At 76.1% G+C, this 57,671-nt stretch carries 41 protein-coding genes (1 of these 41 only partly in view); 26 read left to right on the plus strand and 15 right to left on the minus strand.

The genetic code is table 11. The features are described 5' to 3' along the window. Window positions 1-97: 97 nt before the first annotated feature. The 6 genes from IE170_RS12265 to IE170_RS12290 all read left to right on the plus strand — a co-directional run bounded on the left by IE170_RS12265 (window position 98) and on the right by IE170_RS12290 (window position 19,799). Entirely contained in the window at window positions 98-367 is a 270-nt protein-coding gene (locus IE170_RS12265; protein WP_229884696.1) for an acyl carrier protein, read from the plus strand. A gap of 9 nt (window positions 368-376) precedes the next feature. Next, window positions 377-2,716, plus strand: a complete 2,340-nt coding sequence (locus IE170_RS12270) for a lantibiotic dehydratase (protein WP_189809364.1) — start codon at window positions 377-379, stop codon at window positions 2,714-2,716. 178 nt (window positions 2,717-2,894) lie between these two features. Further along, a complete protein-coding gene (locus IE170_RS12275) occupies window positions 2,895-9,269 on the plus strand; it encodes a non-ribosomal peptide synthetase (protein ID WP_229884697.1) in 6,375 nt (2,124 codons plus the stop codon). A gap of 601 nt (window positions 9,270-9,870) precedes the next feature. Beyond that, entirely contained in the window at window positions 9,871-17,199 is a 7,329-nt protein-coding gene (locus IE170_RS12280; RefSeq protein ID WP_189809365.1) for a non-ribosomal peptide synthetase, read from the plus strand. Next, entirely contained in the window at window positions 17,196-18,482 is a 1,287-nt protein-coding gene (locus IE170_RS12285) for a cytochrome P450 (RefSeq protein ID WP_223856378.1), read from the plus strand. Before IE170_RS12280 ends, IE170_RS12285 begins: the two co-directional genes overlap by 4 nt. A gap of 30 nt (window positions 18,483-18,512) precedes the next feature. Next, window positions 18,513-19,799 (plus strand): MFS transporter, encoded by a 1,287-nt coding sequence (locus IE170_RS12290; RefSeq protein ID WP_189809366.1) that lies wholly within the window; start codon window positions 18,513-18,515, stop codon window positions 19,797-19,799. A gap of 49 nt (window positions 19,800-19,848) precedes the next feature. Here the strand turns inward: IE170_RS12290 and IE170_RS33170 are convergent, their stop codons facing one another. The 3 genes from IE170_RS33170 to IE170_RS12305 all read right to left on the minus strand — a co-directional run bounded on the left by IE170_RS33170 (window position 19,849) and on the right by IE170_RS12305 (window position 26,462). After that, a complete protein-coding gene (locus tag IE170_RS33170) occupies window positions 19,849-22,785 on the minus strand; it encodes a helix-turn-helix transcriptional regulator (RefSeq protein WP_189809367.1) in 2,937 nt (978 codons plus the stop codon). Between the two features lie 91 nt (window positions 22,786-22,876). Next, window positions 22,877-23,104, minus strand: coding sequence for a hypothetical protein (locus tag IE170_RS12300; protein WP_189809368.1), 228 nt, complete (start codon window positions 23,102-23,104; stop codon window positions 22,877-22,879). Between the two features lie 118 nt (window positions 23,105-23,222). Beyond that, on the minus strand, window positions 23,223-26,462 hold the full coding sequence (locus IE170_RS12305; protein ID WP_229884698.1) for a type 2 lanthipeptide synthetase LanM family protein: 3,240 nt from the start codon (window positions 26,460-26,462) through the stop codon (window positions 23,223-23,225). A 361-nt stretch (window positions 26,463-26,823) separates the two neighbouring features. Between IE170_RS12305 and IE170_RS12310 the strand changes: the two genes are divergently transcribed. Then, window positions 26,824-27,459, plus strand: coding sequence for a helix-turn-helix transcriptional regulator (locus tag IE170_RS12310; RefSeq protein ID WP_189809370.1), 636 nt, complete (start codon window positions 26,824-26,826; stop codon window positions 27,457-27,459). Next, a complete protein-coding gene (locus IE170_RS12315; RefSeq protein ID WP_223856377.1) occupies window positions 27,456-27,851 on the plus strand; it encodes a helix-turn-helix transcriptional regulator in 396 nt (131 codons plus the stop codon). The genes IE170_RS12310 and IE170_RS12315 overlap by 4 nt, the downstream gene beginning before the upstream one ends. Window positions 27,852-27,985: 134 nt before the next feature. Here the strand turns inward: IE170_RS12315 and IE170_RS12320 are convergent, their stop codons facing one another. The 6 genes from IE170_RS12320 to IE170_RS12345 all read right to left on the minus strand — a co-directional run bounded on the left by IE170_RS12320 (window position 27,986) and on the right by IE170_RS12345 (window position 32,078). Next, window positions 27,986-28,324 (minus strand): XRE family transcriptional regulator, encoded by a 339-nt coding sequence (locus tag IE170_RS12320; RefSeq protein WP_189809371.1) that lies wholly within the window; start codon window positions 28,322-28,324, stop codon window positions 27,986-27,988. Beyond that, window positions 28,321-28,644: a type II toxin-antitoxin system RelE/ParE family toxin gene (locus IE170_RS12325; RefSeq protein WP_308428385.1), complete on the minus strand. Its 324-nt coding sequence runs from the start codon at window positions 28,642-28,644 to the stop codon at window positions 28,321-28,323. Before IE170_RS12325 ends, IE170_RS12320 begins: the two co-directional genes overlap by 4 nt. 78 nt (window positions 28,645-28,722) lie before the next feature. Continuing rightward, window positions 28,723-29,130 (minus strand): peptide-methionine (R)-S-oxide reductase MsrB, encoded by a 408-nt coding sequence (msrB, locus tag IE170_RS12330; RefSeq protein WP_125545027.1) that lies wholly within the window; start codon window positions 29,128-29,130, stop codon window positions 28,723-28,725. 46 nt (window positions 29,131-29,176) lie between these two features. Beyond that, window positions 29,177-30,577, minus strand: coding sequence for a UDP-N-acetylmuramate--L-alanine ligase (gene murC / locus IE170_RS12335; RefSeq protein ID WP_189809372.1), 1,401 nt, complete (start codon window positions 30,575-30,577; stop codon window positions 29,177-29,179). 99 nt (window positions 30,578-30,676) lie between these two features. Then, window positions 30,677-31,144: an indole-3-glycerol phosphate synthase gene (locus tag IE170_RS12340; protein WP_189809373.1), complete on the minus strand. Its 468-nt coding sequence runs from the start codon at window positions 31,142-31,144 to the stop codon at window positions 30,677-30,679. Between the two features lie 133 nt (window positions 31,145-31,277). Beyond that, window positions 31,278-32,078, minus strand: a complete 801-nt coding sequence (locus IE170_RS12345; protein ID WP_189809374.1) for a pyrimidine reductase family protein — start codon at window positions 32,076-32,078, stop codon at window positions 31,278-31,280. 138 nt (window positions 32,079-32,216) lie between these two features. Between IE170_RS12345 and zapE the strand changes: the two genes are divergently transcribed. Continuing rightward, window positions 32,217-33,233 carry a cell division protein ZapE gene (zapE, locus tag IE170_RS12350; protein ID WP_373298981.1) on the plus strand — a complete coding sequence of 339 codons (1,017 nt, stop codon included), beginning with the start codon at window positions 32,217-32,219 and terminating at the stop codon, window positions 33,231-33,233. Window positions 33,234-33,300: 67 nt separating this feature from the next. Next, entirely contained in the window at window positions 33,301-33,726 is a 426-nt protein-coding gene (locus tag IE170_RS12355) for an OsmC family protein (protein ID WP_125545040.1), read from the plus strand. 727 nt (window positions 33,727-34,453) lie between these two features. Here IE170_RS12355 and IE170_RS12360 read toward each other — a convergent pair. Beyond that, window positions 34,454-34,840, minus strand: a complete 387-nt coding sequence (locus IE170_RS12360) for a VOC family protein (RefSeq protein ID WP_189809376.1) — start codon at window positions 34,838-34,840, stop codon at window positions 34,454-34,456. A 63-nt stretch (window positions 34,841-34,903) separates the two neighbouring features. Between IE170_RS12360 and IE170_RS12365 the strand changes: the two genes are divergently transcribed. The 4 genes from IE170_RS12365 (at window position 34,904) to IE170_RS12380 (ending at window position 39,907) form a co-directional block, all read left to right on the plus strand. Continuing rightward, window positions 34,904-35,869, plus strand: coding sequence for a helix-turn-helix transcriptional regulator (locus tag IE170_RS12365; protein ID WP_189809377.1), 966 nt, complete (start codon window positions 34,904-34,906; stop codon window positions 35,867-35,869). 690 nt (window positions 35,870-36,559) lie between these two features. After that, a complete protein-coding gene (locus IE170_RS12370; RefSeq protein ID WP_189809378.1) occupies window positions 36,560-37,909 on the plus strand; it encodes an alkaline phosphatase PhoX in 1,350 nt (449 codons plus the stop codon). Window positions 37,910-38,003: 94 nt separating this feature from the next. Then, window positions 38,004-38,894: a PPK2 family polyphosphate kinase gene (locus IE170_RS12375; protein ID WP_189809379.1), complete on the plus strand. Its 891-nt coding sequence runs from the start codon at window positions 38,004-38,006 to the stop codon at window positions 38,892-38,894. 98 nt (window positions 38,895-38,992) lie between these two features. Next, window positions 38,993-39,907 (plus strand): polysaccharide deacetylase family protein, encoded by a 915-nt coding sequence (locus IE170_RS12380; RefSeq protein WP_229884699.1) that lies wholly within the window; start codon window positions 38,993-38,995, stop codon window positions 39,905-39,907. Between the two features lie 61 nt (window positions 39,908-39,968). On the opposite strand, the gene IE170_RS12385 is transcribed toward IE170_RS12380, so the two are convergent. Further along, window positions 39,969-40,646 carry an AIM24 family protein gene (locus IE170_RS12385; protein ID WP_189809380.1) on the minus strand — a complete coding sequence of 226 codons (678 nt, stop codon included), beginning with the start codon at window positions 40,644-40,646 and terminating at the stop codon, window positions 39,969-39,971. 71 nt (window positions 40,647-40,717) lie between these two features. Between IE170_RS12385 and IE170_RS12390 the strand changes: the two genes are divergently transcribed. Beyond that, complete coding sequence (locus IE170_RS12390) at window positions 40,718-41,467, plus strand: aminoacyl-tRNA hydrolase (RefSeq protein ID WP_189809381.1); 750 nt, start codon at window positions 40,718-40,720, stop codon at window positions 41,465-41,467. A 71-nt stretch (window positions 41,468-41,538) separates the two neighbouring features. Here the strand turns inward: IE170_RS12390 and IE170_RS12395 are convergent, their stop codons facing one another. Then, entirely contained in the window at window positions 41,539-42,882 is a 1,344-nt protein-coding gene (locus IE170_RS12395; RefSeq protein WP_189809382.1) for an NsdA family TPR-like regulatory protein, read from the minus strand. 134 nt (window positions 42,883-43,016) lie between these two features. Here IE170_RS12395 and IE170_RS12400 point away from each other — a divergent pair, with 134 nt between their 5' ends. The 4 genes from IE170_RS12400 (at window position 43,017) to IE170_RS12415 (ending at window position 46,444) form a co-directional block, all read left to right on the plus strand. After that, window positions 43,017-43,247, plus strand: a complete 231-nt coding sequence (locus tag IE170_RS12400) for a hypothetical protein (RefSeq protein WP_189809383.1) — start codon at window positions 43,017-43,019, stop codon at window positions 43,245-43,247. 65 nt (window positions 43,248-43,312) lie between these two features. Further along, window positions 43,313-43,522: a hypothetical protein gene (locus IE170_RS12405; RefSeq protein WP_189809384.1), complete on the plus strand. Its 210-nt coding sequence runs from the start codon at window positions 43,313-43,315 to the stop codon at window positions 43,520-43,522. Window positions 43,523-43,856: 334 nt separating this feature from the next. Then, entirely contained in the window at window positions 43,857-45,434 is a 1,578-nt protein-coding gene (locus IE170_RS12410) for an MbnB/TglH/ChrH family RiPP precursor modification enzyme (protein WP_189809482.1), read from the plus strand. Further along, on the plus strand, window positions 45,431-46,444 hold the full coding sequence (locus tag IE170_RS12415; RefSeq protein ID WP_189809385.1) for a TIGR04222 domain-containing membrane protein: 1,014 nt from the start codon (window positions 45,431-45,433) through the stop codon (window positions 46,442-46,444). The genes IE170_RS12410 and IE170_RS12415 overlap by 4 nt, the downstream gene beginning before the upstream one ends. 200 nt (window positions 46,445-46,644) lie before the next feature. On the opposite strand, the gene hemQ is transcribed toward IE170_RS12415, so the two are convergent. Continuing rightward, window positions 46,645-47,358 carry a hydrogen peroxide-dependent heme synthase gene (gene hemQ, locus IE170_RS12420; RefSeq protein ID WP_189809386.1) on the minus strand — a complete coding sequence of 238 codons (714 nt, stop codon included), beginning with the start codon at window positions 47,356-47,358 and terminating at the stop codon, window positions 46,645-46,647. 23 nt (window positions 47,359-47,381) lie between these two features. After that, a complete protein-coding gene (gene hemG, locus IE170_RS12425) occupies window positions 47,382-48,857 on the minus strand; it encodes a protoporphyrinogen oxidase (protein WP_189809387.1) in 1,476 nt (491 codons plus the stop codon). A 180-nt stretch (window positions 48,858-49,037) separates the two neighbouring features. On the opposite strand from hemG, the gene IE170_RS12430 reads away from it, so the two are divergent. Both IE170_RS12430 and IE170_RS12435 read left to right on the plus strand, forming a co-directional pair. Next, a complete protein-coding gene (locus tag IE170_RS12430; RefSeq protein WP_189809388.1) occupies window positions 49,038-50,057 on the plus strand; it encodes a DUF4349 domain-containing protein in 1,020 nt (339 codons plus the stop codon). A gap of 57 nt (window positions 50,058-50,114) precedes the next feature. Continuing rightward, entirely contained in the window at window positions 50,115-51,497 is a 1,383-nt protein-coding gene (locus tag IE170_RS12435) for an FAD-dependent oxidoreductase (protein WP_189809389.1), read from the plus strand. A 51-nt stretch (window positions 51,498-51,548) separates the two neighbouring features. On the opposite strand, the gene hemE is transcribed toward IE170_RS12435, so the two are convergent. After that, complete coding sequence (gene hemE, locus IE170_RS12440; protein WP_189809390.1) at window positions 51,549-52,613, minus strand: uroporphyrinogen decarboxylase; 1,065 nt, start codon at window positions 52,611-52,613, stop codon at window positions 51,549-51,551. A 91-nt stretch (window positions 52,614-52,704) separates the two neighbouring features. Between hemE and IE170_RS12445 the strand changes: the two genes are divergently transcribed. The 5 genes from IE170_RS12445 to IE170_RS12465 form a co-directional block, all read left to right on the plus strand. Further along, window positions 52,705-53,361 carry a DUF3000 domain-containing protein gene (locus tag IE170_RS12445; protein ID WP_189809391.1) on the plus strand — a complete coding sequence of 219 codons (657 nt, stop codon included), beginning with the start codon at window positions 52,705-52,707 and terminating at the stop codon, window positions 53,359-53,361. 311 nt (window positions 53,362-53,672) lie between these two features. Further along, complete coding sequence (locus tag IE170_RS12450; RefSeq protein ID WP_007267191.1) at window positions 53,673-54,335, plus strand: helix-turn-helix transcriptional regulator; 663 nt, start codon at window positions 53,673-53,675, stop codon at window positions 54,333-54,335. Window positions 54,336-54,507: 172 nt separating this feature from the next. After that, entirely contained in the window at window positions 54,508-55,779 is a 1,272-nt protein-coding gene (locus IE170_RS12455; RefSeq protein ID WP_189809392.1) for a ribonuclease D, read from the plus strand. A gap of 160 nt (window positions 55,780-55,939) precedes the next feature. Next, window positions 55,940-56,731, plus strand: a complete 792-nt coding sequence (locus IE170_RS12460) for a ferritin-like domain-containing protein (protein WP_229884700.1) — start codon at window positions 55,940-55,942, stop codon at window positions 56,729-56,731. A 132-nt stretch (window positions 56,732-56,863) separates the two neighbouring features. Then, on the plus strand, window positions 56,864-57,671 hold the 5' portion of the coding sequence (locus tag IE170_RS12465) for a thiolase family protein (protein WP_125545943.1). Its footprint extends 416 nt past the window's final position; 808 of the gene's 1,224 nt are visible here — the first part of the coding sequence; it begins with the start codon at window positions 56,864-56,866; its stop codon lies beyond the right edge, outside the window.

Here is a 57,671-nt window from a genome sequence, read left to right on the forward strand (position 1 = left end):
CCGCCCCGCCCCGCCCCGCCCCGGCACGTCCCTACGTGCCCCGTTCCTCCGTTTCCCTACTTCGTCGTCACACCAACGTCTGCCTCAGGAGCCCCTCGTGACCGTCACCGAGAACCCGACCGCCGCCCTCGCCGCCACCGCCCTGACCGAGCTCGTCACCGCCGTCTACCGGGAGACGCTCGGCGTGCCCGAGCTTGACGAGCACGGGGACTTCTACGAGTGGGGCGGCGACTCCCTCGCCGCCTTCCGCATCACCGCCCGGCTGGAGGAGGCGCTGGGGGTCGAGGTGCCCGTGGCGCTGGTGTTCGCCTATCCGACGCCCGCGGACCTCTCCGACGTCGTCCGCACCGACTTCGCACAGGCGTAGGGGCGGGCCGTGACCGACTCCTTCGTGCCCGGCGGCCGCTGGCGGCTCTGGGAGCAGTTCGCCCTGCGCGGGGCCGGCTTCCCGGCCCGCGGGGTGCTGCGGCTGGCGCCGGCGGGGCTCGCCGAGGCCGCCGACAAGTTCGCTCCGGACGAGCCGCTGAGCGGGCCGGAGTGGGACGGGTTCGCCCACCTGTTCGGGCAGGCGCAGGTCGACACCGCCTCCGTCCTCCAGGACATCGCCCGGATGCCCGCTTTCCGTGAGGCGCTCGCCTGGCAGAACCGGCCCGTGCTGGATTCGGGGATCGCGCCGTTCCTGGCGTGGACGCCGACCGTACGGGGCCGTACGAGCATGCCGCGCCAGCGGGAGGAGCTCGTCGCGCACTACTGGCAGCGGTTCTGCGTCAAAAACGACACCATCGGGTTCTTCGGGCCCGTGGGCTGGGGCCGGTGGGACGAAGATCCCGCGGCCGCGGCGGTCCGCACGGATCCCGGTCCGGGCGGGCTGACCGCCGAATCCCTGGTGTACTTCGCCAGTTGGGCCGTCGACGCGCTCGCCGCGGTGCTGGACGGCGATCCGGCGCTGCGGGAGTGGGTGGCCCCGCGGCGCGTGCCCTTCGTCCGCCCGACGGGCGACGGCGGCGTGGCGGTGCCGGGGCGGCCCGTGCAGGCGCCCGGCAGCGCGGCCTGCACCGTCCTCGCCCTGTGCGACGGCGTGCGGACCGCCCGGGACATCCGGAAGGCGCTGCCGGGCGTCGACGTGACGGCCGCCTTGGAGGAGCTGGTGGCCCGCCGCTGGGTGGTGTGGCGGCTGGAGGTGCCGGCCGGCGCCCGCCCCGAACGGGACCTGCGGGCCTGGCTGGAGCGGGTCGGCGACCGCGCGCTGCGGGACGCCGGGCTCGGCGCGCTGGACGAGCTGGAGCGCGGCCGGGACCGGGTGGCGGCGGCGCACGGGCCGGAGGAGCTGGTGGCGGCGCTGGCCGCGCTGGAGGAGCGGTTCACCGCCCTGACGGAGGCCGCCGCCGTACGGGAGAAGTCGGCCGGTACGGCGCCCTGCCGGGCCCTGGTGTACTCCGACAGCCGCCGCGCGGCGACGGCCGTCCTCGGGCCCGCCGTGCACGGGGCGCTCGCCCCGCTCGACCCGCTGCTGGCGAGCGCGGGCTGGCTCACGGCGCGGCTCGCCGGGGCGGTGATGGGCCGGGCCCGCGAGGTGTACCGGCGGCTGGCCGCGCAGGGGCCGGTCGACCTGGCCGCGTTCTGGTTCGCCTGCATGCCGGTCCTGCACGGTGCGGCGCGCGAGGAGGCCGAGGCGCTGGGGCGGGAGTTCCGGCGGCGCTGGCAGGACGTCCTGGCCGCCGCCGCCCCCGACGGCGCCCCCGACGGAAGCGGCACCGGGCACGCCGCGAGCCGCGTGAGGCTGCCGCTGCAGGAGGTGGCGCGGCAGGTCGCCGAGCGGTTCGGCGGCCCCGGCGGGACGGGCGGCGGCTGGTCCGCGGCCCGCTGCCTCAGCCCCGACGTCATGATCGCGGCGTCCGGCCCGGAGGCCGCCGCGCGCGGCGACTTCGAGCTGGTCCTCGGCGAGCTGCACGTCGCCGCCAACACGCTGGGCGCGTCCCTCTTCGTGCACCAGCACCCCGACCCGGCCCGGCTGCTCGCCGAGACGGGCCGCGACCACCCGGGCCCGCGGCTGCTGCCGCTGCTGCCGAAGGAGCACCGCTCGCGGCTCTCGGCGCGGATCCGCCACGCGCTCGTCCGGCCCGAGGACTACTACGTCGCCCTCGTCGACTTCACCGCCGACCCGGCGCGCCCCCGGACGGTCCTGAGCGCGGACGTGGCGGTGGTCGAGCGGGCCGGCGGCGAGCTGGCGGTCGTCCTGCCCGACGGGGCCGAGTTCCCCGCCGTCGAGGTGTTCTCCCACGTCCTGACGACGCTCGCGATGGACCTCTTCCGGCTCGTCCCGGACGACGCCCGGCACTCCCCGCGCGTCACCGTCGACCGGCTCGTCGTGGCCCGCGAGACGTGGCGGTTGACGGCGGCGGAGCTGGACTTCGCCGAGGAGAAGGACGAGGCCCGCCGGTTCGTGCGGGCGCGGCGCCGTCGCGCGCAGGCCCGCCTGCCGCGGTTCGCGTTCGCGGTCCTGCCGACCGAGACCCGCCCGTTCTACGTGGACTTCGACAGCCCCGTGTACGTCAACATCCTCGCCAAGGCCGTCCGCAGGATGGCCCGCAAGGACCCGGACGGGCGGGTGGTGTTCACCGAGATGCTGCCGGGCCCGGACCAGGCCTGGCTGACCGACGACCGCGGCGAGGCGTACACGAGCGAGCTGCGGTTCGTGGCCGTGGACGGCCGCTGACGGGCCCCCTCACGCGGCGGCAGCGGCGACGGCGGCGCGTCCGGCCGGGCAGGGCCCGGTCGCGGCCGCCGCCCTGCGTTTCCTTCCCCCGCGGCTGCGCGCACGGCTGCGTCTTCTTCCCTACTGGCGGACCCGCCCGGCCAGCAGGGTGGGGGAAAACACCGCTTGGAGGCCCACAGTGAAGGTTGTCGCAGCGCACGGCGGGGCGAGGCAGCACGGCACCGGTGCCGGCAGCCCCGCCGGCGGGAGTGGCGGGGTGTCGTACGCGCAGCGCAGGCTGTGGTTCCTCGACCAGCTCACCGGCGGTTCCACCGAATCCCTCCTGCCGCTGGCCCTGCGGATCCGGGGCCCCCTCGACACGGCCGCACTGGAGCGGGCGCTGGCCGGGATCGTCCACCGCCACGAGGTGCTGCGCACCCGGTTCACCGCGGTCGGCGGCGAGCCCGTCGCCCGCGTGGACGCGCCCGGCGGGGCCGTACTGCGGCACATCGAGGCGGCCGGCCCGCAGGAGGTGTTCGCGCAGGAGCTCACCCGCCCCCTCGACCTGGCCCGCGAGCACCCGCTCCGGGCGGTCCTGGCACGGCTCGGGGACGGGGACCACCTGCTCCTGCTCGTCGTCCACCACATCGCCGTCGACGGCTGGTCGTGGGACGTGCTGCTGGCCGAACTCGACGCCGGATACCGCGGGGAGCCCGTCCCGGCGCCGCCGCTGCAGTACGCGGACGTGGCCCGCGCCGAGGCGGGGCGGCTGGCCGGGCCGCGGATGGAGCGGCTCCTCGCGTACTGGCGGGACCGGCTCGCCGGGGTGGCGCCGCTCGCGCTGCCCGCGGACCGGCCGCGGCCCGCCTTCTGGGACGGCTCCGGCGACGTGGTCCGCTTCGAGCTGCCCGCCGAGCTGGTGGCCGCGGTCGACGGGGTGGCGCGCGCCCACCGGGCGACCCGCTACATGGTGCTCCTCGCCGCGTACCAGGCGCTGCTCGCCCGCCACTCGGGCCGGACGGACATCGCCGTGTGCACCACACTCGCCGACCGCGGCCGGGCCGACGTGGCGCGCCTGGTCGGCCCGTTCGTGAACACCATCGTGCTGCGCACCGACCTGGGCGGCAGTCCGACGTTCGGGGAGCTGCTGGAGCAGGTCCGGGCGGGCGCGCTGCGGGACTTCTCCCACGCCGAGGCACCCTTCGACCGGGTCGTCGGCGCGGTCGCCGGCGAGCGGGACCTGTCGCGGCACCCGCTCGCCCAGGCCTCCTTCACCCTGCTGAACACGGCTCCGGCGCCGGCCCGGCTGGCCGGCCTGGACGTGGAGACGGTGCGGACGCCGCTGGCCGGCACCCCGCTCGACGTGTTCCTCGACCTGAGCCTGCGCGCGGACCGCGCCGTCGCCGCCCGCCTCCAGTTCTCCACCGCGCTCTTCGACCGCGACTCGATGGTGCGGTTCGCCGACGGCTACACCGCCCTGCTGCGCGCCGTCACCGACGCGCCCGGCAGCCCGCTCGCCGAGCTCACCGCGGGCCTGGAGCCGCTGCCCGGGCGGGAGCACCGCCGGCTGCTGGAGGCGGCCGGACGGCCGGGCCGCCCGGCCGCAGCCGCCGCGCCCGAGCCGTTCGCGGTGTCCGGGCCGGCCGGGGCGCCCGCGCTCGTCTGCGGGGACGAGACCCTCACGTACGGCGGCCTGGACGCGCTGTCCGGCCGCATCGCCGCCGCCCTCGCCCGGTCCGGTGTACGGCCCGGCAGCCCGGTCGGGGTGTTCCTGCGGCGCGGCGTCCGCTCGGTGGCCGCGATGGCCGCCGTGTGGCGGGCCGGCGGGGTGTACGTGCCGATGGACCCGGCGCTGCCCGCCGAGCGGCTGCGGTTCATGGCCGCGGAGGCCGGCGTGGTGTGCCTGCTCGCGGACGCGGAGACCGCGGAGCGGGCGGCCGGGCTCGGGCCGCGGGTCCTCGCCGTGGAGGACGCCGAGCGCGGCGCGGACCCGGCGGCCGACGCCCCGCGGCACGTGCCGGGCCCGCGGGAGTTGGCGTACGTCGTGTTCACATCGGGCTCGACGGGCCGCCCGAAGGCCGTCGGCGTCGAGCACGGGGCGATGGCCGCGCATGCGGCGGCCGCGCGCGCCGAGTTCGGGATCACGGCCGGCGACCGGGTCCTCGCGTTCTCCTCCTTCTCCTTCGACGCCTCCCTGGACCAGCTGCTGACGGCGCTGGGCTGCGGGGCCTGCCTGGTCGTGCGGCCCGACGAGCAGTGGCTGCCCGCGCAGGTCCCGGCGCTGGTCGAGCGGTACGGCATCACCGTGCTGAACCTGCCGCCCACGTACTGGGCCGAGGTGGCGTTCTCCCTCACCGACCGCTCGGCGGCCGCCCTGGCCGGTCTTCGGCTGCTGGTCCTCGGCGGGGAGGCCGTCCCCGCGGGGGCGCTGGCCGCCTGGCTGGCCCGCGCCCCGCACGTGCGGGTGGTGAACGCGTACGGGCCGACCGAGACGACCGTCACCGCGGCCGCGCACGACGTCGACCCGGGGGCCGACCCGGCGCTGGTGCCGATCGGCCGGCCGCTGGGCGGGCGGCGCCTGTACGTGGTGGACGGGCGGGACGAGCTCGTCGGCGACGGCGTGCCCGGCGAGCTGCTGATCGGCGGGCCGGAGCTGGCCCGCGGCTACCTGGGGCAGCCGGCCCTGACCGCCGAGCGGTTCACCCCTGACCCGTACGGAGCCCCCGGCGGCCGCCTCTACCGCACCGGCGACCTCGTACGCCGACTTCCCACCGGCGAACTGGAGTTCACCGGCCGGACCGACGACCAGGTCAAGATCCGCGGCTTCCGCGTCGAGCTCGGCGAGGTCGAGGCGGTGCTCGCGCGCTGCCCGGGCGTCGCCGCCGCCGCGGCCGCCGTCGGCACGGACGCGCAGGGCGGTGCGGCCCTCACCGGCTATGTGGTGCCCGCGCCGGGAGCCGGACCGGACGCGGTGGCTCCGGCCGTGCTGCGGGCGTTCTGCGCGGAGCGGCTGCCGCAGCACGCCGTGCCCGCCGCGTTCGCCGCGCTCGACGCGCTGCCCGTCGGCCCCACCGGCAAACTCGACCGGGCGGCCCTGCCGGCCGCGGGCCCGGGCCGGGACGGGCGGGCCGCCGCCGCGACCGCGTACGCCGCTCCCCGGAACGAGGCCGAGGAGGCCGTCGCCGGCATCTGGGCGGAGGTCCTCGGCGTCGAACGCGTCGGCATCGACGACGGGTTCTTCGACCTCGGCGGCCACTCGCTGCTCGCCACCATGGCCGTGTCGCGGATAGCGGAGCGGCTGGGCCGCGAGGTCGAGCTGCGCACCCTGTTCGAGAACCCGCGGATCCGCGAGTTCGGGCCGCTGGTCGCGGCGGCCCGGCAGGCGGGCGGCGCCTCGGTCGTGCCCGTGGACCGCTCCGGGCCGCTGCCGCTGTCGTTCGCGCAGGAGCGCATGTGGTTCCTGGACCGGATGTCGGGCGTGGGCGACGAGTACGTGCTCTGGTACTCGTGGCGGATCCGCGGCGGCCTCGACCGGGCCGCCTGGCAGGCCGCCCTGGACGACGTCGAGGCCCGCCACGAGGCGCTGCGGACGGCGCTGGTGGAGGTGGACGGCCGGCCCGCGCAACTGGTCCGGCCCGCGGCGGGCGTACCGCTGCTGTGGCGGACCGCGCCGGACCGGGGCGGGGCGGACGGGACCGCGGCTCCCCGGCTGGACGCCGTCCGCGAGGAGGCCGCCGCGTACGCCACTCGCCGCTTCGACCTGGCCGAACCGCCGCTGCTGCGCGCCGGGGTGTGGGAGCTGGACCCGGACGACCACGTCGCGGTGGTCGCCTTCCACCACGCCGCGACCGACGGCTGGTCCAAGGACGTCGTCATCGGCGAGCTGTCCGCCGCGTACGCGGCCCGCCGGGCCGGGCAGGAGCCCGCCCTGCCGCCGGTGCCGGTGCAGTACGGGGACTTCGCGGTCTGGCAGCGCGAGCGGATGGCCGGCGGGGAGCTGGAGCGGCAGCTCGGCTACTGGGAGCGGGCCCTGGCCGGCCTGCCCGCGCTGGAGCTGCCCACGGACCGGCCGCGTCCGGCGGGCTGGTCGGGCCGGGGCGCCGCGGTGGAGGTCGAACTGCCGCCGGAGCTGGCGGCCGGGGTCGGGGAGCTGGCCCGGCGGCACGGCGCGAGCCGGTTCATGGTGCTGCTGGCGGTGCTGCAGACCGTGCTGGGCCGCTGGTCCGGGCAGCAGGACGTGGCCGTCGGCACGCCCGTCGCCGGCCGCGGGCAGGTGGAGTTGGAGCGGCTCGTGGGGCTGCTGGTGAACACGGTGGTGCTGCGGGGCGACCTGTCCGGGGAGCCGTCGTTCGAGGAGTACCTCGGGCGGGTCCGCGACGCGGTGCTGGGCGCCTTCGAGCACCAGGAGGTGCCGTTCGAGCGACTGGTGGAGCAGCTGCGCCCCGAGCGGGACCCCTCCCGGAACCCGCTGTTCCAGGTGATGTTCGACGTCCAGGAGAGCGCCGCGGGCGGGCCCCGCGTCGACGGGCTGGAGGTGGAGCACTTCCCGCTGCCGTGGCGGTCGGCCAAGTTCGACCTGACGGCCACCTTCCTGCTCTACCCCGACCGCTTCGCGCTCAACGTGGAGTACGCGAGCGACCTGTTCGACGCCGCCACCGCGATCCGGTTCGCCGGGCACGTGCGCCGCGCCCTGGAATCGGCGCTCGCCGACCCGGCCCGCCCGGTCTCCCGGCTGGACCTCCTCGCCCCGCAGGAGCGCGCCCTGCTCGCCGCCCCCGCCTCCGGGCCCGGCGCGGAGCCGGACGCCCCGCCGTTCGCGTTGTCCGGCGAGCCGTCGGCGGTCGCGCTGGTCTGCGGCGGGCGGTCCGTGACGTACGGCGCGCTCGACGGCCTGACCGGCGGCCTCGCCCTGGAACTGGCCGCGGCCGGGGCGGGCCCGGAGGTGCCCGTCGGGGTGTGCATGCGCCGCGGCACGGACTGGGTGGCGGCGATGGCCGCCGTGTGGCGGGCCGGCGGGGTGTACGTACCGCTGGACCCGGGCCTGCCCGAGGACCGGCTGCGGTACATGGTCGGACAGGCCGGCGTGCGCTGCGTCGTCACCGACGCGGCGACCGCCGACCGTGCGGGCGCCCTGGGCGTGCCTCTGATCCGCGTCGACGGCGTCCGGCCGGCCCCGGACGCGCCCCGGCACCGGCCCGGCCCGCGGGAGCTGGCCTGCGCGTTCTTCACGTCCGGGTCCACCGGGCGGCCCAAGGCGGTCGGCGTCGAGCACGGCGCGCTCGGCGCGCACGTCCGCACCGCCCGGGAACGGTTCGGGATCACCGCCGCGGACCGGGTGCTGAACTTCGCGTCGTTCTCCTTCGACGCCTCCCTGGAGCAGGTCCTGCCGGCGCTGTCCGCCGGCGCGGCGGTCGTCGTCCGGCCCGACGGGGTGTGGTCGGTGGAGGAACTCGCCGACCGGGTCCGCGCCGAGGGCGTCACCGTGATGGAGCTGACCCCCTCCTACTGGGAGGAGGTCACGGCACGCCTGGACACGGTCGCCGGGGACCTGAAGGGGCTGCGGCTCGCCGTCACCGGCGGCGAGGCCCTGCCGTCGGCGCCGCTGGCCCGATGGTTCTCGTACCTGCCGGACGTACCGGTCCACAACACGTACGGGCCGACCGAGACGGTCGTCTCGGCCACCTCGCGGCTGGTCACCGGCCCGGTGGAGGGCCGCGTCCCCATCGGGGGGCCGTGGGGCGGGCGGCGGGTGTACGTCGTCGACGCCTACGGGGAGCCGGTCCCGGCCGGCGTGCCGGGAGAACTGTGGATCGGAGGGCCGGAACAGGCCCGCGGCTACCTCGGCCGGCCGGCCCTGACCGCCGAGCGGTTCACCCCCGACCCGTACGGCGCCCCCGGCGGCCGCGTCTACCGCACCGGCGACCTCGTACGCCGACTGCCCTCCGGGGAGCTGGACTTCCTCGGGAGGACCGACGACCAGGTGAAGATCCGCGGCTTCCGCATCGAGCTGGGCGAGGTCCGGGCCGTGCTGGAGGAGCACCCGGGCGTCCACGCGGCGGCCGTCCTGGTCCGCGAACTGCGCGGCGAGCGCACGCTCGTCGGCTACGCCGCCGCCCCCGGCCTGGACGGCGCGGCGCTGGCCGCGCACTGCCGGAGCCGGCTCCCCGGCTACATGGTGCCGGCGGCGACGGTCGTCCTCGACGCCCTCCCCCGCACCGTGCAGGGCAAGCTCGACACGGCCGCCCTGCCCGACCCCGAACCGCCGGCACCGGCGGAGTCGGTGCCGCCCCGCACCCCGACCGAGGTGGTCACGGCGCAGATCTGGTCGGAGGTGCTGGGCCTGCCCGAAGTCGGCATCCGTGAGGACTTCTTCGCCCTCGGCGGCCACTCGCTGCGCGCCGTGGCCGTCGCCTCCCGCCTGCGCGCCGCGTTCGACTGCCCGGTCTCGGTACGCGACCTGTTCGACCACCCGACGGTGGAACGCCTGGCCGCGGAGGTGGAACGCCAACTGGTGGAACAGATCGCCGCGATGACCGAGGACGAGATCGACCTGTCCCTGACCCTCGACTACTGACCCCCGGCGGGTTCCGCGGCCCCCGCGGGCCGGCGGAAACACCGGCCGGCCGGGGAGGCCGGCCCGGACGGGCCGACGGCCGGGCGGGGCCGACGGCCGAGGCCGGCCCGGACGGGCAAGCCGGCCCGGGGAGGGCCGGCGGCCCGGGCGGAAACCGGCCCGGACGGGCCCAACAGCCGGCGGGGAAACGCGACCCGGACGGTGCCGGGGCCGTGACGGGAGCCGGACCCCGGTGGACCGCGCGGCCCACAAGGCGGCACGACCGCCGCACGCCCCGGCCCGGCTCCCCAGCGGAGCCCAGCCCCCGAGGCCCGGCCGCGTGGACCCCTCGCGGCCCGACTCCGGGACCGGACCCCCGGCAGCGGCCCGCCGACCGGCTCCCACCACAGCGAAGATCCACCCCGCCCAGGCCCCCAGCGGGCCGGCCCGGGGACCGCCCGCCCCGGCCACCGCACCCCCTCCCGGGGCCCGGCCCCGACCCTCCCGCCCCCGGCCGGGGGCGTGGCACCACCCACCACGAGCAGCGGCGCCGCCGACGGGCTCCCGGCATCCGGCGGCGGCGCGGCCCATCCGTACTGCACGAGATTGGACGGCACCTCCCATGACGACTTCGCAGGTCGAGTCCTCCCCCGCCGCGTCCGGCGGGCTCTCCGACGCGGCCCGGGCGCTGCTCGCACGCCGGCTGCGCGGCAAGGCCGGAGCCGCCCCGGCCGGGATCCCCCGGCTGGAGCCCCGCCCCGACAGTGCGCCGCTGTCCGCGGCGCAGCAGCGCCTGTACTTCCTCGACCGGCTCGACCCGGGCGGCACCGAGTACCTCGTGCCGGCGGCCTGGCGGTTCACCGGCCCGCTGGACGCGGACGCGCTCGCGGCCGCCGTCGGGGACCTCGTCGAGCGGCACGAGCAGCTCCGGACCGTGTTCACGGAAGCCGAGGGGGTCCCCCGGCAGCAGGTGCTGCCCCCGGGCAGCGTCCGCCTCGACACCGTCGACCTCCCCGCCCCCGCCGACGGCGCCGACCGGGAGGCCGCGGTCGCGGCGGCCGTGCACGAGGCGGCCGTGCGGCCGTTCGACCTGGCCGCCGGGCCCGCCTTCCGGGCGACGCTCCTGCGGGTCGCCGCCGAGGACCACGTCCTCGTCCTCGCCCTGCACCACATCGTCTGCGACGGCTGGTCCCTCGACCTGCTCCTGCGCGACCTCCGGGCGTTCCACGAGGCCCGCACCGGCGGCAGGCCGGCGCCCGCCGCCGCACCGGACGCCATCGGCTACCTCGACTACGCGGTCTGGCAGCGCGGCCGCGACGAGAGCGCCGACCTCGCCTACTGGCGCGACGCCCTCGCCGGACTGAGCCCGCTCGAACTGCCCACCGACCGGCCGCGCCCCGCCACCCGCACCCACGCGGCGGCCGTGCACACGCGGGAGCTGCCCCGCGAACTGGCCGCCGCGCTCGACGAGGTGGGCCGCCGCGCCGACACCACCCCGTACATGACGGTGCTGGCCGCCTTCCAGGCCGCGCTCGCCTTCCACAGCGCGCAGGACGACATCGCCCTCGGCACCGTCACCGCCAACCGCGAGCGCCCGGAGACCGAGGGGCTGGTCGGGTTCTTCGTGAACACCCTCGTCGTCCGCACCTCCCTCGGCGGCGACCCCACGACCGGCGACCTGCTGGCCCGTACCCGGGAGAGCGTCCTCGGCGCCCTCTCGCACCAGGGCCTGCCCTTCGAGCGGGTCGTCGAGGAGCTGCGCCCCGACCGGGACCTGTCCCGCAACCCGCTCGTCCAGGTGCTGTTCACGCACACGACGGGTGGTCAGGAGGGCCCGTACGCCCTCGGCGCGGCGGCCGGCACGCCGGTCGCGATCGACCTGGCGACCGCCAAGTTCGACCTGACCCTGGACCTGTACGAGGACGCCGGCGCGGGCCGCACCGAGCTGCGGTACGTCTACCGGCCCGACCTGTTCGACGAGGAGTCCGTGGCCCGGATGGCCGCGCACACCGAGGCGGTCCTGCGGGCCTTCACCCGCGGCCCCGCGACCCCCCTCGCGGCGGTCGAGATGCTCACCCCGCAGGAGACGGCCGAGCTCCTCGGCGCAGACGGGCCCGCCAACCGGGCCCCGCTGCCGGCGCCCGCCCGGCCGGCGCCGCGCCTGGTCGCCGAGCGGGTCGCCGAGCACGCGCGGCGTGCACCCGGGGCGGTTGCCGTGCGGGGCGGGGGCCGCACCCTGACGTACGGCGAGCTCGACGCGGCGGCGACCGCGCTGGCGCGGCGCCTGCGGGCCGCGGGCGCCGGCCCGGAGTCGCTGGTCGGCGTGTGCCTGGCCCGCTCCGTCGACCTGGCCGTCGCCCTGCTCGGGGTGTGGCGGGCCGGGGCCGCCTACCTGCCTCTGGACCCGGCGCACCCGCGGGCGCGGCGGGCGTTCACCGTCGCGGACGCGGGTGTGCGGTGGGTCGTCGCCGACGGGGCGGGCCGGGCGGCGGTCGAGGGGCTGGGCGTGGAGGTCGTCCCGCTGCCCGACCCCGCCCCGACCGGCCCCGCCGAACCCACCGGCCCGGCGGCGACCGGCGCCGCCGCCGCAGACCCGGCGGCCGTCGCCCCCGCCCCCGACGGCCTCGCCTACGTCATCTACACCTCCGGCTCCACCGGCCGCCCCAAGGGCGTCGAGGTCACCCACGCGAACGCCGCCTGGCTGTTCGACGCCGCGGACCGGCACTTCTCCTTCGGCCCCGGCGACGTGTGGACCCTCGCCCACTCCCCCGCCTTCGACTTCTCCGTCTGGGAGCTGTGGGGCCCGCTGGCCTCCGGCGGCAGCGTGGTCGTCCTGACCGAGGAGGAGGTCCGCGACCCCGCCGCCGTGCACGCGGCCCTCCGCGACCACCGGGTCACCGTCCTCAGCCAGACGCCCGCCGCGTTCAAGGGCCTGCGCGCCCACATGGCCGACGCGGGCCGCACCTTCGCCGAACTCGCCCTGCACACGGTCGTCTTCGGCGGCGACGCCTTCGACGCCCGGGACTACCGCGACTGGTTCGCCGCCCCCGAGGCCGAGCGACCCGCGCTGGTCAACATGTACGGCATCACCGAGACCACCGTGCACGTCACGCACCGGACGATCACCGAGGCGGACACTGTCTCGCCGGTGTACTCGCCGATCGGCCGCCCCCTCGCCGGGCAGCACGGCTACGTCCTCGACCGCTCCGGCCGGCTGGCCCCGCGCGGGACCGTCGGCGAGCTGTACGTCGCGGGCGGCGGCGCCGCCCGCGGCTACCTGGGCCGGCCCGCGCTGACCGCCGAGCGCTTCCTGCCCGACCCGTTCGGGCCCGCCGGGAGCCGCATGTACCGCACCGGCGATCTCGTACGGGTCCTGGCCGACGGGCAGTTGGCGTACGTGGGCCGCGCCGACCACCAGGTGAAGATCCGCGGCTTCCGCATCGAGCCCGGCGAGATCGAGACGGCCCTGCGCGCCCTGCCGGGCGTACGGGACGCCGCGGTCGTGGCCCGGCCCGACGGGCACGGCGGGGCCCGGCTCGCCGCCCACGTCGTCCTGGCCGAGGGCAGGCCGCTGGACGCCCCGGACCTGCGGGCCCGGCTCGGGCTGACTCTGCCGTCGTACATGGTGCCCGCCCTGTTCGTACGGCACGAGGCGCTGCCGGTCACCGCGAACGGCAAGGTCGACCGGGCGGCGCTCACCGCGGCGGCCGCGGACGGCGCCGCGCCCGCGGCCGGCTTCGAGCCGCCGGCCGGGTCGGCAGAGGTGGCGCTGGCCGGGGTGTGGGCGGAGGTGCTGGGCACGGAGCGGGTCGGCCGGACCGCGAACTTCTTCGACCTCGGCGGCGACTCCATCCTGGCCCTGCGGGTCGTCGGGCGGGCCCGTACGGCGGGCCTCGCGCTGAGCGTGGCGGACCTGTTCCGGGCCCGGACCCTCGCCGACCTGGCCCGCCTCGCCGTCCCGGTGGACGGCGCGCGGCCGGCCGAGACGGCGCCGTTCTCGCTGCTGGACCCGGCCGACGCGGCGCGGCTGCCGGAGGGGCTGGAGGACGCCTACCCGCTGACCCTGCTCCAGGCGGGGATGCTGCACGAGATGCTGGCCGACCCGGAGCGCGGCGCCTACCACAACGTCACCACCCTGAAGATCGCCGTGCCGGAGGGCTTCGACGCGGAGGCCTTCCAGGCGGCGGCCGACGCGGTCGTCCGGGCCCACGGCATCCTGCGCTCCTCCGTCGACCTGGTGTCCTTCGGCGAGCCGCTCCAGCTGGTGCACCGCACCGCCCGCGTGCCCGTCGGCGTCACCGACCTGCGCGGCCTCGCCCCGCAGGAGCAGCGGGCCGCGCTCGACGCCTTCGCGCAGGCCGAGTTCGCGCGCCGCTTCGACCTGGCCGCCCCGCCCCTGATCCGGATCCACCTGCACCGCACCGGCGACACCGAGCTGATGCTGACCCTCACCGACTGCCACGTGGTGCTGGACGGCTGGAGCCTGACCTCCCTGGTCGCCGACCTCCTCGACCTGCACCGGCAGGCCGTCGCCGAAGGCCGCGCCCCGGCCCTGCCGCCCGCACCGCGGTTCGCCGAGTACGTGGCCCTGGAGCGGGCCGCGTCCGAGGACGCGGCGGCCCTGGACCACTGGCGGGCGGCCCTCGCCGACCTGCGGCCGGTCCGGTTCCGGCGGCAGGAGCCCGATCCGGCGGCCCCGGCGGCGGCCGTGCACGAGGCGGTCCGCTCCCTGAGCCGGCTCGCCGGGCCGCTCGGGCGGCTCGCGAAGCGGGCGGGCGTGCCGCGGCGCACCGTCCTGTTGACGGCGTTCCACCATGCGATGGGCCTGTTCGCGGAGCGCGGTGACGCCGCGGCCGGGCACTCGGTCGGCCTGGTCGTGAACGGCCGGCCGGAGCTGCCGGGCGCGGACCGGATGCGCGGGCTGTTCCTGAACACCGTGCCGTTCGGGGTGGCGCGGCCGGCGGGCGGCTGGCTGGAGTACGTGCGTGCGGTGTTCGCCGCCGAGCAGGAGATGATGCCGCACCGGCGGGTCCCGCTGTTCCGGCTCCAGCAGCTGCGGCCCGGCGAGCCGGGCCTGGTGGAGGCCGTGTTCAACTACGTCAACTTCCACCGCCTCTCCGGCGACACCTGGGACGGCTCGTCGGAGATCTCCCGGACGATGTTCCCGCTGGTGGTCAACGCGAGCGTGGAGGCGTTCGCCCTCGACGCGGACTCCGCGTACGTGGCGCCGGAGACCGCGGAGCAGCTCGCCGACCTGCTGTGCGGGGTGCTGGAGGCGATGGTCGCCGACCCGGAGGCGGCGGTGGCGCCGCCGGCCCTGACCGGGGCGGCCAGGGAGCGCGTCCTCGGGGAGTGGGCGAACGGCCCGGTCGCGGCGAACACCCCTCTCGCCTTCCACGAGCTGGTCGCCGGGCACGCGGCACGCACCCCGGACGCGGTCGCCGTCGCCCACGCCGGCGGGGAGCTGGCGTACGCGGCCCTGGACGCGTCGGCGGCGGCGCTGGCGCACCGGCTGCGCGGCCTCGGCGTCGGCCCGGAAACGGTGGTCGGGATCTGCACGGAGCGCGGGCCGGACCTGGTGCGCGCCGTGCTGGGCGTGCTGAAGGCGGGCGGGGCGTTCCTCCCGCTGGACCCGCAGCACCCGTCCGATCGGCTGGCGTTCATTGCGGGGGACAGCGGGATGCGGGTGCTGCTCGCGCAGTCCGCGACGGCGGACGCGGTCCCGTTCGACGGGCCGCGGCTCCTCCTGGACACGCCCGACGCCGCCCCCGGCGCCCTGTCCGCCGCCGGGCTGCCGGCCGCGGACCCGGACGGGACCGCGTACGTCATCTACACCTCCGGCTCGACGGGCACCCCCAAGGGCGTCGCCCTCACCCACCGCAACCTCGCCAACATGGTGGAGGCCCAGCGGGACGTCTTCGCCCCGCAGCCCTCCGACCGGGTCCTGCAGTTCGCCTCCATCGGCTTCGACGCCTGCGTGTACGAGCTGGCGTGGGCGCTGGCGAACGGGGCCCGCCTGTGCACCCCGCCGAAGGAGGCGCTGCGGCCCGGCCCGGACCTGTCGGCGACGCTCCTCGCCCACGGGGTCACCGGCACCGTCCTGCCGCCGTCCGCCCTGGCCGTGCTCGGCGAGGACCGCTACCCGGACCTGCGGGTCCTGCAGGTGGCGGGCGAGCCGTGCCCGGCCGGGCTGGCCCGCACCTGGGCGCGCGGCCGCCGCTTCCTCAACGTGTACGGGCTCACCGAGACCTCCGTGTGGAACCTGCACGCCCGCCTCACCCCGGACGAGCGGCGGCCCCCCGTCGGCCGGCCCGTCCGCAACTCCCGGGTGCACGTCCTCGACGAGCACCTCCAGCCGGTGCCGGTGGGCGTGCCGGGCGAGATCTGCATCGGCGGCCTGCCCGTCGGCCGCGGCTACCCGGGCCGGCCCGCCGCGACCGCCGCCGCGTTCGTCCCGGACCCGTACGGGGCGCCGGGCGAGCGGCTGTGCCGCACCGGCGACATCGGCATGCTGCGGCCCGACGGCTCGATCGAGCTGTTCGGCCGCCGCGACAGCCAGGTCAAACTGCGCGGCTTCCGCATCGAGCTGGGCGAGGTGGAGCACGCGCTGCGCGCCCTGCCCGGGGTGCGGCAGGCGGCGGTGCTGCTGCGCGGCGACCTGCCGGGCGATCCGGCGCTCGTCGCGTACGTGGTGCCGGACCCGGGGGCGGAGCCGTCCGCGGAGGCGCTCCGCCAGGGCCTGCGGGCGTCCGTGCCGGGCTACATGGTGCCCGCCCTGTTCGTCTTCCTCGACGACTTCCCCGTCAACCGCAGCGGCAAGGTCGACCGGCGGGCGCTGCCCCTGCCCGCGGCGGGCGCCCTGCACCGCGACACCCCGTACGCTCCCCCGCGCACCCGCACCGAGCGGCTGCTGGCCGGGGTGTGGCAGGCGGTCCTCGGCCTCCCGGAGGTCGGCGTCCACGACGACTTCTTCCGGATCGGCGGGAGCTCCCTGTCGACGGTCCGGGTCGGCGCCCGGGCGGCCGCCCTCGGCCTGCCCGTCACGGTGCGGGACCTCGTCGAGCTGCCGACGATCGCCGAGCTCGCCGCCCGCGTCGACGCGGCGCCGCCCGCCGTCCCGGCGGCCGAGGCCACCTCCGCGGTCCGGCTGCGCGAAGGCTCCGGCACACCCCTGTGGTGCGTCCACCCTACGGGCGGCAGCGCCGCCTGGTACGTGCCCCTGGCCCGGGCCCTGCCGGCGGGCTCCCCGGTGATGGCGTTCCAGGCGCGCGGCCTGCTCGGCGGGGTCGACCCCGACACGGTGGGCGGCATCGCCGCCAACTACGCGGACGAGCTGGCCGCCTCCGGCGGGAGCGGCCCGTACCACCTGCTCGGCTGGTCCATGGGCGCCAACCTGGCCCTGGAAGTGGCCACCCGGCTGCACGACGCCGGCCGTGCCGTCGACCCGCTGGTGCTCATCGAGCCGTACCTGCCGAACCCGAGCTCCCGCAGCCGCCTCGCGAAGGTCGGCGGCGACCTGCGGGAGGCGCTGCGGCTGCGCGACCGGCTGCGCGCGCTCCCGCCGTCGGCGGAACACGACCGGGCCGCCGCCGAGCTGACGGCCGCCCTGCTGGGCGCGGGCATGAGCCCCACGGAGGCCGGCCTCGCCCAGGACGCCCCCGTCGAGGTGTGGCACTCGCTGCTCACCGCGCTCGCCGGCTACGAGCCGCGCCCCTACCCGGGCCGCATCCACCTGGTGCTCAGCGGCCTCGCCGCCGCACTGCCCGAGGACGAGCCGATGCCCGGCCTGGACGTCGGCCGCCGCGCGTACGTCGACCGGTGGCGGGCACTGGCCCGCGGCGGCCTGACCGTGCACGTCGCCGAGGGCGACCACATGTCCCTGATGTCCGAGCCGCTGGCCGCCAGGACGGCGGCGCTGCTGACCACGATCCGCGCGGAGGCCCGCCGATGACGACGATGACCACGACACCCGCCGCGACACCCGCCGCCGCGCCCGCCCCGGCGGCGCCCCGGCCGGGCGGCGGCTTCACCGAGCGCTACCTCCTCGACCCGGCCGTCAACGCCCGCCCGTACGGCTACCTGAACGCCCTGCGCGACCACGACCCGGTGTACTGGAGCGCCATGCACCGCGCCTGGCTCGTCACCGGGCACGCCCCGCTGATGCACTGCCTGCGCGACCCGGCCGTCTCCGCCGAGCGGGTGGGGCCGCTGATGGACGCCGTCCCCGAGGGCGCCCGGGAGGACGCCGAGCGGGCCTTCGCGATCCTGTCGCGCTGGATGGTCTTCAACGACCCGCCGCAGCACCGGCGGCTGCGGCAGGTGTTCCAGGAGCAGTTCGCGGCCCGCGCCATCGGCCGCTACCGGACGTTCGTGGAGCGCGCCACCCGTGCCGTGCTGGCCCGGCGCGCCGTCCCCGGGAGCACCGGGGACCTCCTCGCCGACGTCGCCCGGCCGCTGCCCGCCCTGGTCTTCGCCCGCTGGCTGGGCGTCCCGCAGGCGCACGGGCCGTCGTTCTGGTACTGGAACGCCCGCGTCGGCGACCTCGTCCTGGGCGCCGCGCAGGAGGAGCGCGAGTACCGCACCTCGCTGCGGTCGCTGGTCAGCCTCGACGACTACCTCGCGGGCCTGGTCCGCGAGCGCCGGGACGACCCGCGGGACGACCTGATCAGCCAGGTCCTGGCCGGCGGCCGGATCGGCGACACGGTCAGCGAGGAGGAGTTCGTCGGGATGCTGACCCAGATGGCGTTCGCCGGCGGGGAGACGACGAGCAACCTGATCGCGAACACGGTCCTCGCCCTGCTGGAGCACCCGGAGGAACTCGCTGCCGTCCGGCAGGACCCGTCGAGGGTGCCGATGGCGGTGGAAGAGGGGCTGCGCTGGGACGGCCCGTCGAAGATGTCGATCCGCACCGCCGCCCGCGACTTCGACCTCGACGGGCGCGGCGTCCGCGCCGGCGACCGGATGTTCCTCGTCACGGCGGCCGCCAACCGGGACCCGGAGCGCTTCGCCGACCCCGACCGGTTCAGCGTCCTGCGCGGCAGCGCCTCCCACCTCGGCTTCGGCTTCGGCGCGCACTTCTGCATCGGGGCCGCGCTCGCCCGGCTGATCGCGGTCGCGGTCGTCGACGTCCTCGTACGCGACCACCCGGGCCTCGCCCTCGCCGGGGACCGGCCGCCCGCCTGGCAGCCGTCCCTCCTCAACCGCGCGCTGACGGCCCTGCCCGTCCGCTACTGACCCGCTCCCCCGCACTGCGAAAGGTCGACCATGGCTTCCACTTTGGCGGACGCGGGGGCGCGGCTGCGCGCCCCGGCCCGGCTGCCCTCGTTCCGCCTGCTGTGGCTGGGGCAGTCGCTGTCCCTGCTCGGCGACGGCTTCAGCTACATCGCGTTCTCCTGGATCACCCTCGGGCTGACCGGGTCGACGCTCGCCCTCGGCTCCGTCCTCGCCTTCCAGGCGGTGCCGCGGGCCCTGCTGACCCTGGTCGGGGGCTCCCTCAGCGACAAGTGGTCCCCCCGGACGCTGATGGTGCTGTCCGGCTGGGCGCGGGCCGCGCTGATGGCGGGCGTGGGCCTGGCCGGGATGACGGGGACGCTGACGCTGTGGATGCTGTGCTGCGCCGCCGCCGCGTTCGGTGCGGTGGACGCGTTCTTCCAGCCGGCCCGCGCCTCGATCCTGCCGTCCGTGGTGGAGGCGGAGCTGCTGGCGCCGGCGAACGCGCTGCTCGCCGTCGGCACGAAGGTCGCCGCCGTGCTGGGTCCGGCGGTCGGCGGCACGGTGGTCGCCTTCGGCGGCGCCCCGGTGGCCTTCCTCGTCGACGGGGTGTGCTTCGCGCTGTGCGCGCTGTGCGTGGCGGGCGTTCGTACACGGCCCCGCCCGGAGCCGGAGGACGGGGCGGAGGGGGCCGTGGAGGACGGGCAGGACGGGTCTGCGGCGCCCGAGGCGGCCGGGGACACGCTGGGGGCGCGCATCCGGGCAGGCCTGCGGTACGCGTTCGCGGATCCGCGTATCCGGACGATCCTCGTGGTGGACGCGGCGGTGACGTTCTGCCAGGCGGGCCCGTTCACGGTCGGCTTCGCCACCCTCGCCAAGGTGGACCTGGAGGGCGGCTCGGCCACCCTCGGGCTGCTGAACGCGGCGCTCGCGGGCGGAGCGATGCTCGGCACCCTGGCGGGCGGTGCGGTCGGCGGGCGGCCCAGGGTCGGCCTGCTGATCGCTGCGCTGGCCGGCTGGCTCGCGCTCGGCACCGGCCTGCTCGCGGTGGTGGACTCGGCGCCGGGCGCCGTGGCCGCGGTCCTCGCGATGGGCTTCGGGATGGGCTTCCAGGGCGTGTTCGGGATGAGCTGGATCCAGCGCAACATCCACGGCTCGGTCCTCAGCCGGGTCATCGCCGTCGACATGGTCATCGGGTACGCGGTGGCGCCGCTGTCGCTGGTGGCGTGCGGGGCGCTCGCCGCGTCGGGCACCTCGCCGATGTTCGCGCTGACGGCGGTGGTGCTGGTGGTGACCGCGGCGGGGATCCTCGCTTCGAAGCCCGTCCGTGCGATGCGCTGACGGCGGCTGCCCGGCGGTCCGGCGGTCCGGCCCGGCTCCCCGCCCGCGTTCAGGGGCGGGCGGGGAGCCGGGCCGGGCCGGCGAGGGCGGCGGACAGCTCGCACAGGCCGGCCCGGGTGGGCCGGCCCGTCTTCGCGGCCAGGGCGGCGATGTGCTTCTCCACCGTCCGGGGCGAGATGTACAGGCGGTCCGCGATGTCCTTGTTGCCGAGGCGCTCCGCGAGGAGCTGGAAGACCTCGTACTCGCGGACGGTGACGCCGCGGGAGCGCAGCTCCTCCGGGATCCGGGCGGAGCCGGTGCGCCGCTGGTGGACGGGGGCGCCCATGCGGCGGAGCCCGGCCCGGCAGGCTCCCGCGACGGCGGTGACGCCGCCCTGGTGGAAGTGCTGCTCGGCGCGGCGCAGCCAGGCCACCGGCTCGCCCCAGCCGTCCTCGTGGGCGGCGTCGGCGACGAGCCGGAGCCCCAGGTGGAGGGCGGTCGCGTACGGTTCGGCGGTGCGGGCGGCCTCGGCGACGGCGGCGGCCGCCTCCTGCGGCCGGCCCTCGCGGCCCAGCAGGACGGCGCCGGCGAGGAGGACGAACTGCCGGTTCCAGCGCATGCGGCCGGGCGCGGTGGCCGCGATCTCCTCGTAGGCGGGCCGGCCGGCGGCGCCGGACAGGACGTCGAGGAGCAGGCCGATGCCGTAGCGGCCGGCGAGGTAGTAGGTGGTGGGGTTGGAGTCCTCCAGGGCGGCGGCGGCGCGCAGTTCGCGCACCGCGCCGGGCCGGTCCTCCTCCATCAGGGCGCAGAAGGCGCGGGCGAGGCCGCGGGTGAGGGGCTCCTCCTGGGAGCCGGCGCCGTCCCATTCCGCGAAGGCGTCGAGGGCGTGCTCCATGGCGGGGCGGTCGCCGCGGTGCGCGGCGAGTGCGGCCCGGGCCATCAGCACGTACCGGGTGGCGGGGGCGAGGCGCAGGCGCCGTACGACGGCCAGGCACTCCTCGGCGGCCTGCGCGGCCTCGGCGAAGCGGGCGCGCAGGACCGCGTCGAGGATCATGATGCCGTCGACGGTGTGGACGATGGTGGCGGAGCCCAGGCGCTGGGCCTCGGCGCGGGCGGCGAGGAGGGGGCCGGTGTCGCCGCCGGTCAGCCAGGTGTTGCCGCCGATGCGGGTGAGGGCGTACATGCGCTGGAGGGGCAGCCGGTGCCGTTCGGCGGTGTGGAGGGCCGATTCCAGGAGGGCGGTGGCCTCGTCGAAGTCCCGTTCGCGGGCGAGGGTGGCGAGGAGTTCCAGGGCCTGGCAGGCGACGGTGGCGAGGCTGTGGCGCTCGGCGGCGCGGAGGGCGGAGTCGGCGAGCTTCTCGGCGAGGTTCGTGCGGTCGGGGCCGGGGGTGTCGAGTGCGAGGTAGGCGGCGGCGACGTCGACGGAGGCGGCGGTCCGCTCGTCGGGGTGGCGGGCCAGGAGGGATCTGGCACGCGCTATCTGTCTGTTGCCGTCCTCCCAGCGGCCCGCGGTGTGGGCGACCTTGGCGAGGCGGGTGTGGAGGGCGGCGAGGCGCGGGGTGTCGAGGCCGCTGCCGCCGAGGGTGTGCAGGTGCTCCGCGAAGCCGAACGCCTGGTCGAAGTCGCCGGCTTCGGCGAGGGCGGGCAGCAGGGCCTCCAGGGCGTCGGTGCGGGCGGCGGCGTCCCCGGTGCCGGCGAGGAGGCGTTCGGCGCGGCCGAGGAGGGTGGCGGCGGAGCCGATGGCGCCGGCCGCGAGGGCACGCCGGCCGGCGTCGGTGAACAGGCGTCCGGCCTCGGCGTCGTCTCCGGCCTGCGAGCGGAGCTGCGCGACGAGCGGGCACCAGTCCCCGTCGAGGTCGGGGTGGAGGGCCTGGACGGCGTCGGCGGCGCGGCCGGACATGGCCGCCCGGTTGGCGGGCGTCAACTGGGTGAGGAGGGCCTCGGCGGTCAGCGAGTGCCGGAAGGCGTACCAGTCGGGGGCGGGCTCGTCGGGGACGACGAGCTGGGCGGCGACTCCCGCATGGAGGTGGCTGAGCAGGTCCCGGTCGTCGGTGCCGGTCATCCGCTGGAGCACGGACAGCGGGAAGCGCCGCCCGATCACGGCGGCGGCGGACAGCAGGGTCAGGCCCTGCGGGCCGAGGCGGTCGATGCGGCGCAGGATGCCGCGGGCGAGGGCGGTCGAGACATCGCTGCGGAGGTCGCCGACGACCCGCCAGCCGTCGTCGCCGGGGACGAGGGCGCCGCTGCCGACCATGCCCTGGAGGAGCTCCTCGACCAGGAAGGGGCTGCCCGCGCTGTCGTCCCACAGCCGTTCGAGCGCCGCCTCGGGGACGAGGGCGGGGTCGGTTTCGAGCTGCGAGGCGATGACGGCGCGGACCTCGGGGCGGGTGAGCGGGGCGAGTTCGAGGACGGTGCCGGTGCCGCGGCGGCGGGCGGCCCCGGCCATGTCGAGGGCGTCGCAGGGCTCCGTGCGGATGGTCGCCAGGAGGACGACGTTGGTGTACTCCAGGTTGTCGACGAGGTACTCGACGACGGCGAGGGTCTCGGGGTCGGCGTCGTGCAGGTCCTCCAGGAGCAGGAGCTGTCCGTGCTCGCGGCCGGTGGCGATGAGGAGCCGCAGCACGGCCTCGCCGAGGATGACCATCGAACCGGCGGTGTTCGCCGCCTCGTCCGCCCAGTCCGGGATGATCCGGCCGAGTGCCGGCCGGTAGGGGCCGAGCGGCAGGTCGTCCAGCGGCAGGCCGCCCCGGAAGAGGGACATGAGCGCTTCGGTGAGTGGCCGGAAAGGGACGGTGGGGCCGGTGGTGCTGCTCCGGCCCCGGAGCGTGCGCATGCCCATCCCGAAGGCGGTGCCGACGGCCTCGGCGGCGAGCCGGGACTTGCCTATCCCGGCCTCGCCGACGAGGAAGACGACGCTGCCGCGCCCTTCGCCCGCGTCGGCCAACGCCTGCTTGATCTCCCGCAGCTGCGGGTCACGACCGACGAGATGACGCGAACGGGAGCGCATAAACCGCAATCTAGTTGATGGCAACGGCGCGATGTGCGGCGAATGCTGGCCGTTTCACGACCGGAACCGCCGCTTGCCGACCGCCTCCCGGTCACCAGGTGGCGTTGGGACCGGACACGCTCGTGTCCATCGCGCTGAGCGTGATCACGATGCCGCTCGTGAGCACCGCGCCGGCCAGCGCCCGGGCCCGGGCACAGGCCTTGTTCCGCCCCGACAGGGTGATCCCGCCGGCCGGGTCCTCGCTGCGCTCCTCGGCGGCGGCGTCGGCAGCCGCCTCGGCGGCGGCGGCGGACTCGGCGTGGGCCTGGGGCTTCTGCATGGTGGTGGGTACCTTTCCCGTTGCCTGGTGGTGGGTGGGGCGGGGGGTGCTCACGGTGCAGGTGGTGCGGCTGTACGTGTGGTGCGGGCGGTACGGGTCGTGCGGCGGTGCGCGGTGGTCAGCGGGCCGGGCGGCCCGCCCCCCGGCCGGGTGCGGCCGGGGCGGCGGGCTCCAGGAGCAGGACGGAGGGGACGGCCTGCGGGAAGCCCAGCCGCAGCAGGGCGTACCCGATCCCGGACAGCCCGGTGAGGAACCCGGGCGAGGGGACGTGGTCGGGGGTGCCGCAGCGCCGGCCGTGGTCCTCCAGCCGGGCCAGCGCCTCCCCGGCGCGGCGGCCGAGCGCCGCGGCCGCCCCTGCGTGGCCGCGGCAGGCCGGCAGGCCGAGCAGCTCCAGCGGACCGAGCAGGCCCCGGCGCAGGCTCAGGTCGGGGCATTCGGAGGCGGCGCCGAGCAGGGCCGCACACCGGTCGAGCGCCCCGGCGGGCAGCAGTGGACCGCCGTGCGGGGCCGGCACGTCGGCGGCGGCCAGTACGGTGCCCGCGAGGCCCTCGTACCAGCCGAGGCCGTCGGGGCGGCGCAGCACCTCCTCGACCGCGGGGCGCAACAGGGCGCGGCCCGCCCGGGCGTACGGGTCGTCGCCGGAGCCGGCTTCGGATCCTGAGCCGGCGGCGGCGGAGTGGCGCAGCAGCGCCCAGCCGATCCCGGCGTCGCCGCGGGCGAAGCCCGGCCCGGCTCCAGTTCCTTCCGGCCGCTTCCCGACCTCCGCGAGCAGCCGGTCGGCGAGGCGGTCGGCCGTCGCGGCCGCCCGGTGCGCACCGGGCAGGCCGCGGGTGCGCCGGACGGCGTGGGCGGCGGCGAGGGCTCCGGCGAGGCCGTCGGCCAGGCCGGCGGGCGCATCGCCGTCGCCGCCGGCGAGGGCGGCGCGTTCGAGGGCGTCGAGGGCCTCGGGGAGGCAGTCCGCGAGCCCGCCCCCGAGCAGCGGGGCGAGGCGGGCCAGGGCGTAGGCGATGCCGCCGATGCCGTCGAGGGCGCCCGGCCCGACCGCGGCGGCCAGGTCGGCGTCGCGGGCCAGGACGGAGACCAGCGCGGGCAGCGGCCGTACGGCCTGCCGGGCCAGCGCGGTGTACCGCTCGGCCCCGGTGAGGGCGCCGAGTTGGGCGAGGAAGAGGGCGACGCCCGGGTAGCCCTGGGCGAGGCCGCCGCCCATCGGCAGGACGGCCCAGTGGTCCCCGCAGACCTGTTCGAGGCCGAGCCAGTTGGCCCGTCCGTTGCCGTGCACGGCGCGGCCGGCGAGTTCGTCGGCCAGCCCGCAGGCGGCGGCCAGCAGCCGTGACGGCTCCGGCGGCGCGGGCGGGGCGGGCGGCCCGGCGGGCCCGGCGGGCGGCGGGCCGGCGGGGGCGCCGGCCGGGCGGGCAGCGGTGACGGCGAGCGTCGCCGAGATGATCCACTCCTGGTCGTGGCGGTCCACCTCGCCCATCACCGCGATCTTCTCCCGTACGGTGTGCAGGCTCGGCGCGGGCAGCACCCGCTGGATCCGGGTGCCGCGGGAGGTCTCCAGCCAGGTGTGCGCCGGGTGGTGGAAGAAGAGGGGGACGTCCCCGCACCACAGGTCGGCGGTCTCGTCCTCGACGAGCCTGCGGCGGGCCGGGTCGTGTGCGGACTCGGTCCACAGGACGGCGAACACTGCGTCGCGGTCCAGGGCGTCGCCCAGCACGTCCGGGTGGGTCGACTCGTCCAGCAGGGTGGTGTAGAGCCGGGTCGAGCGGGCGATGAGCCGCCCCGGGCCGGCCACCCACCGGCCGAGCAGCCCGCCGAGGAGTTCGGCCCGGTGCTCGGTGACCGCGTCGTACCCGGCGCGGAACCCCTCCAGCAGCGCCGCCCGGTGGACGGCGTGCCCGGCGCTGCGGCCCTGCGGTGCGGGCCGGTTCAGGCCGGCGGCGGTGGCGACGGGGCCGCGCGCCAGCCGCATCGCGTCCGTCCCGGCGGCCTCCCAGTGCAGGCCGTCGCTGGGGTAGGCGCCGCCGTCCCCGCCGCCGAGGGCGGAGACGTCCATGGCGCCGTGGTCGCCGATGAGCAGGCTGGGCAGCAGGCAGGTGCGGTTCACGGAGGCGGCCAGGGCGTCGGCCGCAGGGTCCCCGCCGACGGTGACGGCCTCCGGCAGACCGGAGTGCAGCAGGGTCTCGGCGTCCACCAGCACCGGCTGGTCGCCGCAGGCGACGACGTTCTCGTAGTGCATGTCCGCGCCGTCGACCGCGTACAGGAGCGCCAGGAGAGCTCCCTGGCGGCGGTAGAAGCGGTCGAGCTCGGTGGGGGTGGTGCACCAGCGGTGCCCGATGAACTCCAGCCAGCCGTAGCCGGCGCCGCGCACGGAGCGGGGCGTGCGCAGGCCGAGCCCGGGCACCTTGCCGTTGGCCCACTCCACCGCCCGGTCCAGCAGCACGTGCTGGGCGAGCGGGCGCGGCTTGTAGACGGCGGACGCGCCGCCCGCGAAGTGCAGCAGGGCGACGGAGCGGCCCTGCTGGTGGGCGTCGCCCCGCCCGAGGTCCACCCGGGTCAGGGCGCCCGGGTCGGCCCCGCCGAGCAGCCCGGCGACGATCCGCGGCCGGTCGGCGGCGAAGCGGTCCATCAGCTCGGCGGCGGCCGCGGCGGCGTGCGCGCAGGTCTGGCCGAGCATCCGGGCGAGGACCGGGTGGCCGGCGAGGAGCTCCGCCAGCCCCTGCCGGGTGCCGAGCCGTGCGGTGTACGACGCGAACCGCTCCCGCGGCGTCGCCCCGTCCAGCAGGCCGGCGGTGCGGGCCCGGTGGAGTTCGCGGACCAGGGTGCGGGCCGCCTGCCGGACCAGCCGGTCCCCCAGCCACTCCTCGAACGCGGCCCGGAACACGGCCGGTTCGCCGGGGCCGGGCGCGATCCGGGTGCGGGCCCGGGCCTCCGCCCAGGCGGGGCCGACGAAGGGCGCGAGCACCGGCAGGAACACCGCGGCGCCGCCGGCCTCCCCTTCCCTGCGACCGGGGTCCGCGGGCCCGTCCGCATCCTCGGGCAGGGAGGCCACGACCTGCTCGGCGTACCGGGCCCAGGCGGGGGCGTCCCCGGCGCGGGCGGCCAGCCGGGCGGGCTCCTCCGCCGCGAGGGCGTACGCCGTCTCCTCCGCCACCCCCAGCGCCGCCAGCCGGGCCGCGAAGCCCGCGGCGTCCCCGAGGGACCAGGAGGCGGGCCGGGTGCGTGCGGCGCCGGCCGGTGCGGGGGCGGGGACTCCGGGGGCGGCGAGCCGCTCCCTCAGGTTCAGGGCCCGGGCCCACCAGGCGGGGCCCAGGCCCCCGGCCCGGTCTGCCGCGGCGGCGGTGGTGGCGGTGTCGGTCACGGGAAGAAACCTCGCAGAGGCGGGGCGCGCGCACATGGGGGCCGTTCCCCCATATTCCGCGGAGCCCCCCACCCGCCCTGCGCACGCACCGCCCGTACGGGGCGCCGCAGCCGCCCCGGCCTGCGGGGTACGGGGCGGCGCACCGGCTCCGTACGGCCCTGCACCCTTGTGCCCGTCCGATCGGGGCCGCTGCGACCTGCGGCGCCGCGGTCTTCACAGGATCCGCGCCTTCTGCCGCCGTCCTCCACGAATGTGGGGGCCGCGGCCCGATGCCGCACCCGGCGGGCCGGCCGCAGCCTGGGTGCAGTGCCCCTTTCCGCCGCCCGGCACCCCGGGAGGCGGGTGATCAACGGAGGAACAGGTGGGAGAACCCGTCCCTGTCGACGTCGTCGCGTTCGACCCCGTGCTGGAAGCCGGAACGAAGAGCACCCTGTTCGCCTGCCCCGAGCTCGCCCCGGCGGCGCCGGGCCGCGAGCCGCGGGTCGTGGTCATGACCGTGGACCGGGTCGGCCGCCCGGAGCTGGACGTGCTGCGCACCGTCCGCGACGCCCCGTCCCGCCCCGATGTCGTCCTCGTCGCGGGCGAGCTGGAACCCGAGGGCGCCCTCCACGCGATAGCGGCCGGGGCCCGCGGGCTGCTGCGCCGCCGCGAGGCGGACGCCTCCGCGCTGGCCCGTGCCGTCCTGGCCGCCTCCCGCGGCGACTGCACCCTGCCTCCCGACCTCCTGGACCGGCTGCTGGAACGCCCCACCGGACACGGTGCCGCCACCGCCGCGGCCGGGCCGGCCGCGGACCGCTGGACGGCGCCCGGCCTGAGCGAGCGCGAACGCAGCGTGCTGCGCCTCGTCGCCGACGGCCACGAGACCAACGAGATCGCCAAGCAGCTGTGCTACTCCCCGCGGACGGTCACGACCGTCGTCCACGACATCACCCAGCGCTTCCGCCTCCGCAACCGCGCCCACGCGGTCGCCTACGCCCTCCGGGTGGGCCTGCTTTGAGCGCCGTCGCCGCACTCTCCCGCCCGCTGCCGGCACGGGCGGAACCCTCCGGGGCCCTGACGGACCGGGTGGACCTGCTGCGCCTCGCCGGGGACGGCCGCATGCCGTACCCGGCCCTGGTCCGCCTGCTCGGCGCGGCCGCCGCGCACACCCCGGATCCGGCCGCCGCGCCGGGGGCCCGCGCGGCGGGAGCGGACGTCCCCCGGCTGACGGCCCGGCAGACCGCGGTCCTCACGCTGATGGCGGAGGGCCACGGCAACGCGGTCATCGCCCGCACCCTTTCCTGCTCGGAGCACACGGTCAAGAACGTGGTGTACGAGCTGATGGCCCGCCTCCAGGCCCGCAACCGCGCCCACGCGGTGGCCCGCGCGGTCCGCCACAGCCTGATCTGACCCACCCCCCGGTCAGCCCCGCCCGACGGGGTGGGACGCCCTCCGTTTCGACGACGCGGCCGACGTGCGACCCACCACGGGCGCAGAGCACCTCGGCTCGAACCCCGCCGCGCTCGGCGAGCGGGTTCCGAGGTTCAAGCGACGGTGTACTCGGTGTCCCCGAAGTCCGCAACGACCCTCAGCCGACCGCCGAGCGCCTCCACGTAGGACCGAAGAGTGGCGACTTCGGTACGGTCGGCGTCACCGTGCTCGATGGCCGACACCCGCGGCGCCGAGACCCCCATCGTTTTGGCGACGTCCTTCTGGCTCAGAGATTGTTCCTGCCTGATCTCTGCGAGCCGGCAGGCCCGGACCTCTGCCATCAGCCGGTCCATGGCCGCCTGCTTTTCTTCCTGGGACCGTACCCGCAGCCCGGCGGCCTCCCGGCGCTCGCGGGCCTTGCGCTTGGTCTCCTCCCAGCTCACTGTGCTCATTCGTACTCCCTGGAGTCGATTTCGGCGAGGTGCTCTTGGTAGCGCTTCTCTGCAAGTGGAATGTTCGCGTCGTACCAGCGCTGCCAGTTGCCTGCCTTGTCGCCGGCAACCAGTAGAACCGCCCTGCGCACCGGATCGAACGCAAACAGGATCCGGATCTCGCTCGTCCCGGACGAACCAGGCCGCAGCTCCTTCATGTGGTGCTGCTCTGCGCCCTTGATCCGGTCCACGAGCGGACGGCCCAAAGTGGGGCCGTAAATCGACAAGGCGTCGATGGCATCCTCTACCTGCTCGGCACTTTCCCAGTCCGTTTCGACCATTAACGCAAGCATTAACCCTTCGGGGTCAGATGCCCTGGACATCACTCGCGTGGGGATGCCGGCCCAGGCCCGCGGGTCTCAGTCCTCGGCGGGGACCAGCCGCAGGGAGATCGAGTTGATGCAGTAGCGCTGGTCGGTGGGGGTGGGGTAGCCCTCGCCCTCGAAGACGTGGCCGAGGTGCGAGCCGCAGCGGGCGCAGAGGACCTCGGTGCGGACCATGCCGTGCGAGGTGTCGGCGCGCAGCTCGACGGCGTCGGTGTCCTTCGGGTCGTAGAAGGACGGCCAGCCGCAGTGGGAGGGGAACTTCTCGGTGGAGCGGAAGAGCTCGGCGCCGCAGCCGCGGCAGGTGTAGACGCCCGCCGTGGTGGTGTCGGTGTACTCGCCGCGGAACGCCGGCTCGGTGCCGGCCAGGCGCAGCACCTGGTACTCGGACGGCGTCAGCTCCGCCTGCCACTGCTCGTCCGTCTTCTCGACCTCGTACGCCATGACTCTTCCGCTCCCTCGTCCGGCCCGTGGGCCCTGTCTGCCCGGCTCAGCCCGCCAGGCGGGCGAGGATCGCCGGTCCCAGGTCCGTGACGTCTCCCGCGCCCATGGTGAGAACGAGATCGCCGGGCTTGGCCATTCCCGCGATCACGTCGGCGACGGCGTCCTTGTCGTGTTCGGCGGTGGTGTCGGCGCCGGCGGCACGGGCCGCCGAGATGATGATCTCGCTGGTGACGCCGGGGATCGGGTCCTCGCGGGCCGGGTAGATGTCGAGGACCACCGAGGAGTCGGCGAGGGCGAGGGCCTGGCCCATCTCCTTGCCGAGTTCCTGGGTGCGGGAGAACAGGTGCGGCTGGAAGACGACCAGGATGCGGGAGTCGCCGGCGGCGCCGCGGATGGCCTCCAGGTCGGCGGTCATCTCGGTGGGGTGGTGGGCGTAGGAGTCGATGACCTGCACGCCGGCGGCCTCGCCCTTCAGCTGGAGGCGGCGCTTGACGCCGGTGTACTTGCCGAGGGCGGCGGCGAGGTCGTCGGCGGGGATGCCGAGGGCGGCGCCGGCGGCGAGGGCGGCGACGGCGTTGTGGGCGTAGTGGCGGCCGGGCACGGAGACGGTGAAGGTGAGGGAGCGGCCGTCGAGGCGGACGGTGACCTCGCTGGCCAGGCCGCGCGGGGTGATGTCCTCGATGCGGACGTCGGCGTCCTCCTCCTCGCCGTAGGTGACGACGGTGAGGCCGTCGCGGCCGCGGACGCGGGCGGCGATCTCGGCGGCCCCGGCCTGCCCGTGGGCGACGACGAGGGTGCCGCCGGGCACGATCCGGCCGACGAACGTCTCGAAGGACTCGTAGATCTCGTCCATGGAGGCGTAGTTCGCGTGGTGGTCGAGCTCCGCGTTGAGGATGATCGCGACCTGCGGGGCGTACTTGTGGAAGCTGCGGTCGCTCTCGTCGGCCTCGGCGACGAAGATGTCGCCGGTGCCGTGGTGGGCGTTGGAGCCGGGGGCGTCCAGGTCGCCGCCGATGGCGTACGAGGGGTCCAGGCCGAGGGCCGAGAGGGAGACGGCCAGCATGGAGGTGGTGGTGGTCTTGCCGTGGGTGCCGGCGACGGCGATCGGCCGCAGGCCGTCCATGAGGGCGGCGAGGGCGTCGGAGCGGTGCACGACCGGGACGCCCAGCTCGGCGGCGCGGGCCAGCTCGGGGTTGTCGGCGCGGATGGCGCTGGAGACGACGACGCTGGTCGCGTCGTCGGCGAGGTGGGCGGCGGCGTGCCCGATGTGGACGGTCGCGCCGTGCGCGCGCAGGGCCTGGGCGGTGTCGGAGTCGCGGGCGTCGCTGCCGGCGACGGCGGCGCCCCGCTGGGCGAGGATCTTCGCGATGCCGGACATCCCGGCGCCGCCGATGCCGATGAAGTGCGGGCGTTCCATGGCGTTCGGCAGGCCGGGCTGCGGCGTCATACGGCTTCTCCCCAAAGTGCGGGCGGATCGGGTGCGCCGGGCGGTCCGGCCCCTCGGGTGCGGGGGGACCGTCCCGGCGCGAACGTGTCGGACGCCAGCCTATTCGTTGTGGGCGAAGAGCTTGAGCACCGGAACCCCGACCTTGTGGCGGGCGCGGGAGGCCCAGTCCCGGTGGAAGAACTCCTCGACGAAGTGGGGGGCGGTCAGGACGATCACCTCGTCGGCGCCCTTCTCCTCGACGACGGCCTTCAGCTTGTCCAGCGGATGGTCCTCGACGATCTCCCCGACGGCGGTGGCGCCCTTTCTGCGCAGGGCTTCCAGGGAGTGGGCGAGGGCCTGCTCGGCGGGCCCGAGGGCGGCCGCGCCCTCGGGCTCGTCGGCCTCGTGGAGCGCCTCGGGCAGCTCGCCGAGCGCGACGTCGTCGATGGCGCGCAGCAGGCGGTCCTGGTCGCCCCTGGGCTGCATGAGCACGATGAACGAGACCGGGTCGTCCCCGTGCAAGGTGGTGACGAAGTCCACGTCGACGGCGGTCAGCGGCTGCTCGATCATCAAAACGCTCGTGAACACGGACGCCCTCTCCTTCATGGGCGGCGGCGGCAGGCCGCGGCCCTGCGGAAACCATCCTGCCCCGCGCTCTCGCGGGGCGGCGCAGATATATGTGCCCAGCGGAAGCTATGCGGAACGAGGAATTCCGCTTGTTTCAGATCCGACGGTAGCTCGTGAAGAGGAACCCGGCCTCCTCCAGCACCAGCGCAGGCGCGAACCGGTGCGGGACGGCCACGGAGGGCCCCCCGGCGATCCGCTGGGCGGCCCCCGCCGTGAGCATCGGCGACACCGTCAGGCACAGCTCGTCCAGCACGCCGGCCGCGACGAACTGGCCCAGCAGCCGCGGACCGCCCTCGGTGAGCTGGCGGCGCAGCCCCCGGGCGGCGAGCTCGCGCACCGCGCGGGCCGGGTCCACGGCCGCCCCGTCGCCCGCGACCACGACCTCGACGCCCGCCCGCTCGGCCTCCGCCACCCGTTCGGCCGGAGCGCCCGCGCCCGTCACGACGAGTGTCGGGACGAGCGGGGAGGAGAACAGCGGCAGCGAGAAGTCCAGGTCCATCCCCGAGGTGACGACGGCGATCGCCGGCGCCGGCCCCTGCCCGGCCGCCGCCCGGCGGGCCGCGAAGGCCTCGCGGGCGCGGGCCGGCCGGTACCCCTCCTGGCGAACCGTTTCGGCTCCGGCGACCACCACGTCCGCCAGCGCCCGCAGCGTGCCGAAGATCCGCATGTCGGTCTCGCCGGAGATCGGCTGGGAACGCCCGTCGTGCTGGGCCGCCCCGTCGAGCGTGGAGACCATGTTGGCCCGCAGCCAGTGCCCGTCCGGCCCGATCGGCGGATACGCGTACGCCTCCGCCAGCTCGTCCAGCGACCACTCACGGTCACCGGCCGCGGCCGCGGGCCCGGCGGAGTCCGCGGGCCGGGATGTCTGATCGGTCACAGGGAACAGGCGTCGCATCGGTGCAGTGTGCCACGCCCCGTAGAGTTGAGAGCTGTGTCAACCTCACTCTCCGCCGCCGGTTCCACCCACGGCACCCACGGGCGCCCCCCGGCCGCCGACGCCGGCCCGCAGTCCCTCTGCGCACGCGAGCCCCGGGTGCCCGCCGAGCGGCTGGTGGCCGAGATGGTGCCGCCGCCGCGGTTCGACTCGGTGCGCTTCGACACGTACAACCCCGACCCGGCCCAGCCCAGCCAGGCCGAGGCCGTCGGAGTCCTCTCCGGCTTCGCCTCCGGCCTCGGCGGCGCCCACGCCACCGGCTCCGGCAAGCGGCGCTGGTTCGCCCGCGCCCCCAAGGCCGCCGCGCCGACCGGCCCGCGCGGGATCTACCTCGACGGCGGGTACGGCGTCGGCAAGACCCACCTGCTGGCGTCGCTGTGGCACGCCACCCCCGCCGAACCCGCCCTGAAGGCCTTCGGCACCTTCGTGGAGCTGACCAACCTGGTGGGCGCGCTCGGCTTCCAGCAGACCGTGCAGACCCTCGGCGGGCACCGGCTGCTGTGCATCGACGAATTCGAGCTCGACGACCCCGGCGACACCGTGCTCGTGTCCTCCCTGCTCAGCCGCCTCGTCGAGCAGGGCGTCGCCCTGGCCGCCACCTCGAACACCCTGCCCGGCAAGCTCGGCGAGGGCCGCTTCGCCGCCGCCGACTTCCTCCGCGAGATCCAAGGCCTGTCGGCGCACTTCCGGCCGCTGCGCATCGACGGCCAGGACTACCGCCACCGCGGCCTCCCCGAAGCCCCCGCCCCGTTCTCCGACGAGCAGGTCGCCAAGGCCGCGTACGCCACGGCGGGCGCGAGCCTCGACGACTTCCCCGGGCTGCTGGAACACCTCGCGAAGGTCCACCCCAGCCGGTACGGCGCCCTCACCGACGGCATCACCGCCGTCTGCCTCACCGACGTCGTCCCCGTGCCCGACCAGTCGACGGCGCTGCGCCTGGTCGTCCTCGCGGACCGGCTCTACGACCGCGAGATACCCGTGCTCGCGTCCGGTGTGCCGTTCGACCGGCTGTTCAGCGACGACATGCTGAACGGCGGGTACCGCAAGAAGTACTTCCGCGCCATCTCCCGGCTCACCGCGCTGGCGCGCGACGCGAAACCCCTGGTGTCCCAGTAGGTTTGGGGACGCCGGGCGCCGTCGAGGCACCCGGCCGTTCCCCCATCCGCGAAGGGATACAGAGAACATGGCCACCACGCGCCACGCACACACCGTCTGGGAAGGCAACCTCCTCGAGGGCAAGGGTGTCGTCACCCTCGACTCCTCGGGCCTCGGCTCCTACGACGTCTCCTGGCCCGCCCGGGCCGAGGCCCCGAACGGCAAGACCAGCCCGGAGGAGCTGATCGCGGCCGCGCACTCCAGCTGCTTCTCGATGGCCCTGTCGCACGCCCTGGCCGGCAAGGGCACCCCGCCCACCCGCCTGGAGACCAAGGCCGACGTCACGTTCCAGCCCGGCGAGGGCATCACCGGCATCCACCTGACGGTGGAGGGCGAGGTCCCGGGCCTGGACGCCGACGGCTTCGAGGCGGCCGCACAGGACGCCAAGAAGAACTGCCCGGTCAGCCAGGCCCTGACGGGCACCACCATCACGCTGAGCGCGAAGCTGGCCTGAGGCCGAAGCCGGCCTGAGGGCGGTGCACCGCACCCCGACCGCCGGGGTGCGGTGCACCGGCGGCGGCGGGGGGGGGGAGCCGAGGACTCGGGAGCCGGAAGGCGACGACCGGGGTTACGGCAGAAGCAGACCGGCCGGGGTCGGAAGCACAACTGGGCGGCGGCGAGAGCGGGAGCCGGTCGGTCGGGGTCGGGGTGCTCCGGGGGTGTCCCGGCAGCCCATTGTCCTTCCGGTGCGGGCCGCCCTGTAAAGGGCGCTCCTTCGTCGCGTCGCTGCGCGATGGCCCTTGCGGGCCACCCTTGACAGGACGACCCGCCCCGGAACGCCAACAAGCTGCCGGGAAGCCCCCAGGGGAATGGCCTGGAGGGAAGCTTTCACTCCCGCCCCAGGGACCCCTTTCGCCCCACCGGCATCAGCCGACCCGTCGGCAGGAGCCGGGTGGGCTGTGACGTCGGGAAACGATGCCCAGAGCATCATCCGGTGACACAAGCGCCCCAGATCGCTACGCGGCCCGGCATTCTCCAGCGTCCGGCGGCCGTCAGGGGCCCGGCGGCGCGACAGATCGCTACACGGCCCGGCCGTTCCGGCGGCTGACGGCCGTCCGGGGCCCGGCGGCGCATCGGATCGCTACGGGGGGCGCCGTCGGCTCGGCGGTTGACCGCCGGATGGTCGACAGGGGGAGGGAACGTCCCCTGTGGCGACAACGGGGACGGCCGACCGACGATGCTCAGTTCTGGGTGGAGAGGCAGAAGGGGTGGCCTGCGGGGTCCAGTAGGACCCTCCGCTCGTCGGGGTGCGGTTGGACAGGGGGTTCCGTCGCGCCCAGTGCCAGCATCCGTGCGTGGGCGGCGTCGAGGTCGTCGACGCCCAGTTCCATGTGGGCCTGCTTGCCCTGGGAGGGGTCCGGCCAGGTCGGACGCCGGTAGTCGCCGACCCGGATGAAGCCCAGACCGGGTGCCCCCTCGCGGCCGAGCAGGACGAAGTCGTCGCTGGTGTGGATGACGGGCAGGCCGAGCGCGGTGCCGTAGAAGCGGGCCAGTTCGGCGGGGTCCGGGCAGTCGAAGTCGACGGACAGCAAGCGGATCGCGGGTCCCGCTGTGGGTTCGGTACTCATGGGCAGGACGCTACGACGGGACCAGGACAGTTCCGGTCCTGGTCATGGGGAAGACTTCGGGACGTGATCAGCACCTCTGCCCGCCTGCTGCGACTGGCCTCGCTGCTGTCCACTCGACCGACGTGGACCTGTCGCGAGCTGGCCGAGCGCATGGGGGTCACCGACCGCACGGTCCGGCGGGACATAACCCGGCTGCGGGACCTCGGCTACGGCATCGAGTCCGACCCGGGGCCGTGGGGCGGCTACCGCCTCGGCGGTGGCACCCGGGTGCCACCGCTGATCCTCGACGACGAGGAAGCGCTTGCCGTGGCCGTCGCGCTGCGAGAGGCCGCGCTCAGCGGCGTCCTGGGCAGTGACCAGGCCGCGCTCTCCGCGCTGTTGAAACTCCGGCAGGTCCTGCCGCCCCGGATCGCGGACCGGCTGGGGGAAATGGATGCGGTCTTCGTGCACACTCCCAGGCCCGAGGGACGTCAGATCCCGCCCGGCGTGCTGCCGGCACTGGCCGCCGCCTGCCGTCGTGGCGAGCGCGCCCGTCTTTCGTACCGCGACCATGCGGGGAACGCCACTGTCCGGGACATCGACCCCTACCGCCTGGTGCACACGGGCCGCCGCTGGTACTTCGTCGCCCGCGACGTGGCCCGGGACCAGTGGAGGACATTCAGGGCCGACCGGGTGGTCCGGATACAGCCGACCGGACATGCCGTCGAACTCGTCGACCCGCCCGACCCGGCGCTCCTCGTCTCCCGTTCCATCGCGGGTGTCGTTTACCCGCTCTACGCCACAGTCCGACTGGCGCACCCCATGGACCAGGCGCTACGGCTGATCCCACCCACGATCGGCACTCACCACCCGGACGGCCCCGATGCCACCATCGTCGAAATAGGCGGCAACGACGCCGACCAGCTCGCCACCTACCTCCTCGGCCTGGGCACCACGCTACGGGTCCTGTCGCCGGACCCCGTACGAGAGGCGCTGCTGCGCCGCACCCGAGACCTGTGCGAGGAAAACCGGGGCTGTCAGCCCCGGTAGGAGACGCTGCGCCGGATACGCGGCCCCTCCAACGGCCGACGGCCGACAGCCGCTGAGCAGAGGGCGCCCCTGTAGCGATCTGACGCGCCTGCCCGCCCCCGACGGCCGCCGGACGCCAAGCCAAGGGCGCCCACGTAGCGATCTGTCGCGCTCCTGTCGCCGGATGATGCTCTGGACGTCGTTTCCCGACGTCAGAGCCAACTGCGCTGCCGCCGACGGGGCGGCTGATGCCGCTGGGACGAAAGGGGCCACCGGAGCGGGGGACCAAGCTCGCTGATCCGGCTTGTTGGTCCAAGTACCTCCAGGCCGTTCCCCTGGGGGCGTCCCGGCAGAAAAAAATGCCTCCGGGGCGGGTCGGTCGGTCAAGGGTGGCCCGCAAGGGCCATCGCGAAGCGACGCGACGACGAAGGAGGAGCGCCCTTGAGGGACCGGCACGCCCCGGACACCATCAACTGCCGGGGACACCCCCAGCCACCCACCCGACCCCGACCCATCGGCTCCCGCCCACCCCACCCCGCCGTCACCCCTCCGACCCCACCCGCCCGACTCCCGCCCCCCCACCCCCACACCCCCACACCCCCGCCAGAGTGACCGCCCCGGCCTGGCCGACCCCGCCCCCACCAGGCCGGGCGGTGTGGCGTGGTACCACGGGCGCGTCAACTCCCGCCGTCCGCTCCGGGGAGCCGCCGCATGTCCGTCAGTCGTCGCAGTCTGCTCGCCGCCGCGGGTGTCAGCTTCACCGGAGCGCTCGGCGCGCTGTTCGCCGGGGGTCCGGGGGCCGCTGCCGCCCGGCGGGCCGGCGGGTACGGGCCGCTGCTGGCCGATCCGCGCGGTCTGCTCGACCTGCCCGCCGGCTTCGCCTACCGGGTCCTCTCCCGCGCCGGCGAGCCGCTGCGTTCCGGGGAGGGGCCCGTACCGGGCAACTGCGACGGCATGGCCGCCTTCGCCGGGCCCTCCGGCGCCGTGCGCCTGGTCCGCAACCACGAGAACGGGCCCGCCGCCGCCCTGCGCGTTCCCGCCGTGCCCGGCCTCGTGTACGACCCCGCCGCGCGCGGCGGCTGCACGGTCCTCGGCCTCGCCGCGGACGGCCGGGTGACCGCCGAGCGGGTCGCCCTCGCCGGGACCGCCGTCAACTGCGCGGGCGGCCGCACCCCGTGGGACACCTGGCTGAGCTGCGAGGAGACCGAGGACCGCGCCGGCACCTCCGGATACGCCGAGGACCACGGCTGGGTGTTCGAGGTCGACCCCGCCGACCCGCTCCGCTCCGGCGCCGTCCCGCTGAAGGCGATGGGCCGGTTCGCGCACGAGGCGCTCGCCGTCGACCCGGCCACCGGCATCGTGTACGAGACGGAGGACGCGTTCGTCGAGCCGTTCGGCCTCTTCTACCGCTTCCTGCCCGCCCGCCCGCTCGGCGGCCCCGGGTCCCTGCGGGCCGGCGGAACCCTCCAGGCGCTGCGCGTGCGCGGGGTGCCGGACCTGTCCGCGGTGGACGAGCCCGGCATCGAACTCCCGGCCGAGTGGGTGCCCGTACCGGACCCGGCGGCGTCCGGCACCCCGATCCGGTTCCAGGACTTCGGCCCCGGCGGCATCACGCACGCGCAGAAGCTGGAGGGCTGCTACTGGGGCGGCGGCGGGGTCCACTTCGTGTCCAGCTTCGCCCGCAGCGCCGAGGGCTCGGCCGCCGACCACCACGGCCAGGTGTGGTTCCACGATCCGCGGCGCGCCGTGATCCGCCTGGAGGTGCTGTTCGGGCCGACGGCCGGGGCCGTCCTGCCCGGCGACTCCCCCGACAACATCTGCCTGGCGCCCGACGGCGGGCTGATGGTGTGCGAGGACGGCGGCGGCGCCCAGTACGTCTTCGGGGTCACCCGCGGCGGCGAGGTCTACCCGGTGGCACGCAACGCCGACGACATCGGCCGCGCCGGTACGCCGGAGTGGGGCGAGTTCGCCGGCGTCACCTTCTCGCCCGACGGGCGCACCATGTACGTCAACGCCTACACCCCGGGGACGACGTTCGCCGTGACCGGCCCCTGGCACTGACCCGGGCGGCCCCGGAGCCGCCCGCGGAGCCCTCGCGGCCGCGTCCGATGTGGTGGACGATCGGAGGGGGCGAGCGGACCGGGAGCTGGTGGCGGTGGCCGGGAAGAGCGGCGGCAGGGACCGCGGACAAGGAGGCGGCAGGCCCGCGACCGCAGTCCGCGACGTGCTGCGCGTCCCCGTCGGCGGGCCCGTCGACCTCGCCGCGCGCCCCACCGATGCGATCCCGGCGGGACCCAGTGACAAGGCGGCGGGGCGGGCCGCCGTCGAGGCCCTGGCCGGGCCGCTCGCCGCGTACCAGGAGCGGCTGCGCGCGGCCGCCACGGCGGGCGGCCGGCGGCGGCTCCTGCTGGTCCTGCAGGGCATGCACGCGAGCGGCAAGGGCGGCACCGTCAAGCACGTGATCGGCCTTTTCGACCCGGCGGGCTGCCGTGTCAAGGCCTTCAAGGCCCCCACCCCGGCGGAGCGCAGCCGCCCCTTCCTCTGGCGGATCGCCAAGGCCCTCCCGCACCCCGGCGAGATCGGCGTCTTCGACCGCTCGCACTACGAGGACGTCCTGATCGGCCGGGTTCGCAGCCTGGCCCCGCCCGACGAGCTGGAGCGCCGCTGCGAGGAGCTCAACCGCTTCGAGGAGTCCCTCGCGGCCGACGGCACCGCCGTCGTGAAGGTCTTCCTGCACCTGGGGTACGAGGAGCAGCGCAGGCGGATGCTGAAGCGCCTCGACGATCCGGCGAAGCACTGGAAGTTCGACCCGGGCGACATGGACGAGCGGGCGCTGTGGCCCGCGTACCGGGAGGCGTACGAGGCGGTCCTGGGGCGCTGCTCGACCGCGGTGGCGCCGTGGTACGTCGTGCCCGCCGACCGGAAGTGGTACCGCGACTGGGCTGTCGGCGCGCTGCTGCTGGAGCACCTGGAGGAGATGGATCCGCGCTGTCCGCCGGCCGGCTACGACGTCGGGGAGTGCCGTGCGCGGCTGCTGAGGAGCTGAGGCCCGGGAGCTGCGCCGGGCGGCGCGGGCGGGGGAATCACCCCGCCGGCCCCGTGGTGCGACCATCCGGCAATCGGATCGTCATATATTTTGCGGGCGTGACCCTTTCTGTGCGCAATGCGGCGGCCGCGGCCGCCCTCGGCGCCGCCCTGTGCGCCGCCCTCTCCGGCTGCGGGGGCGGCGGCGCCGCGTCCGGTGCCGCCGGCCAGGCCCGTCTGGGCACGCCCGCCGCCCCGCCCGCGGCCTCCTCCCCCGCCTCCCCGCCCGCGGCGGCCCCGCCCGCCTCGGCCGCCGTCGGCCACGGCCCCGGCAAGGCCCCCACCCTGGCCCCGGGGCCGAACGGCCTGACCCCCGTCTTCGAACGGGCCCGGCAGCGGACCGAGAAGACCGTCGCCCTCACCTTCGACGCCGACATGACCGCCGACCAGGGCCCGCGCGCCGCGGCCGGGGAGCGCTTCGACAACCCCGGCCTCATCAGCACCCTGAAGGCCCTGGGCGTGCCCTCGACCGTCTTCATGACCGGCCGCTGGGCCGAGGAGTACCCCGACCAGGCCAAGGCCATCGGCACCGACCCCGTCTTCGAGGTCGCCAACCACTCCTACAGCCACCACGCCTTCACCTCCCCCTGCTACGGGCTGCCCGCCCTCGACGGCGCCGCCGCCCGCGCCGACGTCGACCGGGCCTTCGCCGCCTTCCGCAAGGCCGGCGCGGTCAACACCGTCCCCTACTTCCGCTTCCCCGGCGGCTGCCACGACGAGCGGGCGCTGCGCGCCCTGGCGGGATCCGGGGTGACGGCCGTGCAGTGGGACGTGGTCAGCGGCGACGCCTTCGCCAAGGACCCGGACGCGGTGGCCGCACAGGTCCTCGCCGGGGTCAAGCCCGGCTCGGTGGTGGTCATGCACTGCACGCGCAGCGCCGCCCCCGTCACCGAGGAGGCCGTCCGCAAGATCGTGCCGGAGCTCCGCAAGCGCGGCTACCGCTTCGTGAAGGTCTCCGAACTCGTCGGCACCTGACCCGGCACGTGCCCGCACCCGGCCCGGCACCCGCCCCCCGGCGGCCGGGTCCGCGCCGCCCTCAGGGCGCGGACCCGGCCGCCTCGGTGGCCTCACTGGGCCGGACGATGACGAAGCCCTCCCCGCGAAGCTCCAGCTGCACGGCCTCGCCGGAGCCGCCGCGCAGCATCGAGCCGACCGACTGGGAGCGGTGCAGGCCCGTCTGCAGCTGCGCGCTCCAGCCGACCACCGCGTCCGTGTCCACGTACACCGGGGAGGCGGCGGTGACGGGGATGACGATCGGGGCGCCGTCGCACACGACGGCGAGCTTCCCCGTGCCGGTGAAGAGGCTGTTGAAGAGGCCGCCGCCGGTCATCCCGGCGCCCTTCACCATCCGTATCTCGTACGACAGCGTGGAGTCGAAGCACAGCACGTTGCGGCCGTTGACGGTCAGGGCGTCGCCCGGCTCGAACTCGACGATGAAGCAGTTGCCGGCCCGGTGCGCGAACCAGGCCTCGCCCCGGCCGCGGACGGACATCAGCGGCAGGCCCTCGCCCGTGACGGCCCGCTTGAGCATCCCGCCGATGCCCTGCCCCTTGCGCTCGAACCGCAGGTCGCCGCGGAAGGCGACCATCGAACCCTGCCGGGCGAGCATCTCGCCGTCGACGGCGTACCGCACCGACTTGGCGTTCTGGAGGGCCATGCCGGGGGCGGCGGCCGGGCGGACGAGGACATCGGAGGAGAACAGGTCGCTCTTCATGTACACGATCATCGCCCGTCCCCCGCCCCCGCGGCCTCCTCCTCGGGGCGGAGCCTGGCATCCTTGGCGGGATGAGCAGCCAGCACACGCATCCTCCTGCAGACGTACCCGCGGTCGGCGCCGACAGCCCGTTCCGGCAGGGGCGCCTGCCCCGCGACGAGGCCCCCCAGTTCGTCCTGCCGCTGGTCGTGCGGATCGAGAAGGCCGAACCGCCCGCCCGTACGGACGCCCTGGAGACGGCCGCCCGCGCCGTACTGGTCCTGCTGGCGGACGAGCGGGCGCGCGACGGCGGCGAATGGGCCGACGCCGTCCGCGACTGGCAGGACGCGCGGATCCGCAAGGTGGTCCGCCGGGCCCGCGGCGCGGAGTGGCGCAAGGCGTGCGCCCTGCCCGGCATCACCGTCGACGGCGGCACCGCGCAGGTACGGGTCTTCCCGCCGGTCCCGCTGGACGGCTGGCCCAAGGAGCTCGCCAAGCTCCAGGTGTCGGGTACCGACCTCGACGACCCCGCCCCGGTGCCGGCCGCCACCGCGGACGTGCCGGTGCTGTGGCTCAACCCGGACCTGGAGATGTCCGCCGGCAAGGCCATGGCCCAGGCCGGGCACGCGGCGCAGCTCGCCTGGTGGGACCTGACCGCCGCCGAGCGCACCGCCTGGCAGGAATGCGGCTTCCGCCTGGAGGTCCGCACCGCCGCCCGCGACCGCTGGCCGGCCCTCACGACCGGCGGCCTCCCGGTGGTCCGCGACGCGGGCTTCACGGAGATCGCCCCGGGCTCCACCACGGTCGTCGCCGACCACCCCGCCCTCCGCTCCCGCCTCTGACGGGGGGCGGCGGGCTGCCGGCTCCGGCGGCGTGACAGGGGCCCTGCTCCCGCCCGCCGGAGCCCCTCGCCCTACGCCTTCTGCGCGCCGACGGCGCGTGCCCGCTCGCGCAACTCCCGCACGGCCCGGATGCCGGCGTGCGGGGCGAGCCGGAGGTTCATGACCTCGAAGTGCTCGTCACCGCGTGCCGAGGACAGCACCTCGTACTCGTCGAGGAAGCGGCCCCAGGATGCACAGGCCGCCTCCACATGCCCGATGGACAACTGGCGCCGGCCCAATAGCCCGTAGGCGTGCAGCCGCCCCTGGCGTTCGTGTGCCGCCTGGACGCGGATCGACTCCCCCAAGGTCTTCACCGAGCCGGGGAGGTCCTTCACCGCGGCCTGTACGTGCGCGACGTGGAAGAGGTACGCGGTGCGGTCGTACCCGCCCACGGATTCGCGCCGGTCGTCCGCCCGCGACAGGGCCTCCTCTGCCTCCTTCAGCCGGGCGAAGGCCTGCCGCTTGTCACCGACCATCGCCGCGCCGTGGGCCTGCTGCCCCCGCAGGAACGCCACCAGCCGCGGGCCGGCCACGGGCGCCGCCTCGGCGGCCGAGTCCGCCAGCTCCAGCGCCCGCCGGCCGTAGCCCAGATTCGAGGCCTGGAGGGACATGCCGCGCAGGGTGCGGCAGTACGTGACGTGGTCCTCGGCTTCGCCGGCGAGCTTCAACGCGGACAGGTAGTAGTCCTGGCCGAGGCGGTGCTGCCGCTCGTACATGGCCATCCAGCCGACCAGGTACACCAGATCGGAGGCGGCGGCGAGCATGGACCGCTTGACCTCGGCGGCCCCTTCGGCCTTGAGCAGCGGGCCGACCACGTTGACGAGGAACGCGGCGGCCATCGGCCGGGCGTGCCCGGCGCCGAGCTCGTCGAGGATGTCGGCGATGCGGTCCGTCATGGCCCGGACGGAGGCGACCTGCGCCCGCCCGATCCGGACGGTCCCCTTGCCGGGCCGCACGGGGTCGGGGGTGTCGGCGCGCGCGAGGTCGGGGAACGAGGGGATCGCCAGGGCGGCCGAGAAGACGCCGGCCGCGAGGATGCGCCGCCGGGACGGGTCCATGTCGGCCTTCCCGAGATCGACGAGCTCACGGACGGTATCCGCCTCCTCTTCGCCGGGCGGCGGCTCCAGCCCTGCCTCGGAATACGTGACGGGGCGCCCCAACTTGCGCTCGAACGCCTCGATGATCAGAGCCCTTACCTGCGGCCGGGGCTGGTGCCCTGCGACCCACTGCGACACCGCCGGCTGGCCGTACTTCAGCATGAGCCCGGCTTCGGCTCCCACCCGGTTGACGATCAGGGCGAGCTGGGACCGGGACCATCCTGCCTGGTCGAGCAACGCCGCAAGGCCGGCGTTGGGGGTGCGTGAGTGCTGCGCCATGGGCTCTCCCCACAGATGCATGGCTTGCATACTTCTCCGACCTCTCAACCGTACTCGCGGGCGCCCCTGATGCGGTTGTCTCAGCACACGAAGCAGTCATCCAACGGAAGTTGGACCACACGAGGGAGCGCTCCATGGAAGCCCGCAACACCCTGCACCCGAGCCCCGAGCCTGTCGGCACGTCCGTGCCCCACGCCTGGCTCGGGCGGGGCGTTCAGGACGCCCGGAGCGGCCGGTGCGGCACCCTCATGGACGTCTGCGTCGAGGTGGACGGGACCGGCCGGCGCTACGACGCGGCGTACATCCGCGGCGCGGACGCCCGCGAGTTCACCGCCCCCGCCGCACAGCTGCGTCCCGCGCCGTGACGGCACAGCGCCGGATCCGCACCGCACGAGCAGAGGGATGGGCAGTGGACGTCAGGAAAGGGACCGTGGAAAGCGACCCGGGCGGGTGTGCCGTGGCACCGCTCCCGGAGTCGTTCCACGACCTCACGATCGAGCAGGCCCGCGGCTACGCGTGCGTCGCCTGCGGGGAGCCGCTCGGCTCAGGCCGGGTCTACCGGGGGGTCGTCGTGGGGCACGACGGCGGGTACCTCCTCGACGCCGACGTCTGGGCCTGCGGGCCGGCGGCCGCGCGGTGACCGCGGGGGGAGGGATCTGCGCGCGCTGCCAGGGCCCGCTCGGGTCCGACTTCGAGACGGTCGTCCCCGACTCCGCCTCCGGCGCCCGACCCCCGCAGCGCCTCCACCCGGTCGGCACGCCGGCCTGCCGCCCCCGCAGCCGGGGGGCGGCGGTGACCGGGCGGACCCCGCAAGGCCCCGCCTCGCACGCCCCTCTCACTGCCGGCCGGGTGGAACCTCAAATGTTGCTCTGAACGTCACCCCCGCTGGATTGGCGTCGCGCAGGCGGGGCCATCAATCCGGCAACACGGGCCGGTACGCCGGGCCGACGAGCGGGGGGAGGGGCATGGAAACCATGGCGCAGCTGGGGGTGGGCATCGGGTGGCGGCCGGAGATCGCGGATGCGGTCGAGCGGCTGCCCGGCCTGGACTGGGTCGAGGTCGTCGCCGAGAACATCTGCCCCGGCCACCTGCCGGAGCCGCTGCAACGGCTGCTCGACCGCGGCGTGCGCGTCGTCCCGCACGGGGTGTCGCTCGGCCTCGGCGGTGCGGAGCGGCCCGACGCGGGCCGGCTGGCCGCGCTCGCGGAGCGGGCGGTGGCGTTGGGGGCTCCGCTGGTCACCGAGCACATCGCCTTCGTACGGACCGCGTCCCCGGCCCTGGAGGCCGGGCACCTGCTGCCCGTGCAGCGGACCCGGGACGCGCTCGACGTGCTGTGCGAGAACGTGCGGATCGCACAGGAGGCGCTGCCCGTGCCGCTGGCGCTGGAGAACATCGCCGCGCTCGTGCGCTGGCCGGGCGAGGAGCTGACGGAGGCGCAGTTCCTGGCGGAGCTGGTCGAGCGGACCGGCGTCCGGCTGCTCATCGACGTGGCGAACCTCCACACGAACCGCATCAACCGCGGGGAGGACCCGGCCGCGGTGCTGGCGGCGGTCCCGCCGGAGGCGCTGGCGTACGTGCACGTCGCGGGCGGCGTCGAGCGGGACGGCGTGTGGCACGACACGCACGCCCATCCCGTGCCGCCGGCCGTGCTCGACGTCCTGGCGGACCTGGCGGGCCGGATGCGGCCGGCCGGGGTGCTGCTGGAGCGCGACGACGCCTTCCCGCCGGAGGAGGAGCTGGCCGCGGAACTCGCGGCCATCCGCTCCACCCTGGAGGCCGCCGCCGCCCCCGTTCTTGGTGCTCCTGCCGCGCCGGCCGCCGCCGTAGCCGGCGTTGGCGCCGCCGCCGTGCCTGCCACCGACGGCGTTCAGGCGCCGGCCGCCGCCGCGGTCGCCGCTGGCGCCGGTGCCCCGGCGGGCGCCGCCGTACCCGCCGTCGGCAGCGCCTCGGCCGGCGCCCTGCCTGACGGCGCTCACGGTGTTCCCGCGACCGTCGGCGCGGCGGCCGCGCGCGGGTCCGCCGGCCCCGGGGCCCCCGCCGCCCCGGGCGGTGCGCCCGGCGCCGCCGCCGCCACGGGGCCCGTCCTCGGCGGCGCGGGCGCGCAGGCCGCCTCCGGCGCGGCCGGCGCCCCCGACCGGCTCCCCGCCGCGCGGACCCGGGTGGGGTTGGAGCAGGCCGCGCTGTTGTCCGCGCTCGTCGCCGGGACGCCCGTCCCCGAGGGGTTCGACCGGCAGCGGGTGCGGGTGCAGGCGCGGGCGCTCGCGGCCAAGCGGGCCGACATCGTCGCCAAGGTCGCGCCCGAGCTGCCGGAGCTGCTCGGCGGGCGGAAGGCGTTCCGGGAGGCGTTCCTCGGGTACGCCCGCCACCGGCCCATGCCCGGCGGCTACCGGCGGGACGCGCTCGACTTCGCCGAGCACCTGCTGGTCCGCGACCTGCCCGCCGACCCCGCAGCACGGCGCCGCCTCACCGTCTGGTGGCGGGACCGCGCCGGGCCGAAGCCGCCGGGCCGGCTCGTGCGCTGGGCCCGCGCCCTGACGGGGAGGGCGGCGTGAACGGCTCCGCCGTCGTCTGGCTCGCCGTCGCCGTCTCCAGCGTGCTGCTGGTGGGGGCGCTGCGGCGCACCCGGCCCCGAACCGGCGGGGAGCAGCCCCGGCTGCTCGACCTGTCCGAGGCGGCGTTCCTCACGGGCGGGCCCGGCGGGGTCGTCGACACCGCGCTCGTCGCGCTCCTCGGGGACGGCCGCCTGACCGCCGGCGGCCCCGGCATCGTCCAGGCTCGGCCCGGCGCCCCCGCCGCCGACACGGCCGAGCGGGCGGTGCTGCGCGCCTGCGGGCAGGCCCCTTCCGGCTGGCTGTACCAGGTGCGGTACGCAGCCATGCGCGATCCGGCCGTGCAGGAGGTCGGGGACGGGCTGGCGGCCCGCGGGCTGCTGGCCGCGCCGGGCCGGGGGCGCGGCGTGCGGCTGTGGGCTGTGGTGCAGGCCGCCGTGTGCGGGGTGCTGTTGCTGCTGTCGCTGCCGCTGGTGCTCTTCACGCTCGCGGTGTCCGGCGGCGGTGTGTCGGTGCCGTTCGCGCTGCTGGTCGGCGCCGTCGTCGGGGCGGTCTGCGCGAGGCGGGCGGCGCGGCGGGTCACCCCGCAGGGGCGGCGGGCGCTCCGGGCGATGCGCGCGCTGTACGTGGGCGACGGGAGCCCGCAGGCCCAGACGGCGCTGTTCGGGCTGCGTACGCTGCGGGACCCGTACCTGGGGCCGCTGCTGATTCCGGCGGCGCGGCAGGCGCGGCTGGCCGCGGCCCAGCACCGGGCGCAGGCCGGCCGGTCGCGAAGCGGAAGCGGCGACGGCGGGAGCGACGGATGCGGGTCGTCCGGCGCCGAGGCGGTGCCCGTCGTGTGGTGCGCCGGATCCGCCGACTCGGGCGGCGGCTCGGGCTGCGGGTCTTCCGGCGACAGCGGCTGGGGCGGTTCCGGGTGCGGGAGTTCGGGCGGATCGAGCTGCTCCGGCTCGTCCGGGTCCAGCTGCTCCGGCTCCTCGTCGAGCTGCTCCAGCAGCTCTTCCTCCTCCTGAGGCCGGCCCCGCCGCATCCGGAGCCCGCGCCGGTGTCGCTGGACCACCGGGCGGAAGCGCCCCGGGCACCTGGCCCGGGGCGCTTCCGCCGGCAGTCTGAACTTCCGGTGCGGGGTCTCCGGCTGCGTCGTTTCGGGGGCAGGGCCTCCCCAGCCGCCGGAGGAGGTCATTCCTCCGGCTGTTTCCCCCCGGGGGAGGTATCAGGCGAGCCCGGCGACCAGGTCGGCGACGGACTTGCGGCGCCCGGTGAAGAAGGGGACCTCTTCCCGGACGTGCATACGGGCCTCGGAGGCGCGCAGGTGGCGCATCAGGTCGACGATGCGGTACAGCTCGTCGGCCTCGAAGGCCAGCAGCCACTCGTAGTCGCCCAGCGAGAAGGAGGCGACGGTGTTGGCGCGGACGTCCGGGTAGCCGCGGGCCATCTTTCCGTGGTCGGCGAGCATGCGGCGGCGGTCCTCGTCGGGCAGCAGGTACCAGTCGTAGCTGCGCACGAAGGGGTAGACGCTGACGTAGTCGCGGGCGACCTCGTCCGCGAGGAACGCCGGGATGTGCGACTTGTTGAACTCGGCCGGGCGGTGCAGGGCCATGTTCGACCACACCGGCTCCAGCGCGCGGCCCAGCCTGGTGCGCCGGAACAGGTTGTACGCGGTCTGCAGCTCGTCGGCCGTCTCCGCGTGCCACCAGATCATGACGTCGGCGTCGGCGCGCAGGCCCGAGACGTCGTAGGTGCCGCGGACGGTGATGTCCTTGGCGGCCAGCTGGTCGAAGAGCTCCTGGACCTCGTCCGCGTAGCCCGTCCGGTCCTCCGGGAGCACGTCCTTCAGCTTGAAGACGGACCACAGGGTGTAGCGGATGACCTCGTTGAGGTCCTTCGCCTTCTTCCCCGCGTTGGGGATCTTCTCTGGTGCAGTCATGCGTCCATTGTCCCGTGTGCCGATCAGTGCTCGGAGCCAGGGGTGCCCCATGCGGCGGCGACCGCGTCGGCGGCCTTCCGGGCACTGGCGATGCAGGCGGGGATGCCGACGCCGTCGTAGAGGGCGCCGCACACGGCGAGGCCGGGCAGCGCGCCTACCGCGGCGCGGATCCGGGCGACCCGGTCGAGGTGGCCGACGGGGTACTGGGGCAGCCCTCCGTCCCAGCGGGTGACGGTGGAGGCGACCGGCTTGGCGGTGAGGCCGACGGCCTCGCCGAGGTCGCGCAGCGAGACGCCGACGAGTTCGGAGTCCTCGCGGGCCAGGTCGGCGTCGTCGCCGTGGCGGCCGACGGAGGTGCGCAGCAGGAAGAGGTCGGGGTCGGTGCCGGCCCAGGCCCATTTGCTGCTGGAGAAGGTGGACGCCTTGATCGTCTTTCCGTCGACGGGCGGTACGAGGAACCCGCTGGCCGTTCCGCCGGTGATCGCGGCGGGCAGCTGCGAGCGCCGGAACGCCATGGTGACGAGGGCCATCGATGCGTACTCCACCGCGCGGAGCTCGGCCGCGGCGGCCGGGGCGGTGTCCTGGAGGAGCCGGGCGGCGGGGCCGGCCGGCACGGCGAGGACGACGGCGTCCGCGTCGACGGCGCCGGCGGCGGTGACGGCCCGCCAGCCGCCGGGTGTGCGCCGGAGTTCGCGGACTTCGGCGCCGGTGGTGATCTCGGCGCCGGCGGCCCGGCAGGCGTCGGCGACGGCGGCGGCGAGGCGGCCGATGCCGCCCTCGATGCCGGAGAATACGGGGCCCTGCGCCGGCTGCGCCGCGGCCCGGCGCTGGAGGTCGCGTACGGCGTCGCCGAGCGAGCCGTGCGTACGGGCGGCCTCGTACAGCTGGGGGACGGCGGCGCGCAGCGAGATGCGGTAGGCGTCGCCTGCGTACACGCCGCCGAGGAGGGGTTCGACGAGCCGGTCGACGACCTCGCGGCCGAGGCGGGCGGCGACGTACGCGCCGACGGCGACGTCCTCGCCGATCTCGGCGGGCGGCAGGTCGGCTTCGGCGCCGATCCGGGCGAGGCCCTCGGCGGAGAGGACGCCGGAGGCGGCCAGCGGCGCCGTGTCGCCGGGGACGCCCATGACGTGCCCGGTCGGCATCGGCCGCAGCGCGCCGCGGGTCCACAGGTGGGCGGTGGTGGTGGCGGGCGGCTGGAGGGCCGGGCCGAGGCCGACGGCGCGGGCGAGGTCGAGGGCTTCGGGTCGGCGGGCCAGCACGGACTCGGCGCCGAGGTCGACGGGGGCGCCGGCGAGTTCGCCGGCGTACAGCTTGCCGCCGAGGCGCTGCCCGGCCTCCAGCAGGGTGACGCGGAGTCCGGCGGCGAGGAGCCTGTGGGCCGCGGCGAGGCCGGCGATGCCGCCGCCGATGACGAGGACACGGCGGCGGGGGGCCGTGCCGGGGGCGCCGGGCGCGCCGTGGGTGCCGTCGTCCGTACGCGTGTCCGCTTCGTGCATGGACACATGCTCTCAGACCGGGTTCCGGGGCCGCGCCGAGGCCGGACCGTGACCGCATCGGGACCGTCCCGGGACCGGCGGGGCGAAACCCGGGGGGCGGGAGCGCGCGTCGAAACGGCACGACGGCATCCGACCCCCGGGGGGACCGCAGTGCGAGCACGCTCCAGTTCGACCACCACCATGACGCGCGCGACACGGACGGGGCGGCGCGGTGCGGCCGCGCTGGCCGGGCTGGCCCTGGCGGGCTCGCTGGCGCTCACCGGCTGCGGCGCCGACGGCGAGGCGGCGGGCTCCGCCGCCGCCGACAAGGCCGCGGTGGCACCGGCCGCCCCCAAGGGGGAGGCCCGTACGGGCGCCGGGGCGGCCGCCCCGCCGGCGGAGGGCGCGGCGAAGGCGCCGGGTGCACCGGCCCCGGCCGCGGTCCGGCCGCACGTGATCAGGACGGCCTCGCTGGCGATCGAGACGGACGACGCCGGGAAGGCGCTGGCGTCGGCCCGGGCGGCCGCGGAGGGCGCCGGCGGGTTCGTCGGCAACGAGTCGACGCGGCGCGGCAAGGACGGCCGGATGACGTCGACGGTGACCCTGCGCGTGCCCTCCGAGCGGTTCGACGCCGTGCTCGGCGCCCTGGAGGGCAGCGGGAAGCTCCTTCACCGGAAGGTGGAGGCGCAGGACGTGACGGAGAAGGTCGCGGACGTCGACAGCCGCGTCCGCTCGCAGCAGGCGAGCGTCGCGCGGGTGCGGGAGATGATGGAGCGGGCCACCGCCCTCGGCGACGTGGTCATGCTGGAGGGCGAGCTGAGCAAGCGCCAGTCGGACCTGGAGTCGCTGCTGGCGCAGCAGACCGCGCTGAAGGACCAGACCTCGCTCGGCACGGTCACCGTGGAGGTCTCGGAGCCCGAGGCCGCGGCCGGGCCGGCGGAGGACGGCGAACGGCCGTCGGTGTGGGGTGCGCTGCGGACCGGCTGGGAGGCGTTCACGAACGTCGTCGCCTACGCCGTCGTCGCGGTGGCGCTGGTGCTGCCGTTCGCGGCGGCGGCCGCGGTCGGCGTGCTGGGCTTCCGGTTCCTGCGCCGCCGTCGGCGGGGCGGCGGCGCGGCCGCCGCGGCGGTCGGCGCGGGCGCAAAGGCGCCCGCCGCCCCGGCCGTCCCGGCGGCGCGGGACGGGGGCGACCCGGCGGAGTCGCCCCGGATCTCGGACTGAACAACCGTTCCCCGTAGCGTGTTCTCCACGTGATCACAGTGGAGGACGGTGCGGACGATGGCGGTGGAACGGCTGGTGGTGGTCGGCGGCGACGCGGCGGGGATGTCCGCCGCGTCGCAGGCCCGGCGGCTGAAGGGCCCTGCGGAGCTGGAGATCACGGCCTTCGAGCGGGGCCGCTTCACCTCGTACTCGGCGTGCGGGATCCCGTACTGGATCGGCGGCGACGTCGGCGACCGGGACGACCTGATCGCCCGCACCCCCGAGGAGCACCGCGCCCGCGGCATCGACCTGCGCACCCGTACGGAGGTGCTGGAGCTGGACCTCGCCGGGAGCCGCGTCCGCGCCCGCGACCTCGACTCCGGCGCCGAGTCCTGGACCGGCTTCGACAAGCTCGTCCTGGCGACGGGCGCCCGCCCGGTCCGGCCGCGCATGCCCGGCATCGGCGCCCACGGCGTCCACGGGGTGCAGACCCTCGACGACGGGCAGCGCCTGATGGACACCCTGGAGCGGACCGGCGGCCGCCGGGCCGTCGTCGTCGGCGCCGGCTACATCGGCGTGGAGATGGCGGAGGCCCTGCTGCACCGGGGCTTCGAGGTCACCGTCCTGCACCGCGGCGAGCAGCCGATGTCCACCCTCGATCCGGACATGGGCGGCCTGGTGCACACGGCGATGAACCGGATGGGCATCAGGACGGTCGCCGGCGCCGAGGTGGCGGAGGTGCTCACGGACGGCGCCGGGCAGGCGCGCGCGGTCCGCACCGCGTCGGGGGACGAGTACCCGGCGGACGTGGTGGTCCTCGGCATCGGCGTGGAGCCGCGGACCGGCCTGGCCCGCGCGGCGGGGCTGCCGCTGGGCGCATCGGGCGGGCTGCTGACGGACCTGTCGATGCGGGTCCGCGGGTACGGCAACGTGTGGGCGGGCGGCGACTGCGTGGAGGTGCTGGACCTGGTCGCGGGCCGCCACCGGCACGTCCCGCTCGGCACGCACGCGAACAAGCACGGGCAGGTGATCGGCTCGGGCGTCGGCGGCGGCTACGCCACCTTCCCCGGCGTGGTGGGCACGGCGGTCAGCAAGGTCTGCGACCTGGAGATCGCGCGGACGGGGCTGCGCGAGGCGGACGCCCGGGAGGCGGGGCTGCAGTTCGTGACGGCGACCGTCGCCTCGACGACGACGGCCGGCTACTACCCGGGGGCCGCCGGCATGACGGTCAAGATGCTGGCGGAGCGTCGGACGGGCCGGCTGCTCGGGGTGCAGATCGTCGGCGGGGCGGGGTCCGCGAAGCGGGTGGACGCCGCGGCGGTCGCGCTGACGGCGGGCATGACGGTGGAGCAGGTCGTCGCCCTGGACCTGGGGTACGCGCCGCCGTTCTCCCCCGTGTGGGACCCGGTCCTGGTGGCGGCCCGCAAGGCGGTCGCCGCGGTCCGCTCGGCCGGGGTGTGACCGCCGCGGTCCCCGGCCCGCCGCCGCGGCGGCGGGCCGGGGACCGGCGGGTCAGCGCGCGGTGCGGGTGTGGACGTGGTCCACGAGGCGGGTCAGGGCGTCCGGGTCGGTCGTCGGCAGGACGCCGTGGCCGAGGTTGAAGACGTGGCCCTCCAGCTCGGCGGCGGCCGCGAGGACCTCGTCGGTCTTGGCCCGGACGGCCTCGGGGGTGGAGAAGAGGACGGCGGGGTCCAGGTTGCCCTGGAGCGCCTTGCCCGGGCCGACGCGCCGCGCCGCCTCGTCCAGCGGGATCCGCCAGTCGACGCCCACGACGTCCGCGCCGGCCTCGCCCATCAGGCCGAGGAGCTCGCCGGTGCCCACGCCGAAGTGGATGCGCGGGACGCCGTAGGAGGCGACGGAGTCGAAGACCTTCGCGGAGGCCGGCATGACCGAGCGCCGGTAGTCCGCCGGGGCGAGTGCGCCGACCCAGGAGTCGAAGAGCTGGACGGCGGAGGCGCCCGCCTCGATCTGCACCTTCAGGAAGGCCGAGGTGATCTCCGCGAGGCGGTCCAGCAGGTCGGCCCACAGCTGCGGGTCGCCGTACATGAGCGCCTTGGTGTGCTCGTGGTTGCGGGACGGGCCGCCCTCGACGAGGTAGCTCGCGAGGGTGAAAGGAGCACCGGCGAAGCCGATCAACGGGGTGGCGCCGAGTTCACCCGTGAGCATGCCGATCGCCTCGGTGACGTACGGCACGTCCTCCGGGGTGAGGTCGCGCAGCTGTGCGAGGTCCTCGCGGCGGCGGATGGGCTGGGCGACGACGGGCCCGATGCCGGGCTTGATGTCGAGGTCCACGCCGATCGCCTTGAGCGGGACCACGATGTCCGAGAAGAAGATCGCGGCGTCCACCTTGTGGCGGCGCACCGGCTGCAGCGTGATCTCGGTGACCAGGTCGGGCCGCATGCAGGACTCCAGCATGGCGGTGCCCTCGCGGACCTTGCGGTATTCGGGGAGGGAGCGCCCGGCCTGCCGCATGAACCACACCGGGGTGTGCGGTACCGGCTCGCGGCGGCACGCCTTCAGGAAGGCGGAATCGTACGTCTGGCTCGGCTGGCCCGTGGGGCGGTCGTTGGCGCTCACGCCGCAAATCTTCGCACGTGTGCAGAAGTGGCCGTCATGGCGCGGGTGTCCCTGCGGCCTACGGGCCCTCGTTCCGCCTAGTCTTCCGGGCATGGCTGCGGCTCAGGGACGATTTTCAGATGGCGCCGACGGTATGGACAGCGGGAAGGAGAGCTCCGTCCCGCTCCCGTTCCGGCGGGCGGTCGAGGGCTTGAAGAAGGCGCGCCTGCGGCCGGGGATCGAGATCGACCCGGTCAAACCGCCGCAGCGGCTGGCGCCGTACGCGTACGCGCTGGAGGCGGCGGCCGTCGAGGGCGAGGAGGACCTCGCCGACGGGCGGCTCATCCTGCTGCACGACCCGGCCGGGCACGAGGCCTGGCGGGGGACGTTCCGCCTGGTGACGCTGGTGCGGGCGGAGCTGGAGCCGGAGATGGCGGCCGACCCGCTGCTGCCGGACGTGTGCTGGTCCTGGCTGACCGGGGCGCTGGAGGCGCGCGGGCTGTCGTTCGCGGAGGCGAGCGGCACCGTGACGATGGCGGGGTCCCACTACTTCGGCGGGCTCGCCGAGCGGCGGCCCGCGACGCAGATCGAGATCCGCGCCTCGTGGACGCCGCGCGAGGGGGCGGGCGGGGTGCCGGACACCCCGGGGCACCTGGCGGCGTGGTGCGAGCTGCTGTGCCAGACCGCGGGGATGCCGCCGCTGGGGCCGGGCGAGGCCGGGCCGGGTGTGGTTTCCCTGCCACAGCGGCGCGGTCCGCACCACCCGTAGCGGTGGCTCCGTACGGCGGCACGCGCCGTCCGCCGGACGGAGGCGGCCGGGAGGCGCCGCGGGCTTCCGATGCAGGAACGGCTGATCGAAAGGCCGCGGCATCCGTGCGGGAACGCGCCTCGGCGTGCGGGCTTCTGATCACCCGATGATCGATCGTGCGTCCGAATCGCCCGAATTGTTACTCACTAAATCGTGATCATTCCCTAAAGCCGGGCGGGTGACGTGCCGAAGGAACCAGTGACCATCCGCACGGTTCGCACCGGCTTCCTTCCCCGAGCCGGCCCGTCCCGCCACTCCCCCAGGAGGCCTAGGTGTCCGTTCTTCTCGAGCAGCCCGCAAGCCTGGTCGCCTACCGCCCGAACAAGCCGACGGCCATGGTCGTCGTGGCCGACCCGCGCGTCCGTTCCACCGTGACCCGCCATCTGTGGGCCCTCGGAGTACGCGATGTGATCGAGGCGTCGTCCATCGCGGAGGCCCGCCCCCGCGTCGGCAGCCCGCGCGACATCTGCGTGGCCGACGTGCACCTGCCCGACGGTTCCGGTCTGACCCTCCTCTCCGAGACCCGCGCCGCGGGCTGGCCGAACGGCCTGGCCCTCTCCGCGGCCGACGACATCGGCGCCGTCCGCAACGCCCTCGCGGGCGGGGTGAAGGGGTACGTCGTCACCGGCACGCGGACCAACATCGGACTCCCCACCCGCCCGGGCGCCGCCCCCATCGGCGCCGCCGCCGCCCGCATGCACCGCCGCCCCCCGGGTGCCCCGAGCCACCCGGGCGGCTACCGCGAGCTCTCCGGCCGCGAGGTGGAGGTCCTCCGCCTGGTCGCCGAGGGCCAGTCGAACAAGGCCATCGGCGTCTCCATGGGCCTGTCCGCCCTGACCGTGAAGTCCCACCTGGCCCGCATCGCCCGCAAGCTGGGCACCGGCGACCGCGCCGGAATGGTCGCCGTCGCCCTGCGGACCGGGATCATCCACTGACCCCGGCCCGGCGTCCCCCGGCGGCCCGGCCCGGGCCGGCAGCGGGGCAGCGCCGGGAGAACCGCGGGGAACCACGGGGGAAACGGCGAGCCCTGGCCTGAAGGCCCCCACCGCGCCCGTCGCCGGAACGTTCCGGCGACGGGCGCGCCGTATCCGCGGATACCCTTGAGCGGTGACCGACGCCCAAGAGACCGCAGCAGACCTGCGCACCACCACCGGGGGCGGCCCCCCGGACGACGTCGACAAGGCGCCGATTCCGTTGCTCGAACCCCGCGAGGGGATCCCTCCGGTGGTCGCCGACGAAGACGCCCTCGCCCGGGTGGTCGCGGCCTTCGCCGCGGGCACGGGCCCCGTCGCCGTCGACGCCGAACGCGCCTCCGGATACCGCTACGGCCAGCGCGCCTACCTCGTGCAGCTGCGCCGCGAAGGCGCTGGATCCGCGCTGATCGACCCGGTCGGCTGCCCCGACCTGTCCCCGCTCGGCGAGGCCCTGGACGGCACGGAGTGGATCCTCCACGCGGCCACCCAGGACCTGCCGTGCCTGCGCGACATAGGCATGGTGCCCACCTCCCTGTTCGACACCGAGCTGGCAGGCCGGCTCGCGGGCTTCCCCCGCGTCGGGCTGGGCGCGATGGTCGAGAGCGTGCTCGGCTACGCACTGGAGAAGGGCCACTCCGCCGTCGACTGGTCCACCCGCCCGCTCCCCGAGCCGTGGCTGCGCTACGCCGCGCTCGACGTCGAGCTGCTGGTGGACCTGCGGGACGCGCTGGAGGCGGAGCTGGACCGGCAGGGCAAACTGGAATGGGCCCGCCAGGAGTTCGACGCGATCGCCTCCGCCCCGCCCGCCCCGCCGCGCAAGGACCCCTGGCGCCGCACCTCCGGCATGCACAAGGTGCGCCGGCGCCGCCAGATGGCGGTCGTGCGGGAGCTGTGGGAGTCGCGCGACCGGATCGCCCAGCGGCGCGACGTCTCGCCGGGCAAGGTGCTGAGCGACGCCGCGATCGTCGAGGCCGCGCTCGCCCTGCCGTCCCACGTGCACGCCCTGTCGGCGCTGCCCGGCTTCGGACAGCGGATGGGCCGGCGCCAGCTGGAGCAGTGGATGGCCGCCGTGGACCGGGCCAGGGCCCTGCCCGAGGCCGAGCTTCCGCAGCCCGGGGCCGCCTCGGCCGGCCCGCCGCCGCCGCGGTCCTGGGCCGACAAGGACCCGGCCGCCGCGGCCCGGCTGTCCGCGGCCCGCGCCGCGGTGTCGGCGCTCGCCGAGCGGCTGAACCTGCCCCAGGAGAACCTGATCACCCCGGACACGGTGCGCCGGCTGTGCTGGGAGCCGCCCAAGCGGCTCGGCCCGGACACGGTGGCCGAGGCCCTGGCGGGCCACGGCGCCCGCCCGTGGCAGATCGAGCAGGTGACCCCGGTGCTGGTCACGGCGCTGGCCGTGACCGCCTGAGGCGCCACGCCGCCCTTCGGCAGGAGCCCTCGGCCGACCGGCCGGGGGCTCCTCCGCGTCCGGGCCCGGCGGCGAACGTCGCGCGGCCCTGTCATCCCGTTACGCGATCATGACGTTCCGCCTCTTTTGAACACGCTCAACAGCAGCTAGCTTCTTGAACGTGATCAAAAACGAGCACACCACGACGCAGACCGGACACGACGGACAGGGCGGCGCCTACGGCGCATGGGTCCGCCACTTCGAGGCCGAACGGGAGCGCCGCGCCGCCCTCGGCGACCCCGACTGGGCGCGCGGCGCGCGGCTGTCCCCGGCGCTGGTCCGCAGCATCCGGACGTTCCAGGTGGGCGAGGACGGCGACGGCTCGGCCCTCATCGCGAAGGCCGACCGGGCGGGGGACCCGGACTACGCGGCCGCGGCGCGGCTGTTCATCGCCGAGGAGCAGAACCACGCACGCCTGCTGGCCCTGCTGCTGTCGGCGGCCGGGGCCGACACCCTGGACGGGCACTGGAGCGACGCGGCGTTCGTCCGGGTGCGGCGCCTGCTGGGGCTGCGGGTCGAGCTGATGGTGCTGATGGTCGCGGAGGTCGTCGCCCTGCGGTACTACCGCGCGCTGCGCGACGGCTGCGACGACCCGCTGGCCGCCGAGGTCGCGGCCCGGATCCTCGCCGACGAGGAGCGGCACGTGCCGTTCCACGTCCACCGCCTGCACGAGGGGCTCGCGGGGCTACCAGGGCCGGCCCGGAGGGCCGCGACCGCGGGCTGGCGGGCCATGGTCGGCGCGGCGGCGCTGCTGGTGGCGGCCGACCACGGGGCGGCGCTGCGGGAGGCGGGGGTCTCGCGGCGGGCGTTCCTGTCGGACGTGGTCGGCTCCTCGGCGCCGATGGCCGCGACCATGTCGGACGGTCCGGTTCCGGCCGTTCCCGAGCCGGTCGGAAGCCCCGTCGCGGTGTGACGTTCGCCGCTCCTCGGCGCGGGGGTGTCCACACCGGTTACCCGCAAGTAGCATGGCGGTGAGCGGGCGCTCAGCCGTTGGCCGGGCCGCCCCCGCGCAGCAGTGCCATCCCGCACCTGGAGGAGAGCCAACGTGCCTCGTACCGTCAGGGACGTCGTCTTCGTCGACGGCGTCCGCACCCCGTTCGGCAAGGCGGGCCCGAAGGGCATCTACCACGAGACCCGCGCCGACGACCTCGTCGTGAAGGCGATCCGGGAGCTGCTGCGCCGCAACCCGGACCTCGACGCGAAGAAGATCGACGAGGTGGCCATCGCCGCCACCACGCAGATCGGCGACCAGGGCCTGACGATCGGCCGCACGGCCGGCATCCTCGCGGGCCTGCCGCAGTCCGTCCCGGGCTACTCCATCGACCGCATGTGCGCCGGCGCGCTGACCGCCGTGACCGCCGTCGCGGGCGGTGTGGCCTTCGGTGCGTACGACGTCGCCATCGCCGGCGGCGTCGAGCACATGGGCCGCCACCCCATGGGCGAGGGCGTCGACCCGAACCCGCGCTTCGTCTCCGAGAAGCTGGTCGACGAGTCCGCCCTGTTCATGGGCATGACCGCCGAGAACCTGCACGACCGGTACCCGACGATCACCAAGCTCCGCGCCGACGAGTACGCCGTGCGCTCGCAGGAGAAGGCCGCCAAGGCGTACGCCGACGGCAAGATCCAGCAGGACCTGGTCCCGATCTCGGTGCGCAACACCAACCCCGAGGTCGGCGAGACCGGCTGGGGCCTCGTCACCTCCGACGAGCCGATGCGCCCGGGCACCACGCTGGAGAACCTGGCGAACCTGAAGACCCCGTTCCGTACGCACGGCCGGGTCACCGCGGGCAACGCCGCCGGCCTCAACGACGGCGCCACCGCGGCGATCATCGCGTCCGAGGACTTCGCCCGGG

It is taken from the genome of Streptomyces toxytricini (genome assembly GCF_014649915.1).
Lineage (GTDB): Bacteria > Actinomycetota > Actinomycetes > Streptomycetales > Streptomycetaceae > Streptomyces > Streptomyces toxytricini.

Coding starts and splice junctions, on each gene's coding strand:
- IE170_RS12280 (WP_189809365.1), top strand. CDS start 9,871: ATGACGACTTCGCAGGTCGAGTCCTCCCCCGCCGCGTCCGGCGGGCTC.
- IE170_RS12285 (WP_223856378.1), top strand. CDS start 17,196: ATGACGACGATGACCACGACACCCGCCGCGACACCCGCCGCCGCGCCC.
- IE170_RS12290 (WP_189809366.1), top strand. CDS start 18,513: ATGGCTTCCACTTTGGCGGACGCGGGGGCGCGGCTGCGCGCCCCGGCC.
- IE170_RS33170 (WP_189809367.1), bottom strand. CDS start 22,785: ATGCGCTCCCGTTCGCGTCATCTCGTCGGTCGTGACCCGCAGCTGCGG.
- IE170_RS12300 (WP_189809368.1), bottom strand. CDS start 23,104: ATGCAGAAGCCCCAGGCCCACGCCGAGTCCGCCGCCGCCGCCGAGGCG.
- IE170_RS12320 (WP_189809371.1), bottom strand. CDS start 28,324: ATGAGCACAGTGAGCTGGGAGGAGACCAAGCGCAAGGCCCGCGAGCGC.
- IE170_RS12325 (WP_308428385.1), bottom strand. CDS start 28,644: ATGGTCGAAACGGACTGGGAAAGTGCCGAGCAGGTAGAGGATGCCATC.
- msrB (WP_125545027.1), bottom strand. CDS start 29,130: ATGGCGTACGAGGTCGAGAAGACGGACGAGCAGTGGCAGGCGGAGCTG.
- murC (WP_189809372.1), bottom strand. CDS start 30,577: ATGACGCCGCAGCCCGGCCTGCCGAACGCCATGGAACGCCCGCACTTC.
- IE170_RS12345 (WP_189809374.1), bottom strand. CDS start 32,078: ATGCGACGCCTGTTCCCTGTGACCGATCAGACATCCCGGCCCGCGGAC.
- IE170_RS12355 (WP_125545040.1), top strand. CDS start 33,301: ATGGCCACCACGCGCCACGCACACACCGTCTGGGAAGGCAACCTCCTC.
- IE170_RS12360 (WP_189809376.1), bottom strand. CDS start 34,840: ATGAGTACCGAACCCACAGCGGGACCCGCGATCCGCTTGCTGTCCGTC.
- IE170_RS12370 (WP_189809378.1), top strand. CDS start 36,560: ATGTCCGTCAGTCGTCGCAGTCTGCTCGCCGCCGCGGGTGTCAGCTTC.
- IE170_RS12385 (WP_189809380.1), bottom strand. CDS start 40,646: ATGAAGAGCGACCTGTTCTCCTCCGATGTCCTCGTCCGCCCGGCCGCC.
- IE170_RS12390 (WP_189809381.1), top strand. CDS start 40,718: ATGAGCAGCCAGCACACGCATCCTCCTGCAGACGTACCCGCGGTCGGC.
- IE170_RS12395 (WP_189809382.1), bottom strand. CDS start 42,882: ATGGCGCAGCACTCACGCACCCCCAACGCCGGCCTTGCGGCGTTGCTC.
- IE170_RS12400 (WP_189809383.1), top strand. CDS start 43,017: ATGGAAGCCCGCAACACCCTGCACCCGAGCCCCGAGCCTGTCGGCACG.
- IE170_RS12410 (WP_189809482.1), top strand. CDS start 43,857: ATGGCGCAGCTGGGGGTGGGCATCGGGTGGCGGCCGGAGATCGCGGAT.
- hemQ (WP_189809386.1), bottom strand. CDS start 47,358: ATGACTGCACCAGAGAAGATCCCCAACGCGGGGAAGAAGGCGAAGGAC.
- hemG (WP_189809387.1), bottom strand. CDS start 48,857: ATGCACGAAGCGGACACGCGTACGGACGACGGCACCCACGGCGCGCCC.
- IE170_RS12430 (WP_189809388.1), top strand. CDS start 49,038: ATGACGCGCGCGACACGGACGGGGCGGCGCGGTGCGGCCGCGCTGGCC.
- IE170_RS12435 (WP_189809389.1), top strand. CDS start 50,115: ATGGCGGTGGAACGGCTGGTGGTGGTCGGCGGCGACGCGGCGGGGATG.
- IE170_RS12445 (WP_189809391.1), top strand. CDS start 52,705: ATGGCTGCGGCTCAGGGACGATTTTCAGATGGCGCCGACGGTATGGAC.